The 57671-nt window shown below is 46.7% G+C and carries 52 protein-coding genes and 1 tRNA gene (1 of these 53 running past the window's edge); 11 read left to right on the forward strand and 42 right to left on the reverse strand.

Going from position 1 to position 57671, the window contains the following annotated elements; genetic code table 11:
* A partial coding sequence (locus KRX19_06215; protein MBV7434620.1) for a helix-turn-helix domain-containing protein occupies positions 1-529 on the forward strand: 529 nt, incomplete at its 5' end.
* Positions 530-820: 291 nt separating this feature from the next.
* Here KRX19_06215 and KRX19_06220 read toward each other — a convergent pair.
* The 4 genes from KRX19_06220 to KRX19_06235 are packed head-to-tail and all read right to left on the reverse strand — an operon-like array spanning position 821 to position 3930.
* Positions 821-1111 carry a tyrosine-type recombinase/integrase gene (locus KRX19_06220; protein MBV7434621.1) on the reverse strand — a complete coding sequence of 97 codons (291 nt, stop codon included), beginning with the start codon at positions 1109-1111 and terminating at the stop codon, positions 821-823.
* A 27-nt stretch (positions 1112-1138) separates the two neighbouring features.
* A complete protein-coding gene (locus KRX19_06225) occupies positions 1139-1951 on the reverse strand; it encodes a CoA ester lyase (protein ID MBV7434622.1) in 813 nt (270 codons plus the stop codon).
* Positions 1941-3119: a CoA transferase gene (locus tag KRX19_06230; protein ID MBV7434623.1), complete on the reverse strand. Its 1179-nt coding sequence runs from the start codon at positions 3117-3119 to the stop codon at positions 1941-1943. The genes KRX19_06225 and KRX19_06230 overlap by 11 nt, the downstream gene beginning before the upstream one ends.
* The gene (locus KRX19_06235) at positions 3112-3930 is read right to left on the reverse strand and encodes a MaoC family dehydratase N-terminal domain-containing protein (GenBank protein MBV7434624.1); all 819 of its coding nucleotides are present in this window, start codon (positions 3928-3930) and stop codon (positions 3112-3114) included. The genes KRX19_06230 and KRX19_06235 overlap by 8 nt, the downstream gene beginning before the upstream one ends.
* A gap of 123 nt (positions 3931-4053) precedes the next feature.
* Here KRX19_06235 and KRX19_06240 point away from each other — a divergent pair, with 123 nt between their 5' ends.
* From KRX19_06240 to KRX19_06260, 5 genes are all read left to right on the forward strand, one after another.
* Positions 4054-4938: a LysR family transcriptional regulator gene (locus tag KRX19_06240; protein MBV7434625.1), complete on the forward strand. Its 885-nt coding sequence runs from the start codon at positions 4054-4056 to the stop codon at positions 4936-4938.
* Between the two features lie 154 nt (positions 4939-5092).
* Complete coding sequence (locus tag KRX19_06245; GenBank protein MBV7434626.1) at positions 5093-6076, forward strand: TRAP transporter substrate-binding protein; 984 nt, start codon at positions 5093-5095, stop codon at positions 6074-6076.
* 83 nt (positions 6077-6159) lie between these two features.
* Positions 6160-6708, forward strand: coding sequence for a TRAP transporter small permease (locus tag KRX19_06250; GenBank protein MBV7434627.1), 549 nt, complete (start codon positions 6160-6162; stop codon positions 6706-6708).
* Positions 6705-8105: a TRAP transporter large permease subunit gene (locus KRX19_06255; protein MBV7434628.1), complete on the forward strand. Its 1401-nt coding sequence runs from the start codon at positions 6705-6707 to the stop codon at positions 8103-8105. The genes KRX19_06250 and KRX19_06255 overlap by 4 nt, the downstream gene beginning before the upstream one ends.
* Positions 8106-8166: 61 nt before the next feature.
* Positions 8167-8243 (forward strand) — tRNA-Ile (locus tag KRX19_06260).
* Between the two features lie 425 nt (positions 8244-8668).
* Here KRX19_06260 and KRX19_06265 read toward each other — a convergent pair.
* Positions 8669-8998 (reverse strand): hypothetical protein, encoded by a 330-nt coding sequence (locus KRX19_06265; GenBank protein ID MBV7434629.1) that lies wholly within the window; start codon positions 8996-8998, stop codon positions 8669-8671.
* Between the two features lie 275 nt (positions 8999-9273).
* Here KRX19_06265 and dinB point away from each other — a divergent pair, with 275 nt between their 5' ends.
* Positions 9274-10347, forward strand: a complete 1074-nt coding sequence (gene dinB / locus KRX19_06270) for a DNA polymerase IV (GenBank protein ID MBV7434630.1) — start codon at positions 9274-9276, stop codon at positions 10345-10347.
* Here dinB and genX read toward each other — a convergent pair.
* The 13 genes from genX to KRX19_06335 form a co-directional block, all read right to left on the reverse strand.
* On the reverse strand, positions 10344-11288 hold the full coding sequence (gene genX, locus KRX19_06275) for an EF-P lysine aminoacylase GenX (protein ID MBV7434631.1): 945 nt from the start codon (positions 11286-11288) through the stop codon (positions 10344-10346). The two genes, dinB and genX, sit on opposite strands and share 4 nt — an antisense overlap.
* Positions 11289-12656, reverse strand: a complete 1368-nt coding sequence (locus KRX19_06280; GenBank protein ID MBV7434632.1) for a hypothetical protein — start codon at positions 12654-12656, stop codon at positions 11289-11291.
* A 51-nt stretch (positions 12657-12707) separates the two neighbouring features.
* Positions 12708-14045, reverse strand: coding sequence for a tRNA uridine-5-carboxymethylaminomethyl(34) synthesis GTPase MnmE (gene mnmE, locus KRX19_06285; protein ID MBV7434633.1), 1338 nt, complete (start codon positions 14043-14045; stop codon positions 12708-12710).
* Complete coding sequence (yidC, locus tag KRX19_06290) at positions 14042-15709, reverse strand: membrane protein insertase YidC (protein ID MBV7434634.1); 1668 nt, start codon at positions 15707-15709, stop codon at positions 14042-14044. The genes mnmE and yidC overlap by 4 nt, the downstream gene beginning before the upstream one ends.
* Positions 15699-15935 carry a membrane protein insertion efficiency factor YidD gene (gene yidD / locus KRX19_06295; protein MBV7434635.1) on the reverse strand — a complete coding sequence of 79 codons (237 nt, stop codon included), beginning with the start codon at positions 15933-15935 and terminating at the stop codon, positions 15699-15701. The genes yidC and yidD overlap by 11 nt, the downstream gene beginning before the upstream one ends.
* Complete coding sequence (rnpA, locus tag KRX19_06300; protein MBV7434636.1) at positions 15932-16276, reverse strand: ribonuclease P protein component; 345 nt, start codon at positions 16274-16276, stop codon at positions 15932-15934. Before rnpA ends, yidD begins: the two co-directional genes overlap by 4 nt.
* 13 nt (positions 16277-16289) lie before the next feature.
* The gene (rpmH, locus tag KRX19_06305; protein MBV7434637.1) at positions 16290-16430 is read right to left on the reverse strand and encodes a 50S ribosomal protein L34; all 141 of its coding nucleotides are present in this window, start codon (positions 16428-16430) and stop codon (positions 16290-16292) included.
* A gap of 229 nt (positions 16431-16659) precedes the next feature.
* Positions 16660-17436 carry a Sua5/YciO/YrdC/YwlC family protein gene (locus tag KRX19_06310; GenBank protein MBV7434638.1) on the reverse strand — a complete coding sequence of 259 codons (777 nt, stop codon included), beginning with the start codon at positions 17434-17436 and terminating at the stop codon, positions 16660-16662.
* A 75-nt stretch (positions 17437-17511) separates the two neighbouring features.
* Positions 17512-18267, reverse strand: coding sequence for a sulfite exporter TauE/SafE family protein (locus KRX19_06315; GenBank protein MBV7434639.1), 756 nt, complete (start codon positions 18265-18267; stop codon positions 17512-17514).
* Positions 18268-18290: 23 nt separating this feature from the next.
* Complete coding sequence (locus KRX19_06320; protein MBV7434640.1) at positions 18291-18839, reverse strand: SPOR domain-containing protein; 549 nt, start codon at positions 18837-18839, stop codon at positions 18291-18293.
* Positions 18836-20611, reverse strand: coding sequence for an arginine--tRNA ligase (argS, locus tag KRX19_06325; GenBank protein MBV7434641.1), 1776 nt, complete (start codon positions 20609-20611; stop codon positions 18836-18838). The genes KRX19_06320 and argS overlap by 4 nt, the downstream gene beginning before the upstream one ends.
* Before the next feature lie 75 nt (positions 20612-20686).
* Complete coding sequence (locus tag KRX19_06330; GenBank protein ID MBV7434642.1) at positions 20687-21769, reverse strand: endonuclease/exonuclease/phosphatase family protein; 1083 nt, start codon at positions 21767-21769, stop codon at positions 20687-20689.
* Positions 21770-21938: 169 nt separating this feature from the next.
* Positions 21939-24110 (reverse strand): primosomal protein N', encoded by a 2172-nt coding sequence (locus KRX19_06335; GenBank protein MBV7434643.1) that lies wholly within the window; start codon positions 24108-24110, stop codon positions 21939-21941.
* 59 nt (positions 24111-24169) lie between these two features.
* On the opposite strand from KRX19_06335, the gene KRX19_06340 reads away from it, so the two are divergent.
* The 4 genes from KRX19_06340 to KRX19_06355 all read left to right on the forward strand — a co-directional run bounded on the left by KRX19_06340 (position 24170) and on the right by KRX19_06355 (position 28062).
* The gene (locus tag KRX19_06340) at positions 24170-24880 is read left to right on the forward strand and encodes a metal ABC transporter ATP-binding protein (GenBank protein MBV7434644.1); all 711 of its coding nucleotides are present in this window, start codon (positions 24170-24172) and stop codon (positions 24878-24880) included.
* Positions 24881-24890: 10 nt separating this feature from the next.
* Positions 24891-25697: a metal ABC transporter permease gene (locus KRX19_06345; protein MBV7434645.1), complete on the forward strand. Its 807-nt coding sequence runs from the start codon at positions 24891-24893 to the stop codon at positions 25695-25697.
* Positions 25698-25759: 62 nt separating this feature from the next.
* On the forward strand, positions 25760-26191 hold the full coding sequence (dksA, locus tag KRX19_06350; GenBank protein ID MBV7434646.1) for an RNA polymerase-binding protein DksA: 432 nt from the start codon (positions 25760-25762) through the stop codon (positions 26189-26191).
* A 326-nt stretch (positions 26192-26517) separates the two neighbouring features.
* On the forward strand, positions 26518-28062 hold the full coding sequence (locus KRX19_06355; GenBank protein ID MBV7434647.1) for an ABC transporter substrate-binding protein: 1545 nt from the start codon (positions 26518-26520) through the stop codon (positions 28060-28062).
* A gap of 61 nt (positions 28063-28123) precedes the next feature.
* On the opposite strand, the gene asd is transcribed toward KRX19_06355, so the two are convergent.
* The 24 genes from asd to KRX19_06475 all read right to left on the reverse strand — a co-directional run.
* The gene (asd, locus tag KRX19_06360; GenBank protein ID MBV7434648.1) at positions 28124-29233 is read right to left on the reverse strand and encodes an aspartate-semialdehyde dehydrogenase; all 1110 of its coding nucleotides are present in this window, start codon (positions 29231-29233) and stop codon (positions 28124-28126) included.
* Between the two features lie 24 nt (positions 29234-29257).
* Positions 29258-32077 (reverse strand): valine--tRNA ligase, encoded by a 2820-nt coding sequence (locus tag KRX19_06365; GenBank protein ID MBV7434649.1) that lies wholly within the window; start codon positions 32075-32077, stop codon positions 29258-29260.
* 126 nt (positions 32078-32203) lie between these two features.
* The gene (locus tag KRX19_06370) at positions 32204-32635 is read right to left on the reverse strand and encodes a hypothetical protein (GenBank protein MBV7434650.1); all 432 of its coding nucleotides are present in this window, start codon (positions 32633-32635) and stop codon (positions 32204-32206) included.
* Between the two features lie 132 nt (positions 32636-32767).
* Positions 32768-34588: a translational GTPase TypA gene (typA, locus tag KRX19_06375; GenBank protein MBV7434651.1), complete on the reverse strand. Its 1821-nt coding sequence runs from the start codon at positions 34586-34588 to the stop codon at positions 32768-32770.
* A 181-nt stretch (positions 34589-34769) separates the two neighbouring features.
* The gene (locus tag KRX19_06380) at positions 34770-35921 is read right to left on the reverse strand and encodes a hypothetical protein (GenBank protein MBV7434652.1); all 1152 of its coding nucleotides are present in this window, start codon (positions 35919-35921) and stop codon (positions 34770-34772) included.
* Positions 35867-36826: a sterol desaturase family protein gene (locus tag KRX19_06385; GenBank protein MBV7434653.1), complete on the reverse strand. Its 960-nt coding sequence runs from the start codon at positions 36824-36826 to the stop codon at positions 35867-35869. Before KRX19_06385 ends, KRX19_06380 begins: the two co-directional genes overlap by 55 nt.
* A gap of 135 nt (positions 36827-36961) precedes the next feature.
* On the reverse strand, positions 36962-38482 hold the full coding sequence (locus tag KRX19_06390; protein MBV7434654.1) for a hypothetical protein: 1521 nt from the start codon (positions 38480-38482) through the stop codon (positions 36962-36964).
* Positions 38442-39767 carry a hypothetical protein gene (locus KRX19_06395; protein ID MBV7434655.1) on the reverse strand — a complete coding sequence of 442 codons (1326 nt, stop codon included), beginning with the start codon at positions 39765-39767 and terminating at the stop codon, positions 38442-38444. Before KRX19_06395 ends, KRX19_06390 begins: the two co-directional genes overlap by 41 nt.
* 119 nt (positions 39768-39886) lie before the next feature.
* On the reverse strand, positions 39887-41317 hold the full coding sequence (gene gatB, locus KRX19_06400) for an Asp-tRNA(Asn)/Glu-tRNA(Gln) amidotransferase subunit GatB (GenBank protein ID MBV7434656.1): 1431 nt from the start codon (positions 41315-41317) through the stop codon (positions 39887-39889).
* Between the two features lie 64 nt (positions 41318-41381).
* Positions 41382-43712, reverse strand: coding sequence for a type IV pilus secretin PilQ (gene pilQ, locus KRX19_06405; GenBank protein ID MBV7434657.1), 2331 nt, complete (start codon positions 43710-43712; stop codon positions 41382-41384).
* Between the two features lie 9 nt (positions 43713-43721).
* Complete coding sequence (locus tag KRX19_06410; GenBank protein MBV7434658.1) at positions 43722-44309, reverse strand: pilus assembly protein PilP; 588 nt, start codon at positions 44307-44309, stop codon at positions 43722-43724.
* A complete protein-coding gene (locus tag KRX19_06415; protein MBV7434659.1) occupies positions 44306-44926 on the reverse strand; it encodes a type 4a pilus biogenesis protein PilO in 621 nt (206 codons plus the stop codon). Before KRX19_06415 ends, KRX19_06410 begins: the two co-directional genes overlap by 4 nt.
* On the reverse strand, positions 44913-45509 hold the full coding sequence (locus KRX19_06420; protein MBV7434660.1) for a PilN domain-containing protein: 597 nt from the start codon (positions 45507-45509) through the stop codon (positions 44913-44915). Before KRX19_06420 ends, KRX19_06415 begins: the two co-directional genes overlap by 14 nt.
* On the reverse strand, positions 45509-46552 hold the full coding sequence (locus tag KRX19_06425) for a pilus assembly protein PilM (protein ID MBV7434661.1): 1044 nt from the start codon (positions 46550-46552) through the stop codon (positions 45509-45511). Before KRX19_06425 ends, KRX19_06420 begins: the two co-directional genes overlap by 1 nt.
* Before the next feature lie 48 nt (positions 46553-46600).
* On the reverse strand, positions 46601-47872 hold the full coding sequence (locus tag KRX19_06430; protein MBV7434662.1) for a citrate synthase: 1272 nt from the start codon (positions 47870-47872) through the stop codon (positions 46601-46603).
* A 74-nt stretch (positions 47873-47946) separates the two neighbouring features.
* Entirely contained in the window at positions 47947-48192 is a 246-nt protein-coding gene (locus KRX19_06435; protein ID MBV7434663.1) for a type B 50S ribosomal protein L31, read from the reverse strand.
* Between the two features lie 211 nt (positions 48193-48403).
* Positions 48404-49771: an L-serine ammonia-lyase gene (locus KRX19_06440; GenBank protein ID MBV7434664.1), complete on the reverse strand. Its 1368-nt coding sequence runs from the start codon at positions 49769-49771 to the stop codon at positions 48404-48406.
* 28 nt (positions 49772-49799) lie between these two features.
* Positions 49800-50402, reverse strand: coding sequence for a hypothetical protein (locus KRX19_06445; protein ID MBV7434665.1), 603 nt, complete (start codon positions 50400-50402; stop codon positions 49800-49802).
* A complete protein-coding gene (locus tag KRX19_06450; protein MBV7434666.1) occupies positions 50395-53415 on the reverse strand; it encodes a sarcosine oxidase subunit alpha family protein in 3021 nt (1006 codons plus the stop codon). The genes KRX19_06445 and KRX19_06450 overlap by 8 nt, the downstream gene beginning before the upstream one ends.
* Positions 53412-53717: a sarcosine oxidase subunit delta gene (locus tag KRX19_06455; protein ID MBV7434667.1), complete on the reverse strand. Its 306-nt coding sequence runs from the start codon at positions 53715-53717 to the stop codon at positions 53412-53414. The genes KRX19_06450 and KRX19_06455 overlap by 4 nt, the downstream gene beginning before the upstream one ends.
* Positions 53718-53731: 14 nt before the next feature.
* Entirely contained in the window at positions 53732-55000 is a 1269-nt protein-coding gene (locus KRX19_06460; GenBank protein MBV7434668.1) for a sarcosine oxidase subunit beta family protein, read from the reverse strand.
* 18 nt (positions 55001-55018) lie between these two features.
* Positions 55019-55861 carry a hypothetical protein gene (locus KRX19_06465; GenBank protein ID MBV7434669.1) on the reverse strand — a complete coding sequence of 281 codons (843 nt, stop codon included), beginning with the start codon at positions 55859-55861 and terminating at the stop codon, positions 55019-55021.
* 195 nt (positions 55862-56056) lie between these two features.
* Positions 56057-57334, reverse strand: a complete 1278-nt coding sequence (locus tag KRX19_06470; GenBank protein MBV7434670.1) for an MFS transporter — start codon at positions 57332-57334, stop codon at positions 56057-56059.
* A 72-nt stretch (positions 57335-57406) separates the two neighbouring features.
* Positions 57407-57671, reverse strand: partial view of a M24 family metallopeptidase gene (locus KRX19_06475; GenBank protein ID MBV7434671.1) — the 3' end only. It continues 965 nt past the right edge of the window; 265 of the gene's 1230 nt are visible here — the last part of the coding sequence; its start codon lies beyond the right edge, outside the window — the gene reads right to left on this strand; its stop codon occupies positions 57407-57409.

Raw genomic sequence — 57671 nt, forward strand, 5'->3', positions numbered from 1 at the left:
TTTGTGTGTTTTTCATGAATTCTTCCTGAGTATAAAAGCAGCTCCAACAATACTACATGATATGTTGATATACAACATATTGAGGTGTTCATTTAAAAAGTTCAATAAGCGACTCTACATGTTTTACGGAGAGAGTCTTTCAATGAGTGCCAATGATCTGAACCAGAGGATTGGACAGCGCATAGCCGTGCAGCGTTTAAAAGTAGGTATGACGCAAGAGGATGTTAGCAAAGCTCTAGGGATGAATAATGAATCTATCTCACGCTTAGAGCGAGGTGCGGTTGCAGCATCAGTTCCGCGCCTGATGGAATTAGCCGAATTGTTTGGTTGTAAAACCGGGGATTTTTTTCTTGACCAAAGTACGCTTCTGCAAGATCAGGCGGCTGAGATTCAAGAGCTATTAAATCGTGTCAGCCCCAATGCAAGACGGCATCTCGTTGAACAGCTGCGCCATTCTGTTGAGTGGGTCGAAGCATATGAACGTCAAATACAAAGTAAGTTAGGAGAATCAGGTATCCGGAAGAATTGAAGTCTATGACCTAATACATAGGTTAAGCTGATGGGATGAATGGATAATCAATAAACCAAGCTGAAACCATCTACACAAAAACTAAGACATATACTACTACCAGTAATGCTTCAGCAGAGGTGAGCATACATGTGGGTTTCATTATTGAGCATAATGGCTGAATACAAATATAACCAGTTCGGTATACTGGCATCACTTAATCACATATGAACGATCTATTTTATGGATACGCAGCCTAATTCTAAGTTTAGAGCTCCCCATCATACTCACAGCTATATAAATCAAGTAGTGTCACCAGTGCACTAGCATCAACCCGTATAAAATTAGGCACGTAATTACTGTATACCGTAAACAGCCTTTTTGTTGATATTCATCATGTCCCATCTGCTTGGCAATCCATTCCGGGTTTTCCCCGGAAGCCAGCCATAATGTTGCGGCAGTATGGCGTGTTTGATAAGCACGGCGGCGTTCCAAGCCGGCTCTTTCAAGCAATGGATGCCACACACTTCTATTGACGTTGTGATACTCCAGCGGGTTACCACGAGTATTGTAGAATACGAAATCGGAACGGCCCTTGGTCACCTCCAATTGTCTTTTCAGGATATTTAACTATATAAGGTTAAGTATTGCTTTGGCTCGCTCTATAACCGGCTTATCGACCATTTTACCATTAAGCTGGAATGCGCCTTCACCGTGTTGCGCACAAGCAGCAAGGATCTCTTTTGCCCAGGCAATCTGTTCCTCATGATGCACACCGTAAACTTGCTGCACAACGTCTATCTGTGCCGGGTGGATGCACAATGCACCAGAAAACCCTTGTGATAGACGATGCTCACAGCGCTGCTTCCAGCCTTCTTGATCGCGAAAATCAGCATACACACTGTCAATCGGTGCGCTAAGGTTAGCCAATCTGCTGTGCAATGTCAGCTGAAAAGCGAGTTGGTCGAAATATGCTGTCGCGCCGCTACCTTCAGTAGCAAAGCGCAAATCGCCAGTAAAATCCAGCGCACCAAATGACAGCGCATAGACTCCTTCAGCTGTAGCAATATCAGCCAAGTTTGCCAGACCACGCGCTGACTCCAACAGTGGTAGCAGCGGTTTGGCAAAACGCTGCCATAACTTATTCAAGCTATCTGCCGTTTCAGCTTTGGCGAGCATAATGCCATCGAAATGACCGAGTTTTGTCAGCGCTTCACAATCAGCTGTGTATTCAGTACTATCAGCTGCATTGATGCGAATCCATATTTGCTTGGCTTGTTGCTCGCGCAACTTGTCGATGGTTGCCTGACGTGCCGCAGGCTTGTCCGCAGGCTGTACCGCGTCTTCCCAGTCGATAATCACCGCATCCGCCTTACCCGCCAAAGCCTTGTCCAGCAAAGCAGTTTTATGCCCTGGTACAAACAAATATGCACTAGCCGCCATTGCTGATCTCCATACCAAGCTCCTGCAAAATTGCTGCATTGTGTTCACCAAGCGCCGGCACACGACCCATTGCTGCATTAAAGCGGTTACTTTGCGCTGGTGGCAACAAGGCTGGCAAGCTGCCAATTGGTGAATCTATTTCACACCAACGGTTACGCGCCTGCAGCTGTGGATGCGCCCATACATCACGCATGGTATTGACCTGCGCATTGGCGATTGCGCCAGCTTCAAGCCGCTGCACGACCTCTTCACGGCTCAGCTCTGCGAAAGTAGCTTCAATGATGGCGCGCAGGCGCTCACGGTTGGTTACGCGTTTGCTGTTTTGCGCAAAGTCAGCATCACTAGCCAATTCTGGCTGCTCTAATACGACATTACAGAACTGCTGCCATTCACGCTCATTTTGCAAACCAAACATCACAATGCCGTCTTTACACGGGAATGGGCCATAAGGGTAAATAGTCGCATGTGCCGCCCAAGCACGTGGTGGCGCGGGCTGATCGTGATAAGTATAGTAGAGTGGGAAGCCCATCCATTCAGTCAGGCATTCGAGCATCGAAACATCAATATGGCTGCCTTCACCTGTCTTACCGCGTAATAACAGTGCATTAAGGATACTGCTATAGGCGTACATACCAGCACAAATATCAGCAATTGAAATACCGGTTTTTGCCATTTGCGCTTCTTCAGGACCGCCTGTTACCGAGAGCAGACCACTTTCACTTTGGATCAAGAGGTCATAAGCTTTTTTGTCGCGATACGGACCATCCATACCATATCCGGAAATATCACACACAATCAGGCGCGGGTGCTTCTCGCTCAGCTGCTTATAGCCCAACCCGAGGCGCTCACTGGCACCCGGTGCAAGGTTCTGCACCAATACATCAGCTTGTGCCACCAAGCGCTGTAGCACTGCATGCCCTTCTTCACTTTTAACGTTGATCGCAAGGCTTTCCTTACCACGGTTAACCCACACAAAATGCGAAGCCAAGCCATCGACTCGCTCATCGTAACCGCGCGCAAAATCCCCACCATCAGGGCGCTCTACTTTGATGACGCGCGCACCCATGTCCGCCAATTGTCGTGTACAGAACGGTGCGGCAATCGCGTGCTCAAGGCTGACAACGGTAATGCCGTCAAGCGGCAAAGTCTGTTTGTTCTGCTTAGTCATTGAAAGTTACCTCTCCTTGCTGAATCAGGCCATTCTCGTTACACGCCCACACTTCGGCACGATTATCATCCACCATTCGTCCTTCAAAGCGGATGTCATGCGGCAATTGCGAAGGACGCACACCGCGATAACGGAACGTCTTCACTGTGCGCTCTGGAAATTGGCGCTGTGCACAATGTAGCGCCAATGTTGCGATCATCGGACCATGTACAACCAAATGATCATAACCTTCAACATCGTGGGTATAAGGATAGTCGTAATGAATACGGTGACCGTTAAAGGTCAAAGCTGAATAGCGAAATAGCAAAGTACTATCAGGGCTAAGCGTTTCCGACCACTCTGCTTGAGGTGCTGCATCACTGCTGGTTTTTGCTGGGCTTGGCTCGCGGTACACCACGTCCTGATCTTCATGAATACACACTTCACCATCTTGGCTGTATTCGTGATGCAGACGCACAAACACGAGCCGACCGGTCGAACCGTGCTTTTCTTTAATTGAGGTAATCGTCGTTTTGCACTGCGCTACTTCCCCAACGCGCAATGGCTTCACAAACTCGAATGCCCCTCCGGCCCACATGCGGATCAGCCCATCCATTGGTGGCAAGAAATCTCCGCGCTTAGGATGGCCATCCCCACCCAGCTCCTCCGCCGGCAGCTCTGGCTGGAAAAACATCCATTGCCACAACATCGGCAAATGCTCGCTATCAGGTGTATGGCAACGTGCACCAATGGTTGCCTGCATACGGCGAACCAGAATACGGCTGATTTCGTCTTCACTTTCGCGTGATTTTCCTAGCCAAGCATCAAACATTCTCTTCTCCATCAGTTAGCAAGATAGGTATACTTTAGCTAGCTTTATGCATTATGGAAATCAAAATATTGCAAAGAGCATTTTTGTATTTAACAAACGCTACTAACAAATAACTTCAAGCCAATGACGCCCACCCTTAAAGATCTTGCCCTTTTTATTCATCTTGCTGACGCCCAACACCTTGGCAAAGGTGCCGAACGCGCCGCATTATCTGCTTCTGCTGCGAGTATTCGCCTTAAAGCACTGGAAGAAACTTTAGATTCTTCGCTATTTCGTCGTCATGCGAAAGGATTGACCCTAACTCCAGCAGGCGAAGTACTCTACCAACATGCACGCCAAGTTATGAGCAGTGTTGAAAGCCTTAAACGCGAATTCTCCCAGCCTGATCATGAAACAGGCAAATTGTGCATCTACGCCAACACCACCGCCGTCATCGACATCCTTCCCGACATCCTCTCTTCGTTCATGGTGGCACATCCAAAAGTCAGTATCGATTTACAGGAAAAAGACCAGCGCTACATCGTTCAAGGCGTTGAAGACGGCAAAGTAGATTTTGGCATTGTTTCAGGTGAAATCAGTGCGCCAGCGTTATCTGTTATTCCATTTAGCCGCGATCACCTATGCGTGGTCTACTCATCACACCACCACTTTCTGCACAAAGGTAACATTAACTACCGCGATACATTTCATTACCCACACCTCGGGCTTAGCGCCGACACCACCCTACAACGCTTCCTGCGCAAGCAGCAGGAATTACTCGGCGTTGAATTACACCAGCGTATAGAACTATCCGGATTCGAATCTTTATGCAGGATGATAGAGGCTGGCGTTGGCATTGGAGTCGTGCCTGAGTCAACCGTCAGGCGCTACGCTCAAATGATGGATATCCAATTTTTGCGTATCAAAGACCCATGGGCTGTTCGTGTTCGTAGCATTATCGTCAGTAACTATCATGCGCAAACACCACTATGTCGTATGCTGATTGACGCTATCAAACAGCAGGGCTAAATAATAAACTCCAAACTTCTATTGACTAAAGATAATATCCTGATAATAATAATTAGCGGATAGTAACCCGCCGAATCATCAGGCAGATGGCTTTTTAAACCAAGCACATCAAATCTCGGCACTACCATTCAACCTTTAACCTCGGGAAGATATTATGAATATGAAAAAAAGTATCCTAGCTGCAGCACTACTCGCAACTATGACGTATGCAAATGCAGAAACCACCATCAAATTCTCACACATCGTTGCTCCAGATACGCCTAAAGGCCAAATGGCACAAAAATTCAAAGAAATTATTGAAGAGCGCAGCAATGGAGACATCAAAGTTGATATCTTCCCAAATTCACAGCTCTATAACGACAACAAAGTACTCGAAGCACTCCTGCTCGGTGATGTACAAATGGCTGCACCTTCACTGTCAAAACTGCAGCGCCTGACCACTAAAATGCAAGTCTATGATCTGCCTTTCCTGTTTAAAGACATGGATGCTGTTGAGCGTTTCCAGTCAAGCGAAGTTGGTCAGGAATTGTTAAAGACTGTAGAACCTAAAGGCATTGTTGCATTAGGCTACCTGCACAACGGCTTAAAGCAGTTCTCTGCAAATGATCCTATTCGAGTTCCTGCTGATATGGACGGCAAAAAATTCCGTATCCAGCAATCAGACGTACTCGCATCACAATTTGAAGCTGTTGGTGCGGTGCCAATCAAGAAGCCATTCTCTGAGGTTTATACCCTGCTGCAAACCAAAGCTATTGACGGTGCTGAAAACCCATGGTCAAACATCTATTCACAGAAATTCCATGAAATCCAGCCTTACATCACTGAATCAAATAACGGTTTGCTTGACTACGTCGTCATTACCTCAAAATCTTTCATGGATAGTCTCCCGGAAGACCAGCAAGCTCTCGTGCGCGAAGCAGCCGACGAAGCCATTGCTTATGGTAACGGCCTTGCAGCTGAAATCAATAACCGCGACAAACAGAGCATTATCGATAGCGGCTACAGCGAAATCATTGAGTTGACTCCTGAAGAACGCAAACAATGGGTTGACGCTATGCGCCCTGTCTGGAAGCAATACGAAGACCAAATTGGTGCGGACGTTATTGCCGCGGCAGAAGCCAGCAACGAAGCACAATAAGCACTGCCAACTCTAGCATCCATACCTCGCCCCGCATGTGGCGGGGTATGGATTTTTTATTTACTCAACCACAAAGAAAAATTATGGTTAAATTTATCCACCGCTTTGAAGAGGCAATCTTGTGCCTACTACTTACAGGGCTGACGGTTTTGGTATTTTTCGAAACGCTGCTTCGCTTTCAAGGCAAAGGTACGCTTTGGATGGAAGAAACTGTGCAATGGACGGTCGCATGGTTCGTACTATTTGGCGCATCTTACGGCGTACGGGTTGGCGCACATATCGGCTTAACCGTACTAACAGACAAAATTGCCCACCCTACCATTAAACGCATTATTGCCTTAATTGCAGTTGGCGTATGCATAGCCTATACAATTATCTTTCTCTACAGCTCATGGCAGTACGTCTATACCCAGTATCGTATCGGCTTTGGCATGAATGACCTGCCAGTCAAACAATGGATACCATACACTGGGCTCCTTATTGGCTTTGCGCTACTGTTAATCCGCTTCAGCGTTATCACATGGCAACTCCTTACAGGCAAGATCAATAGCCTCAACTATGCTGATGAGGCAAAAGAAAGCGTCGAGCAGCATGCCCAGCCTATGCCTAAAACCGAGGAGAATATCCTATGACCACTATTTTTCTCTTTAGCATCCTTTTCCTCGGTATGCTACTTGGTATGCCAGTTGCGATTGCACTGGGGTTTTCTTCAGTATTAACCCTGATATTTTTCACCAATGACTCCCTGCCAAGTATTGCCCAGCAATTTTATAGTGCCACCAGCGAACACTACACCCTGCTCGCTATTCCTTTCTTCATTTTATCCTCGGCATTTTTGACGACCGGCGGTGTTGCCACCCGTATCATCAATTTCGCCAATGATTGCGTCGGCCACATTCGCGGCGGTCTGGCAATGGCATCTGTGCTCGCTTGCATGATCTTTGCTGCAGTATCTGGCTCATCACCGGCAACCGTTGCCGCTATCGGCTCAATTGTCATCGTCGGCATGGTCAAAGCCGGCTATCCTGAAAAATTGGCCGCAGGCGTCATCACTACAGCGGGTACTCTCGGCATTTTGATTCCACCGTCAATCGTCATGCTCGTTTATGCCGCAGCAACGCAAGAATCAGCTTCAAAACTATTTGAAGCAGGGCTTGTTCCCGGCTTGATGATGGGCTGTGTGCTTATGGTCGCCATCTACATCGTTGCGCGGATTAAGAAACTGCCTTCATTACCTTTCCCCGGTTTCAAGCAGTTATTCACTAGCGGCGCTAAAGCTGCTGGCGGCCTGATGCTGATTCTTATCGTGCTTGGCACGATTTATATGGGTATTGCCAGCCCTACTGAAGCCGCTGCAATTTCAGCCGTATACGCCTTCTTTATTGCTGTTTGGGGATACCGTGATATCGGTCCACTTAAAGATCAGCCTTGGCGTAAATCTGGTGAGTCTCTTGCCAATGCTGTCGTACGCAATATCGGTGTGTCGTTACTCGCCATTCCCAAATGCTTTACCAATGAAGAGGTTCGCCACAGTATTCTGGATGCAGCCAAAGTCAGTATCATGCTGCTGTTCATCATTGCCAACGCGATGTTGTTTGCGCACGTTCTTACCAGCGAACGTATCCCTCACCACCTCGCCGAAGCAATCGTCAATATGAACCTGCAGCCGTGGATGTTCCTGATCATCGTCAATATCCTGCTACTGGTTGCCGGTGCTTTTATGGAACCCTCTGCAATCATCTTGATCATGGCGCCAATCTTGTTCCCAATTGCCGTCAAGCTTGGAATTGACCCAATTCACCTTGGCATCATCATGGTTGTGAACATGGAACTTGGCATGCTTTCACCACCGATTGGGCTTAACCTATTCGTCACCTCATCCATCACTGGACGTGACCTTGGATGGGTAATAAAAGCAGTCGTACCGTGGTTCTTATTGCTGATCTTCTTCCTTGGTTTGATCACTTACGTGCCACAAATTACCCTCGCATTTCCGGAGTACCTCGATCAACTCCGTCGTGGTGGGTAAAAATTTTCATTAACCCTTAACAAAAGGCGGCAAATCGCGTATGATTGCCGCCTGATTTTTTGGGCCTGTAGCTCAGTTGGTTAGAGCAGGCGACTCATAATCGCTTGGTCGGGGGTTCAAGTCCCTCCGGGCCTACCAAATCTTCTTATATCTAGCACTATTAAGCGATATTTATTCAATATAATCAAAGCAACAACTGAATACCTATCACTTGTTATTATTTAATATTTCCCTGTATAACAATCCCAAAGCGGAGGGATATGGATACGATTCTCCCTATTCACCTAGTATCCTTCGTGCTCAATGGTAATCAAACGTTATAGCTGAATAATTCTAAAATTCATACAAAGTGTCATTACGGGGCTGGCTAATACAGCAAGACAATGCAACGTTATATAATGCTGCCATAGCCAATATTTTTCTTATCACTTACCAGATAGCTATTTCTTCTCAATTAAGCCACATTTAATGATTTAAGAATGATTCAAATGGTGGTAGCTCATCTATATTCAGGTCATCATCCATTAGTACATTTATCGATACATAAACGAACTTTCTATTTTCTAAAAAAACAACAAATATTTATAAAATTCAATGGCCCTAGCCTTGTCTTTTTCATCATACTTACCGAGTATCTCTTGATCATAGTGAGAGAGTGCATATGTTTCCCAATCCGTATTATCGGGTAACTCAATTGCGCAACCAATAATGGCATCAATAGCCTCTTGTTTAACTGGCGTTGTTAGCGCTGCTTCTACTGTTCTTTTGCACTCCTCACTCTTGTAATAGGCAACTTTAACTTCATTTAAATTGGCATCAATAAATCTCAGTAGTTCATCATTAGCCTGTGCTGCGCATACCAGTAAAGCAAATAATGCAGTCAATCGTTTCATATTCCCATCTCCTCAAAATATTTAGACAGCATACTAAAAGCTGTAGCTTTCAGTGGGGCGTTAGATGACAATGCCCGCCACACATTGACCCGATTCAAATTACTATAAAGTAGCGCTACAATACAGATATTTTTACAACGAACATAACTCAGTACAGTAGTCTGCTTTTGCCTCATGATTGGTTGATATACAGAAATTACATTGAGCAATATCTGGCTAATGTAATAATACATGCTGTCTCAGCATTATTATTTGTGTCCATGCAGCCTTATCAGATCAAACAACGCAAGATTATCCATATCGATATGGATGCATTCTTTGCGTCTGTTGAACAGCGCGATAACCCTGATCTGCGCGGTAAGCCGCTGATCGTCGGTGGTGATCCTGATGGTCGTGGTGTGGTTGCAGCAGCGAGTTATGAAGCACGGCATTACGGTATTCATTCGGCAATGTCCTGCTACGAAGCGCGTAAGCGCTGTGCACAAGCTGTGTTTGTACGCCCACGTTTTGTCGTTTATCGTGAGGTCAGCCAGCAAATTCGCGATCTCATGCTGGGTTTAACGCCTTTGGTCGAGCCATTGTCGCTCGATGAAGCATATCTCGACGTGACTGGTGTCGATACTTATCGCGGTTCTGCGACGCTGATGGCTGAAGCACTACGCGCTGAAATCAAAGCACAAACCGGACTGACTGCTTCAGCGGGCGTATCCTTTAACAAGATGCTGGCCAAAATTGCCTCCGACCTCAACAAACCCGACGGCATTGCGGTGATTACACCGGATATGGCGGCTGACTTTATCTCTGCACTGCCAATTGGCAAATTCCACGGTATTGGCAAAGCAACTGCGGCAAAAATGACTACACTGAATATCCACAATGGTGCCGATTTACGCGCAGCTGATCCTGACATGCTGGTGCGTGAATTTGGCAAGCGTGGCGCGTTTTATGCGCGTATCGCCCATGGCGATGACCCACGCGAGGTCACTCCAGAGCGCGAGCACAAATCGGTTGGCTGTGAGACCACGTTTGCGACGGATTTGCATCATCACGCGGATATCCTGCGCGAACTGCATATACAAAACAAAGAAGCTTTTCATGACCTAGGCAAGCACAAACTGCGCGCCAGCTGCATCACGATCAAAATCAAATTCAATGATTTTACCCAGCTGACACGCAGCAAAACATTGAGCCGCCCTTTTTATACCATCGACGATACCCACTATTGGCTGGACCATTTACTTACACAAGTCACGCTTGACCGCCCTGTGCGTCTGGTCGGTGTAACGTTCAGCCATTTCGAGCAGGAACGCAGATTACGCCAACTCGCTCTATGGCCCGAACTTGGTTAACTAGGGTTTGTTGACATTTGATTTTCAGGCAATAACTGCACATCGTCAATATGTGCGGCACTGTGGGCGAGCATCAGTAAACGATCAACGCCCAGTGCGACACCGGCACATTCGGGCAAACCGGCTGCCAATGCAGCGAGGAAGTCCTCATCAATCGGCATGGTCGGCAACCCCATCGCACTACGCGCGGCGTTATCGGCGATAAAACGCTGACGCTGCTCGGCTGCGTCGCACAGTTCCCAAAAGCCGTTACATAATTCCAGACCTTGATGATAGAGCTCAAAGCGCGCAGCAACTTGTCGCCCGTTGTGCTCGATAATGCGTGACAGCGCCGCCTGACTCGGCGGATAAGCACAGACAAACGTCCATTCATCCTGCCCGAGATATGGCTCGATACGCTGGGTAAATAACAAGTCAAGATAGCCGTCGCGATCAAGTTGCCATGCGCGGCAATCCGGCACGATTTGCTCTGCTTGCACGACGATCTCGGCATCGCTGCTCAGTGCAGGATCAAAACCGCAAAAGTGGATAAACAGTTCATCGTAGGTACGCGCAACAATGGGTAAATCCGCTTTGTGTGGTACCAGTTGCTTGACCAGTGTCGCGACTTCGTCCATTAATTGATGATGGTCGAAGCCAAGGCGATACCATTCGAGCATCATGAATTCGCATAAATGCCGCCGCCCCGCTTCTTCACCGCGAAAGACATGCGCAAGCTGGTATATATCGCCACTACCGGCACTGAGCAGGCGTTTCATGGCGTATTCGGGGGAAGTGTTGAGATAACCCTGCCCTGCACGCACGCTGTGCAGATGCGGATCAGTGACAGCTGCGTGGCTGAGATGCGCTGTATCGACTTCGAGTACGCCACGTTCGGCAAAAAAGCGGCGAATGGCGGCAAACATCGCCGCCCGCTGTTGTATACGCAAAAGAACCGACATCTAGCGCTTACCAGGTATGACCAGGGTGATGATCACACTCAGGTAGCAGAAGAAAGCGTAGGGCAAATAGCTCAGCACGCTGACATCGAGCTGCTGCGCGATAAAGACACCGCAGACGCTCCACGGCACCAGCGGGTTAACCACGGTACCGGCGTCTTCCAATGTTCGTGCAAGATTCTTGCGGTTGAGATCAAGGTCGTCGTAAATCGGCTTGAACGTCTCACCTGAAAGCAAAATACTCAAATACTGCTCTCCGATCAGTACGTTAACTCCAATACTGGTCGCGGCAACAGCCAATGTGGCACGGGTGGCATTGATCAACCACGCTGTAATCGCGACAAGCAGGCGCGGTATAACGCCGAGTGCAAACAACAAGCCGCCCATGCTGACTGCGAGTACAACGATAGTCATGGTGAAGAACATGCTTTGCAGCCCGCCACGAGAGAACATACGCACTAAATCCGGTGCCCATTCCTGATTGGGTTCGAAGCCTGAAAAGAAAAATGCGCCGTAGCGTCCCCAATCTCCGTAACCGGAAAACTGCGCGATAACAATCGCGACAATCGAGGTATAGATCATCGCCATAACTGCCGGTACGCGGAACAGTACCAGCACGATCAGTAATGCAAACGGCAGCAAGGACAAAGGCTGGATCAGCCCAGTTGCCTGTAGTGAGTCACGGAACGCATTTATGCGCGAGATGTCACCAATACTTTGTTCACTGGTCATGGAAATTGCACCGTAGATAATGCAGCAAATGATCAGTGCTGGAACAGTCGTGCGCATCATGTTTTTAATGTGTGCAAACAGATCAATGCCGACAATCGAGGCGGCAATCGATGTGGTATCGGATAGCGGCGACATTTTATCACCGAGAAAAGCACCCGAGACTACGGCACCGGCGGTAATCGCCATATTGGCGTCAAACGCCTCGCCAATCCCCATGAATGCCACACCAAGCGTAGCAGCAGTGGTCAGACTACTACCCAACGCAATGCCGATTACACCAGTTATCAGGAATACGGATACATAGAACCAGTCCGCACTCATCAATTGTGTGCCGTAATAAATCAGGCTGGGAATCGCACCACTGATTAATAATGCAGTGACAAGAATACCGATAAAGAAGAACAGATACAGCGCACCGACACTCGCCATCAAAGATTCTGCCATCGCCGCCTGCATCGCCGTATACGACACACCGCGTATCCGTCCGTATATCAGCAAGCAAACCATGACAAACACGATACCGATATGCGGCACCCAGCCAGTGCCAATAATCAGGAATGACAGCGTTGCAACCGCAAATGCCGCAACGATTGCAGCTTCAGCAAAACCCGGCTGGTGTAATGACTTGTTATCTGGCATAAATCCTCACCCTGAACGGAAAGTAAATAATTTATATTAAATCAGGGTCGGCTATTTACCAATACAAAATGAGGAAAAAATTACCCCGAGTAAATCATCTGCACTAACTGTACCAGTAATTTGCCCTAAAGCATCATGCGCAAGGCGCAAGTCTTCAGCAATCAGCTCACCTAAGCGTGCACCTTCGATCTGAGCGACGGCATTGCGATAATAGCCCAGACATTCATCAAGTGCTCGCACATGACGCTCACGAGCAATAAACGGCGTTTCTTCTTGCTCCGCCTTACCTACCAAAGCCGCTAATGCGCGATTGAATTCAGGCATGCCTTGACCCGTTTTAGCCGCAATCCAGACACCATCCTGATGCGCCGCCTGAATACCTTCGTCAACCAGATCAGCTTTGTTGTACACATGCAATAACGGCGTCGTATCCGGCACATCACGCAGTGCTTCGGCTTTAGCTTCACCATCCATATCCGTGGCGTCAGTCAGCCATACGACAACGTCGGCACGAGCCAACGCATCACGAGAACGGCGGATACCTTCCTGCTCAATGACATCATCACTATCGCGCAATCCGGCTGTATCAAGTACGTTAACCGGTATACCCTCGATTACTACCCGTTCGCGCACAATATCGCGTGTAGTACCTGCATGCTCAGTCACGATTGCACGTTCATCTCCGACCAACGCATTGAGCAGGCTGGATTTCCCGGCATTGGGCTTACCAACCAGCACCATGTCTATGCCGTCGTTAATCAGCTGACCTTGTGCGGTTTGGCGCAATAATGCCTGTAAACGCTCACCCCATGCATACAGTCGCCCGGCCACATCTCCTTCATCGAGAAAATCAATTTCTTCTTCAGGAAAATCCAGTGCTGCTTCGATATAAACGCGTAGCTTGAGCAAATCATCAGCCAGCGCTTCCACTTCTCGCGAAAAAGCACCCTGCAATGAACGCGACGCAGCTTTAACTGCTGCTTGCGAACGCGCTGAAATCAAATCAGCAATCGCTTCTGCCTGTGCGAGGTCAATTTTGTCGTTAAGAAACGCGCGCTTTGAAAACTCACCTGCCTCAGCCATTCGTGCACCGGCATCAAGGCATGCTTGCAATAACAGTTGCGTAACAGCATTACCGCCATGCCCCTGCAACTCAACCACATCTTCACCAGTAAATGAATGCGGTGCGTTGAAATACAGCACCAGCCCCTGATCAATCACGCTTCCATCAGCTGCTGAAAAATCAGCCAAAACGGCACGCCGCGGTGTTGGGCGCTTGCCGGTCAGTTTTTCTGCGATGGTAAGTGCTTTTGCGCCGCTAATACGCAAAACCGCCACGCCTCCCTGACCGGGAGGCGTGGCGATCGCTACGATGGTATCACTCATCATGCTTTAGATGGCTTAACCTTCGGTTCGCCGTAGCGCTTGTTCATAATGTACTGTTGAATAATCGAGAATGCGTTACTCACTGACCAGTACAACACAAGACCAGACGGGAACCACATGAACATGAAGCCGAATACCAAAGGCAGCATCATCATGATCTTAGCCTGCATTGGGTCTGGTGGCGGCGGGTTCAGGCGCTGCTGAATGAACATCAATGCAGCATTGATGACCGGCAGAATGAAGTATGGATCACGCTCGGACAAATCCTGAATCCACAAAATCCAAGGCGCTTGGCGCAATTCGACAGATTCAACCAATACCCAATAGAAGGCGATGAAGAATGGAATCTGCAGAAGCATTGGCAAACAGCCGCTCGCCGGATTAACTTTTTCCTCACGATAAAGCTTCATCATCGCTTGGCTCATCGCCTGACGATCATCGCCATAACGCTCTTTGAGACGCTTCATTTGCGGCTGCAAACGGCGCATCTTGGCCATAGACTTATAAGCCCAAGCAGACGGCACGAAGAACAGCATTTTGATCAGCAGGGTCATAAGGACAATTGCCCAGCCCCAGTTGCCAATGATACCGTGAATGAAAGTCAGCACCTTAAACATCGGCTGCGCAATCATGAACAGGAAACCGTAGTCAACTGTCTTATCAAGTGCTGGTGCGACTTCTTGCAAACGGCTCTGTACCTTAGGACCAACATATGCATGGATATTAAATGTACCCTGTGCACCCGGCTCTATCGTTTGATTAGCGCCAGTGACACCCATGATATGGTTAGCACCATTTTGGCGGGTAAAGAAATTGTTGGTTGTGTTGTCTTCTGGGATCAGCGCACCGATAAAGTAATGCTGGATCATGGCAACCCAGCCATCACTGGTGGTTACCTGAAGATTTTCATTAAAGTCATCAAGATTGATCTTGTTGTAGCGATCATCTTTGGTCGACATAACGCCACCAGTAAAGGTATAAACGTGGCCTATACCGCCTTTACTGATTGCAGAACCAAAATCAAGCAATTGATATGGGTAGATCTGCCATGTCTTATCTGACTGGTTGTCTACCTGCTGTTGTAAATTGAATTCATACTTACCGCGAGCAAACACAAATGACTTGGTGACGGTCAAGCCTTCTTCATTCTGCCATGTTAATGGCACAACCAAAGTATCATCACCATCAGCCATCACGTAGCTGTCCTGCTCACTGGTAAACACAGCATTACCTGTCAGTGGCTTAACGTCAGCACCGTTGTTCAGACCACTCTGCAAGACAAAACGGCCAGGATTGCTTTCGCGCATCAGCGCCAAAGGCTGATCGCTGTGAATGGTCACCGGATAATCGAGTAGCTCGACGCGGGTAACAGTACCGCCCATCAAATTGACGGTCAATTCCATCAGGTCAGTACGAATTTTGACATTACCGGCACCGTTGTTATCAACCGCTACCGATGTAGAACCCGCAGGCCCTGCAACTGAACTCGGCGCTGCTGCTGGCAAAGACAAATCGCCAGTGCCACTTGGTGCTGCGCCTGGAACAGCATCGCTCTGGCTGACCTGAGGATCAATGACTGGCTGATTGGCAACCTGCCATTTTTGCCACAAGATAAATGCTATACCAAAGGCAAGCACATATAAGATTACTCGCAAATTACTTTTCATGATTCACCACATTATTTTCCGGTACCGGATCGTAGCCGCCCTTATGCCATGGGCCGCACTTTAAAATTCTTACTATCGTCAGCCAACTGCCGCGTAAAGCGCCATGCTTTTCTATTGCCTCTTCACCATAACGTGAACAAGTTGGCTCAAATCGACACTGCTGCCCCAGCAGCGGGCTCAAAATCAGGCGATAAAGCCGAATCCCCTTAATAAGGATGCGCTTCATCGCTGAAGCCGCTTCCAATGCCGCACAAGTGAGGCAAATATTTCACTGTTATCGGCATGCTGTGCTGCATGCTTGGCTAACAGTACGATATCCATGTTAAATTCTCTGGCCATTTCGAGGCGAAAACTTTCACGCGCTAGCCGCTTAACCCGATTACGCTCGTGCGCTCTGGCAATATTGCGCTTGGCAATGATTAACCCCAGACGTGAGCAGGGCTCTACACGGCAACGCCCCAGAACAGTGAAGTAGCGGTCACTACTGCGCTTTTCCGGGGCGTCGAATACATATTGGTAGTCGCTGTGCGTGAGCAAGCGCCGAGATCTGTCAAATGACTGATCCACTCAATACGCCGAATTAGACAGTCAAACGATGACGACCTTTGGCACGACGGCTATTGATTACCTTGCGGCCATTTTTGGTTGCCATGCGAGCACGGAAACCATGAGTGCGCTTGCGCTTCAGGTTGCTAGGCTGGTATGTACGCTTGGTTGACATAAATTATCTCCGGATGGAATATGCAAAGCGCGCCATCATACGGATTGCGATGGGTATTGTCAATGGATTACTGAGCAATAATTTCCATACAATCAAGCGGGCAGATCCCAAAGGGATATATCTGTTTCATACCGAGGCTAAATAACACCTTGTCCACCCACTTTGCCATCAATTGGCACAAAAAAGCCGGATAGGATATCCGGCTTTATGTAGTGATTTTCTACTGAAATCAGTAGTACTCACCATGGCGATAATCCCAGCTTGGGAAGATATCGGAAAGGTGCATCATAATCTTATCAACGTCCAATCCTTTGCGAATCAAGACTGGCGCAGGTGATACAGAACGCTCACCTTTTTGCTCAGGGACAAGCTTGCCTTCTTTATCCACCATTGACACCATAACGCCCTGCTCATAGCGGGTTTCAATGGTTTTATCAGGCTGGATAGACGCAACATAATCATCAGCTTCAATGATCAGATCCACATGCGAAGCGATGCGCTCACCAATCCCTTCTACCATCCCACGGTTACCCTTACCGGAAGGATTAGCAGAACTGGCATAAACCATTTTTTCTTCTGTTTCCCACAAGTGCTTGGCAATTTGCTCACCCGGTGTACCGAAACGGATAACGAAGCAGCTGGTACCGCGCTTATCCATCATCAACTCTTCACGACCATCTTTGACGAGTTTTGCCTTGGCATCTTCACGCCACGGCAAAATACAGCCGAGCAGAATATCCTCATCCCAATGCTTCTGATAAAGTGCTTCGATCTCAGGATTAAGCTCAGCCAACGCGCGCAATTGATCCATACTGCCGCACAATACGACACCTGGCTTATTACGGTTACGCTCTTTGGCATCAAATTTACGCTCCAATCCTTTGCGATCAGTTGTAATGATGATGTAGCCAACCTTGGTTGGGCTGACAATCAATCCACCCTCTTGAGCCAATGCATCGAGTGCTTCTTGTGGCACTGATTTCTGCCAATGAATCTGTTTGGTCACTGCCATCTCCTGTGATATTTGCGAAAGTGCGGCATTTTAACACCAATTTAGCAATTAATGCGTCCCTTACTCTACTCAATCAGAAAATAGCGCAACCAGTACTGCAGCAAGCGTCATAACAAACAAGATACGCTTTAGCGCCAAGGGGCTAAGGTTAATTGCAAAACGAACGCCAATAACAGCACCGATCATATTCCCTACTGCCAGCACTGCTCCGGCAAGCCACAACACTTGCCCTTGCCAAATAAAAATCAACAAGGCCACTGCTGTAAAAAATATCGTCAAGACCACTTTCAGCGCATTGGCATGCACCAAGTCATAGCGCAAGCTCCCCGCCAATGCCGTAAGTAATACAAAGCCCACACCTGCCTGAACAAACCCTCCGTATACACCAGCAAAAAACAACCACACCCATGCTGATGGTGTGTCACGCATACTATTAGGCTCTGTACCGAGGGCTGGCATAACGACTGATGGCCTAACCATCATGATTGCAGCCATGCCCAACATAGTTAACAGCAACGTGGGCTTGAGTATCTCATTTGGTGCAAAAGCTGCAGCAAAAGCGCCAACTAAAGAACCAACCAAAGTCGGCACTAGGATCAGTGGCAGATCCCTGGTCGCTAATTTACCGGCGCGATGAAATTGGCGAATACCGACGACAGACTGCAAAAAAATGCCCACACGGTTAGTGCCGTTTGCGACGTCCGGTGGTACTCCCATAATCATGAGTGCCGGCAAAATCAGGTTTGATCCGCCACCGGCAAGCATATTAATGATACCCGCAAATACACCCAGCACAGCGAGAATACTGTAATCCAGCCAATCCATATCAAACTCCGCGCAAGTGTAAATTAATCGTTGACGTATGCCTTGAGTAAAGTATCCACGCCTTCGCGTTTCAGCTTTTTCTGCACCTGTACTGCACTGTCTTTATCTTTATAAGGCCCAATTTGAACCAAATAGAACTTACCATTGCGGATAATGGTCACAGGGTAATCACGCAAAATCATTCTCGCCCGCATGCGGTCAGCCTGCTCTTGCTCGCGGAATGCGCCGACCTGAATGCGGTAGTTACTTCCCTTAACTTCAGGCACTTTTGCAGTACTCTCAACTTTGCGCTCAATTTCCGCTTCAACTTGAGCTTTGCGCCCAGCCAACTCATGATAAAAATCATAGCGTGGTTTTTTCACAGGTTGTGAGGCTTCATTTTGCGGGGGTTGAGCAGCTGATTGCTGGGCATTACTCACCACAGTTGGGCGATCTCTCGATTCCATACCGTTTAAGAACTTCAATCCGATAAAGCCAAGAATCACCAAAATGCCAGCCATCAGCAACATGCCAATCAAGCGGGCAACAATTCTGCTTTGCGAGGATGACCTTTTGCTTCTACTGCGACTCACATGCGCTCCAAGGCGTCAACGCCAATAATAGCCAACCCATTGCGCAAGACTTGCCGCGTTGCGTAGGTCAGTAGCAAGCGAGAATGACGCAAAGCGTTGTCTTCATGCAAGACTTTATGTCCCGCATCGTAAAATTGATGCCATGCTGTCGCCAGTGCTTTGAGGTAATTGACGATACCATGAGCTGAAAGCTGTACACCAGCTTGTGCGACCACTTCAGGAAAACGCGACAACTCACGCAGCAATGCTTTTTCTTCCGGTTCGGTCAAGCTGCGGCGGTGTGAAAGTGCTTCTTGCAAATCCACCATTTGCTGCTCTTCTTCAGCACGGTTCAAAATACGACAAGTACGGGCATGCGCGTATTCAACATAGTAATAAGGATTGTCTTTGCTGTGTGAAACGGCAAGGTCCATATCGAAATCCAGATGCTGCTCAGGCTTGCGCATGGCGTAGAAGAAACGTGCAGGACCATCACCGACAGCTTCACGCAGTTCACGCAATGTCACAAACTGACCAGAACGAGTAGACATCTGGATTTTTTCACCGCCACGATACAGTACAGCGAACTGCACCAAAGCGATGGTTAACTTGCTGGGGTCAAGCCCAAGAGCAGCGAGAGAAGCACGAACACGCGCCATATAACCATGGTGATCTGCACCAAACAGGTCGATCATATGATCATAGCCACGCTCATATTTATCGAGATGGTAGGCGATGTCTGAGGCGAAATAAGTAGTGACACCATTCTCCCGGCGCACAACGCGGTCTTTTTCATCACCAAATTCAGCCGCTTTAAACCACAGGGCACCGTCTTGTTCGTACAAAAAGCCAGCTTCTTGCAAACGCTCCAGCGTCTTATCGACCATGCCGCTGTCAAACAATGAACGCTCAGAATACCAGCGGTCAAAATGCACACCAAATCCAGCCAAGTCATCACGAATATCATCGACCATGGCATTTAAAGCCACATCAAACACGGTGCGGTAATTATCACCAAGCTTTGCCTTCATATCGGCAATGGCACTATCAATCCAGCGATCGCGATCACCAGCATCGATCTCTTCAGCCGTCCAGTCTTTGGCTGGCTCTTGCAGCCATGAATCAGGCTGATAAGCAAAATCGGCGCCGTATTGCTCGCTTAAAGGACTAGCTAGATCGTTGACGTAATCACCCTGATAAAGCCCTGTCGGCAATGCTGCTTCAACACCTTGCTGCTGCAAATAACGCCAATAAACGCTTAGCGCCAAAATATCCATCTGACGACCAGCATCATTGACGTAATATTCACAATCTACATCATGACCATTGGCACGCAATACGTTAGCAAGGCTGGCTCCATAAGCTGCCCCGCGACCATGACCAACGTGCAACGGGCCTGTTGGGTTAGCTGACACAAACTCAATCAAAACTTTATCGGCATGCTCAGCCTCATGATGGCCAAATTTTCCACCATGCTGCAAAATATCAGCAAGTACAGCCGTTTCGCTATCACGCGACAAACGGATATTGATAAAGCCTGGGCCAGCCACTTCCATGCCGGCAACACTATCCATTAATGGTACAGATACCACCAATTCATCAGCCAATTCACGGGGCTTCATGCTCAACTTTTTGGCTGCTTTCAGCGCCACATTGCTTTGGTAGTCTCCATGCTCAGGATTATTGGTGCGCTCTACCGAGACTTCCACATCCAAATTGCTGATATCAACACCGCGGCTTTGTGCCACAAGTGCTAAAGCTGATTGTAGTCCGTATTCTATTTCTTGTTTCAAGGTAATTTTCTCATCGCATTAAGGCGTAACAGGCGCAGTATTTTATCGCGTAATCAGGGCAAAACCAATGCCGTATTAAGCTTTCGCCGCATCGACTGCTATACGTTGATCAACATCATCGACTTGCTGCTTGGTTTCTTCGGCACGCTCACGGTCTTCTTCGTCCATTTGCGAGATCACATATTCATTTTCAGCCTGAGGATGGTATTGCAAGCGCGCAAAAATGGGAAAATGGTCTGAGCCAATGCCCGGTAGGCGTTTAATACTGCAAATATAAAAGTCATCACTATGAAAGAGATGATCCAACGGCCAGCGTAATAATGGTATTTTGGCGTGAAAAGTACTGAATAATCCTCGGCCAATTCGCGGATCAAGCAGACCACTAACCCGCTTAAAAAGCCGGGTTGATGCAGACCATGCTACGTCATTCATATCACCAAAGACCAGTGCAGGCTCATTGCGCTCTTTCACTTCTTCACCGACCAGGACAAGCTCCGCGTCCCTTTCATCAGATTTTTCATTCTCCGTCGGACTCGGTGGTGCCGGATGAACGCAGTAGAGGCGAACGCGTTGCCCACTTGGCAATATGACATATGCGACGATAGAAGGTATATCTTCCTCAACCCGAAAGCGAATTTCTGCTTCTTCCAATGGCAAGCGAGAATACAAGTGGATGCCGTAAAGATTATCTTGTGGCTGCTTCACCTGATAGGGATAATCATCATCCAAAACCGCAAGCTTGTCTTCCCACCACTTATCACTTTCAAGAGTTAGCAACATATCCGGCTTGTACTGATCAACCAAGGCAATCAATGCATCTGAGTTCCGATTTGGCGTCAAGACATTACTGCTGATCAAAGAAATTTCATTATCTGCATTGGCTTTTTCCGGCTCACGCACTTCTTTGCGGCCAATGGGTAAATACGGCAATATCCAGACTAATTGATAGATCATCGCCGCAACCGTAAGCAATGCACCTGTCCAAATTAACCAATGGCCATTCCCCCAAATTATCGCTGCAATCAGCGTAATTGCCTGAAAAGACAATATCTGTACACGTGGAAAATCAAAACCACGTATCATCCAGTGCCCATTACGAAGCATGGGCAGCAAAGTTGCCAATAAAGACACCCCCATCATGACCACAATGGTATTCATGAATCAAATCCTGAGAATATTGAAAAAATCGCGCACACAATATCACAAGGCAAATAAATTTTCTTAATGTTTACAGCCCCTATTTAAAGCTCATGATCACAACTCTCGGTATTAAAGCCTCATTCAAAGAACTTTCTTAAGCATCAAGCAGCATAAAAATACCGAAATGCTAATCACTGCCTTGAGGATCAACATCAACCATGACCCGAACACCAAGTGCCTGCCCTTGAGCATTAAGCCAGGCAATTATTTCCGGTAAATTTCTTTGCAGATGTTTCTTGTCTGAGGCTTGTAACAATAGTTGCTGACGTTGCTTACCGTCTTTGCGCGGCATCAATGCCGGTGCAGGACCAAGCCACCTCAGTGCTTCATCCCGCCCTAATGCTTGTTCAACACCGCTACGCGTCCATTGCAATGCCTGTGCCGCACGTGCGCCATCACGGTGTGTCGACATCAGCAGCGCTTGTGCTGTAAGTGGCGGCAAACCTGATTCGCGCCGTTGTGCATACAGGCGCTTCGCCTGATCAATATATGGCGTATGAAGCACGCTAAACACAGGATGCTGCGGTTGCGTAGTTTGTAGCCAAACCTCTCCCTGAGATTCACGCCCAGCTCGCCCGGCAACCTGTACCAATAATTGTGCCAAGCGTTCCTCACTACGGTAGTCTGCACTGAATAAGGCCTGATCCACATCGACTACCGCAACCAAATGCAAATTAGCGAAATGATGCCCTTTCGATAACCATTGCGTACCCAAGACAATATCAACCTCGCCGGCATGAATTTTTGCCACCGCCTCGTCAAATTGCTTGGCTGTGGTAAACGCATCACTATCCATACGCAGCACTCGGGCCTGTGGAAAGTGCAGATTTACCGCTTGCTCTAAACGTTGAGTACCCATGCCCAACATCAATAACTCAGTTGACATACAGGACGGACACTGCAGCGGTAACGGCGCTTGTCGCCCACAATGGTGGCATTGCAAGCGCCGACTGTGTGTATGAGCTGTCATCGTCGTGTCACACGCCGGACACTCACTTTTCCATCCACATTGCGCGCAATACATCAGTGGCGCATAGCCACGCCGGTTGAGAAACAGCATGACTTGCTTGCCTTCGCGTAAAGTTGCACGCATCGCTCGAACCAAGCGCTTTTCCAGACCACCGACCAACTCCCCTTCTTGCGGATTGACCATCACGATTTTTGCCGGCGCATCAGCTCGAATACGCTCTGCCAAACGGTGGTATTGCCAACCGCCCTGCCAAACTTTGTGATAGCTTTCCAAAGATGGCGTAGCAGAGCCTAAAACGATTGGAATATTGTTGTTATGTGCTCTGACAATTGCCATATCACGAGCGTGATAGCGAAAACCATCCTGCTGCTTATACGCCTGATCATGCTCTTCATCAACGACGATACCGCGTAAATCTATAAACGGACTAAAAATAGCTGAGCGTGTACCAACAACAACTTGCGCATCACCAGCCGCAATCGCCTGCCATGTATCAAGGCGAGCCTTGTCTGTCATCCCCGAGTGATGCGTGACCACAGCGTGGCGCAACCGCGCTCGCAATGCGCTACTCATGGCATTGACCAAGCCGATTTCCGGCACCAAAACCAATGCCTGCCCACCATTTTCGAGCAGTTTATCAAGCCAATGCAGGTAGACTTCCGTCTTGCCTGATCCAGTGACGCCATCAAGCAAATGCACTGAAAAGGCTTTGGCGTTGTTAAGTGTCGTTACGATTGTATCTTGCTCTGCACTAAGCTGCGGCACATCACTTCGCTCATCTTCCACCACGCCTTGCCAGCACTCACGTGCACTCAACCAACCCCGCATCAGCAAATCATCAAGCCACGCTTTATTTGCTTTAAATGCTTCACGTAGCTCCGCAGCGCTCATATCCCTTTCCGCCAATGTAGCAAGTACCTGATGCTGCTTCTCCCCTAACGATCCACCAAGTGCCGTACGTCCGGTATCAGTCAAAGAAAATAACCGTGGTAAATCACGGACGTTCTCAGCGCCCTTGCGCAGCGCAACCGGTAATGCCGCATGAACCACCTCTCCGGCAGGATGCTGGTAGTAGCGTGCTGCATAGGCAAGCAATTTTTGTAGTTCCTGATTGATTAACGGCTTATCATCGAGCACCTGCGTAACAGACTTAACAGTAAAATCGCCTTCTGGTGGTTGCTGGTGGACACGCATCACCACCCCCACCACCTGACCACGACCAAAAGGCACCATCACCCTCGCACCAAGTTCGACCGGAACATCACAGCTATAGTCGAACCAAGCTGCCAAAGGCCGGTTAATGGCCACTGAAACCCATTGCATCGCCACGCTTTGCACCACCTTGAGAAATCGTTATACTATAACTTTACACAAACATCATCAGCATCATGTCAGACGCGCTCATCACACTCGACCACGTCAGCTACCGCATTCGCGAGCGCGATATCTTACAAGACATCAGCTTGGATATTGCACAGCAGCAGATATTAACCATTGTTGGCCCGAACGGTGCTGGCAAAAGTACCTTGCTCAAAATTATCCTCGGACTGATCAAGCCGTCGCGCGGCAGAATAACACGAGCTGCTGATCTGACCATCAGCGTCGTGCCACAACACTTTACCATCCCCGATGACTTACCAATTACCGTGGCGCGATTTTTACGCGATACAGACAGCGACAATCAGCATATATGGCTTGAGCGGCTCGGTATTGAAAAGTTACTCTCCAGTCCGTTACAACAACTCTCAGGCGGTGAACGCCAACGTTTGTTACTGGCCAGAGCCATTTTGCGTGAACCGGATCTCATTGTATTAGATGAACCCGCGGCCGGTATCGACCCGGCAAGCCTTGGCCAGTTTTACCATTTGATTCGCGAATACCAACAGCAAAGCCTATGCTCTATTGCCATGGTCTCCCATGATCTCCATTTAGTCATGGCTGCAAGTGATCAGGTCATTTGCCTTAATCAGCATATTTGCTGCCAAGGTCTGCCACAAGAATTAGCCACTCATCCTGATTTTCTACGAGCCACGGGGCAGCCACCGCATATGGCTGATATTGGCGTATACACCCACCACCACAATCATTCCCACCTGTAGTACTACCCACATGTTTATCCAGTTCGTATTAATTCCCAGCCTTTGTGCGCTTACTGCCAGCTGTGCCTGCGCCCCACTCGGCTGCCTGTTGTGCTGGCGACGTCTGATTTACTTTGGCGAAGCTTTAGCACACAGTTCACTGCTTGGCATCGCCCTGAGCCTCTATTTTGATTGGCCATTGGCTATCGGCATTTGGGCAATCACATTTATTTTGGTCATTGCACTCTACTTACTGAAATACCGTAGTAACCAGGATAGCAACAACATTCTTGGCACTCTTTCACACTTCGCTTTAGCACTAGGCGTACTGCTGATCAGCAGTATGGAAGGCATTCGCACCGACTTGATGAGTTACTTGTTTGGCGACATTCTTGCAACCACTGGTACAGATCTCATCATCATTGCCGGCGTCACTTTTGTTTCTCTACTACTTTTGCGCCTGATTTGGCAGAAATTACTGCTCTTGACCATCAATCCAATGCTCGCCTATAGCGAAAATACCAACTTACATCTCATAGAACTACTCTATTTGCTTATCCTCGGTACATTCATTGGTGTAATGGTGCAATACTTTGGTTTGTTATTGATCATTGCACTATTGATCATTCCGGCCAATACCGCCAATCGCCTCGCAAAAACACCCGAGCAAAGTGTCGTCATCGCGCTTATCATCGGGCTTTCAGCAACTGCTGCTGGTACAGCCCTCGCTTGGCAATTTGACTTCCCGGTAGCGCCGAGCATCGTCAGTATTGCAGGGATACTTTATTTCTTATCATTACCGCTAGCACATTGGGTCAAGCAAAGTAATCGCCAATAACTTTGACTTCGGAGATATAGAAAGCTAATATCTCGCCAATTTTTAACCACCGGAGTGTCGTAATGGCAAACGGACAGCACAACCACAACATCGCACCATACACTCTTGAAGACGATGAAGAATACATGAACGAAGCACAGCGAAAGCACTTCGTCCATATTCTGGAAGACTGGAAGCAATCCATCTACGAGGAAAGTGAGCGTACTCGAGAACACCTCAAAGACGAACGGACACAAACCGCCGATCTGAATGACCGTGCCAGTCTAGAAGAAGAATTTGCGCTTGAATTACGCACCCGCGACCGCGAGCGCAAATTGCTGCACAAAATCGATAAAGCACTTGATCGATTGGCAAAAGATGAATTTGGCTGGTGCGAGCACTGCGGTGAAGAAATTGGCCTGCGCCGCTTAGAAGCACGCCCTACTGCGGATATGTGCATCGACTGCAAGCAAATTGCCGAGCGCAAAGAAAAAAGCTTCCACGACGCTCGATAGCAACTAACAACCTCTTACTACCCAAACCGCACGCCAAAACGTGCGGTTTCTTTGCGTTCAAGATAACGCAAGCTCTCAATACTCCACTTATAACGCTATATTCCCCATCTAGGCTTACAGCATTTCTGTACCTCTATTGTGCTAGGCAAAATCATGGGCAATATGCCTATATTGCCGGGATATTCCGCCATTTGACATGAAACATAAGAGCGCTCCAGTAAGCGTTCAGCCATATGACTAAAGCGACTATTGTTATGCTTTTTCCATATAAATGGTGATCATCAAACTTGCTATCATCACTCGCCTTGTAACTGACAGGTGTTTAGATGAAAAAGAAACTACTTACATTGGCCCTCACGTCCACACTCATTTCAACCATTCACGCAGCGGAGTTAACCATCGCTTTTGATGCTGACCCCGTGTCCCTCGATCCTCAAGAACACCTTTCTCAAGACACCATGCAAATGGCGAATTGGCTATTCGACCCATTGGTACGCCTCGACCACGAACTCAATATCATTCCCGCACTGGCTGAAAGCTGGGAACAGATATCCCCGACTGTCACCCGCTTTCACTTACGCAAAGGAGTCACTTTCCACAGCGGCAACCCATTTACCGCCGACGATGTCATATTCACCTTCAATCGCATACGCACCTCAGGCGATTTCAAAGGCCTATTCAGTGCTTACGAAGGTATTGAAAAAGTTGATGATTACACTGTCGATTTCATCACCAAACAACCCTATCCATTGGTACTTGCCAATATGCGCACACTATTTATCATGGATAAGGACTTTTATAGCGGCGAAGATGAGCAAGGCAAAGACAAATCAAGAATTGAAAAAAGCACAGGAACATTCGCTTCGGTGAACGCATCCGGTACCGGCGCATTTACGATTGAAAGCCGACAGCAAGGTGTAAAAAGTGTTTACGTCAAGAATCCGAATTACTGGGACGAAACCGGTAACATCGACAAATTCACATTTGTACCGATCAAGGAAAATGCCACTCGTATAGCGGCATTACTGTCAGGAGATGTGGATTGGATCTACCCCGTGCCACCTACTGATCTGGAGCGTGTCGATGCGGCGCAAGATTTTACCCTCTACAGTATTCCCAGTGACCGCATCATCACCTTGCAACTCAATCAAAAAGTAGTTGAGCCATTTAAGGATAAGCGAGTTCGTCAGGCAGTTATCTATGCCATCAACAATCCAGCCATCACAGAAAGAATCCTACGTGGCTATGCAGAACCCGCTGCCCAGAACTCACCTCAAGGCTATAGCGGCCACAACGACTCACTAGAGCCACGCTACGATCTGGAAAAAGCGAAACAATTGATGAAAGAAGCTGGCTATGAAGACGGCTTTACCATCACCATGATCGCGCCAAACAATCGCTACGTTAATGACGAAAAGATTGCGCAAGCGGTTGTCGCAATGTTAGCCAAAATAAACATCAAAGTTAATCTTACAACCATGCCTAAAGCGCAATACTGGGGCGAGTTTGCCAAATGTGAAAACGGCATCCAAATGCTCGGCTGGGGTTCAAATACAGCCGACAGCGCTTATTACAGTGAATACCTGACTATGACCCGTGATGACGATCAAGGCGTTGGCAGCTATAACTGCAATGGCAGCAGTAATGCCGAGCTCGATGCGTTAATCCATAAAGCCAATACCATGCAGGCTGGTGAGGAGCGCAATGCACTACTGCACAAAGTCGGGCAAATAGAATACGATGAGGCACTCTATGTCCCACTACATTGGGAAAGCCTCAACTGGGGCTACAACAACAAAATCAGCAACTTCCCTGAAGTAGTCAATTTAAAGAATTTCCCGCTGTTCCAAAAAGTGATTGTGAAAGAATAATCTGATCACGCATAAAAAAGCCGCAGTATCACAAGATACTGCGGCTTTTTGCTGTTGCCGATTAAATTTTTCCGAGCAAAATATTAAGCATACGGCGCAGTGGTTCAGCAGCGCCCCACAGCAGCTGATCGCCAACGGTAAACGCGCTGAGGTATTCACCGCCCATCGCGAGTTTACGCAGGCGGCCTACAGGTACGTCAAGCGTGCCAGAAACGGCCGCTGGCGTCAGTTCATTGGCGCTGTCTGCCTTGTTATTGGCAATCACGCGCACCCAGTCGTTGTGTTCAGCAAGCGCTGCTTCGATATCGGCCATCGGAATATCCTGCTTGAGCTTGATAGTCAGTGCTTGTGCGTGTGAGCGCATTGCGCCAATACGAACGCACAGGCCGTCAATCAATACCGGATTGTCGCTGCGGCCCATGATTTTGTTCGCTTCAACTTGTGCTTTCCATTCCTCACGGCTTTGCCCACTCTCAAGCTCGCTGTCAATCCACGGAATCAGGCTACCCGCAAGTGGCGCGCCAAATTGGGTAGTATCCAGTCCGCCACACAAGGTTGTGGTCACTTTGCGGTCAATGGCGAGAATGTCACTGGCTGGGTCAGAGAGCAAATCACTAACACTTTGCTCAATGACGCCCATTTGCGTGAGCAATTCGCGCATGTGCTTCGCGCCGCCACCTGATGCGGCCTGATAAGTCATCGGTGTAATCCATTCGACCCAATCTTTGGCGAGAATACCGCCAATCGCCAACATCATCAGGGAGACGGTACAGTTACCACCAACAAAATCTTTTTTGCCGTCGTTCAGTGCGCGATCAATCACATCACGGTTGACCGGATCAAGCACGATCACACTGTCATCTTCCATGCGCAAGGTTGACGCAGCATCAATCCAATAACCCTGCCAGCCCTTGTCACGCAATGGCTGATGTACGGCTTTGGTGTAATCGCCGCCCTGACAGGTAATGATGATGTCCATTTCTGCCAGTACGTCGAGGTCGTTTGCGTCCTGCAAAGTGCTGTTGGTGGCATAATCCGGCGCGGCCTGCCCTGCTTGCGAGGTAGAAAACAACGTGGTGTCGATATTGGCAAAATCACCTTCTTCCTGCATGCGGCCGATCAGCACCGAGCCGACCATACCACGCCATCCGACGATACCCAGTTTTTTCATGTCTTAACTCCTGCGTTTGACCGCTTATAAATTGGAAATTTTGCTTTTCTGCGCCAGCAATGCCTGATGCTGCGCCTGATTGTCAGCAAGTTGCTGACGGGTTTGCTCGACCAATGCAGCCGGTGCTTTACTGACAAAGCGCTCGTTACCAAGCTGACCTTCGAGTTTGGCTATATTGCCTTCAAGTTTACCGATTTCTTTGTCGAGGCGCTGTAATTCTGCGTCTTTATCAATCAAGCCGGCGAGCGGGATCATCACGTCCATTTGTCCAACGCGGAATGCTGCCGATTCCGGCGCTTGTGCGGCGTCATCAAGTACGTCAATAGACTCAAGGCGACCGAGGTTAAGCAAGCGCACCTGCTGTGAAGCAAGCTTGGCTTTATCCGCTTCAGCGGCATTGACCAGCAACACCGGCAATGGTTTACCCGGTGCAATGTTCATATCAGCGCGGATTTTACGGATGCCGAGCAGTACGTCCTGCACCCAGGCAATATCTGCTGTGGCTTCGCCGTCTTCCTGCTCATCTGTTTGCGGGAATGGACGCGCCATAATGCTGTCTTCTTTAAGCGACAATGCCGGTGCAAGTGATTGCCAGATTTCTTCACTGATAAATGGCATCAATGGGTGAATCAGGCGCAAGGTTTGCTCAAGCACGTTCAGTGCGGTGTAGCGGGTCTTGGCTTTTTGCGCTTCGTCGTCGCTGTGCTTGCCGAGTACCGGCTTAATTAGCTCAAGATACCAGTCACAGTATTTGTGCCAAATAAAGTCGTAAAGCGCCTGTGCGGCAAAGTCAAAACGGTATTGCGCAAACCCATCGTGAACGGCTTTGATCGTCGCATTGAGTTCGGCGGTAATCCATCGGTCGGCACTGTCGTTTGATGGCGTGGCATCAACCGCTTTGTCTTCGGTTTGCATCAAGACAAAACGCGCTGCATTCCACAATTTGTTACAGAAGTTGCGGTAGCCCTCAACGCGCTGCACGTCAAAGACGACATCGCGCCCTGTGGTTGCCTGTGCTGCAAAGGTAAAGCGCAGTGCGTCCGTGCCGCAAGCAGGAATACCTTCGGGGAATGTTTCACGAGTTTGCTTGGCAATTTTTTCCGCTAGCTTCGGCTGCATCATGTTACTGGTACGCTTGGCGACCAGCGCGTCGAGGTCGATACCATCAATCACGTCAATCGGGTCAATCACGTTTCCCTTGGACTTGGACATTTTCTGCCCGTCGCTGTCACGCACAAGCCCGTGGATATAGACTTCACGGAACGGCACATTACCGTCCATGCAGTACATACCCATCAGCACCATACGCGCGACCCAGAAGAAGATAATGTCAAAGCCGGTGACCAATACGCTACCGGGATAGAATTCTGCCAAATCAGCGGTCTGTTCCGGCCAACCTTGTGTTGCAAATGGCCACAATGCCGATGAGAACCACGTATCAAGCACGTCATCATCCTGACGCAAGGCAACATCGTCAGCCAAGCCATGTTTGCTACGCACTTCGGCTTCATTTTCCGCAACGTAGATATTGCCCGCATCGTCGTACCACGCAGGAATACGGTGTCCCCACCACAATTGACGCGAGATACACCAATCTTGCAGGTTTTCCATCCAATTGAAATAGGTATTTTCCCAGTTTTTCGGCACGAACTTGATTCGCCCATCGCGTACTGCGTCAATCGCCGGTTTGGTCAAGCGGTTATAGCCACCCTCACGACCATCATCCTGCTTTTGTATCGTGAGGTCAACGAACCACTGATCGGTCAAATACGGCTCAATAACCACGCCAGTACGATCACCATACGGGCGCTTGAGCGTGTGCGGCTCAATTTTAACCAATAATCCTTCTGCTTCCAGATCGGCCACGATTTTGTCGCGGGCTGCAAAGCGATCGAGACCACGATATGCTTCAGGTACATTGTCGTTCATGGTTGCTTCAGGCGTCATCAGGTTGATGACTTCCATTTCATGGCGTGTGCCGACCTGATAATCGTTGAAATCGTGTGCCGGCGTGATTTTCACACAACCCGTACCAAATTCAGGATCGACATATTCATCTTCGATAATCGGAATGGTGCGGTCAGTCAGCGGTACATGCACCATCTTGCCGACCAAATGCGCGTAGCGTTCATCACCCGGTGCAATCGCCAATGCTCCATCGGCAAGGATGGTTTCAGGGCGTGTGGTTGCGATATGCATAAATTCGCCATCCAGCCCTTGTCCGGCGACGAATGGATAACGCACATGGTACATGTGTCCCTGCTCTTCGCGGTTCTCAACTTCGAGGTCGGATATAGCGGTTTTAAGTACAGGGTCCCAATTCACCAAGCGCTTGCCACGATAGATCAAGCCATCATCATAAAGCTTGACGAACAGCGTACGTACCGCCTTGGACATGGTTTCGTCCATGGTAAAGCGCTCACGCGACCAATCCAGAGACGCACCAAGGCGACGCAACTGCTGCATAATCTGACCGCCGGATTCGCCTTTCCATTGCCAGACGCGATCAGTAAAAGCTTCACGCCCCAAGTCGTGGCGAGTTTTGCCTTCTGCGTTGAGTTGACGCTCGACGACCATTTGCGTCGCGATACCGGCATGATCACTGCCCGGCTGCCACAATGTGCGTTTGCCATTCATACGCTGATAACGAATCAACGCGTCCATGATCGTATCTTGGAATGCATGCCCCATGTGCAGCGTGCCGGTCACGTTCGGTGGCGGAATCATGATAGCGTAGGCTTCACCTTCGCCTTGAGGGGAGAACTGACCGTCCTGTTCCCAACGTTGATACCACTTATTTTCGATTTCTGACGGCTGATAGCGCGTCGCCATGTCTTTACTCATTATGCTTGCCAAACCGTGTTAAAACGCGTCATTTTAACATAGCAATGATGATGAATCAGGCACTAAAACCGCTCACCACACCAGAAATTACCGAAAATTTTAACAAGCCTAAATCAAGATTAATTCCTACCAACACATTTCTGGCGCAACAACTACCTTCCCATAATTTATATTGCCATTTGCCGCTTTAAATTGGTAATAAACATTATTTACCAAACCATTTTCTAAAGCGCCAGAAAGCACCTTGTCTCGACAAGTTTTATCGATAAGAAAAGGCGTCCATGTATTAATACGATCTTGTGCTTCATTCTTGGTAATTTCTCCACCTCCAGCAAAATTATCACTGACAAGTAGGATAATAGATCCGGTAGCTACAACTGCTCCCGTAAAATTCAGCAAGCCCTGCTGGCGTGGAAGGCTACTGTTCAAATCTTTGACCAGATCGGTAATATTATCGTAATTTGCACTACCTCGATTCTCATAATGTTCCCGATAATAGTTACTAGCATAGGGATAAACTGCTGCAACCAACAGAATTATGATCAGTAGTTTTTTCATTTTACTTCTCGGCTATTTAGCTTCCTTGATTATATCACCAGAAAAATAATAGACGCCACTTAATGTAAAGAACCCACCGAGTTTTGGTGGGTTCTTACAACAATTCAATTATTAGAGGAAACTAATAACATATTATTTTTTACTGGCACGCTTGCGCTCATGTTCTTTCAGGAATTTCTTACGGATACGAATCGACTTAGGCGTGACTTCGACTAATTCATCTTCATCGATGAATTCGAGTGCCTGCTCAAGCGTATTACGGATAGGTGGCGTCAAGATCAAGTTCTCATCAGTACCAGCGGCACGAATATTAGTCAGCTGTTTTGCTTTGAGGGGGTTAACGGTCAAATCGTTGTCACGACTATGAATACCGATGACCATTCCTTCGTATACATCTTCACCATGACCAATGAACAGACGACCACGGTCTTGCAGGTTAAACAAAGCATACGCCAGTGCTTTACCCTCGCCCATAGCAATCAAAACACCATTGTGGCGCGTCTTGCCAAGGCCTTGCTTCATTGGGCCGTAATGATCAAAAGTTTGGAATTTCAAGCCACTGCCAGAAGTCAAGGTCATAAATTCAGTTTGAAAACCAATCAAGCCACGGGTTGGGATAATATACTCAAGGCGAATACGGCCTTTGCCATCCGGCACCATATTCTGCATTTCACCTTTACGCTCACCCATACGCTCCATGATGCTGCCTTGATGCTGCTCATCAATATCAAGAACGACGATTTCATAGGGTTCATGGGTTTCACCATCAACTTCCTTGAAGATAACTTCAGGGCGTGAAACACCCAATTCATAACCTTCACGGCGCATGGTCTCAATCAGGATTGACAAGTGAAGCTCACCACGACCAGATACTTTGAACTTGTCAGGATCATCCATTTCTTGAACTTGCAATGCTACGTTGTGGATCAGCTCGCGATCAAGACGCTCTTTAATCTGGCGACTGGTCACGAACTTACCTTCACGACCAGCAAATGGAGAAGTATTGACTTGGAAAGTCATACTCATCGTTGGCTCATCTACTGAAAGACTAGGCAACGCCTCAACTTCATTAGGATCGCATAAAGTATCTGAAATATAGAGTGGATCGATACCAGTGAAAGAAATAATATCACCAGCTGCCGCACTATCAGCTTCCACTTTTTCCAGGCCAAGAAACTTGAAAATTTGCAAAACACGGCCACTGCGAACTGCGCCTTCACGGCCAATAATTTTAACCGGCGTATTGGTTTTGATCGTGCCACGTTCTACACGGCCGACGCCGATAACACCAGTATAGCTAGAGTATGACAGAGAACTAACCTGCATACGGAAAGGCCCTTCACGATCTACTTGTGGTGGCTGAACATGCTCAACAATTGCTTCAAACAATGGCGTCATGTCACCTTCACGGATATCTGGGTTGTCGCCAGCATAGCCATTCAGACCAGATGCATAAATAATTGGGAAGTCCAACTGCTCATCGGTTGCGCCAAGGCGATCAAAAAGATCAAAAGTTTCATCAAGAACCCAATCTGCACGAGCACCTGGGCGATCAATTTTGTTGATAACAACAATTGGCTTCAAACCAAGATCAAAGGCTTTCTGGGTCACAAAGCGCGTCTGCGGCATTGGCCCATCCATAGCATCGACGAGCAATAATACACAGTCAACCATTGACAATACGCGCTCTACTTCGCCGCCGAAGTCAGCGTGTCCTGGGGTATCAACAATATTGATCTGGTAGTCTTTCCAGCGAATGGCTGTATTCTTCGCCATGATGGTAATACCGCGTTCACGTTCGAGATCCATAGAATCCATCATGCGGTCATAAACCTCTGCTCGTTCAGCGAGGGTGTCTGATTGGCGGAAAAGCTGATCCACCAATGTTGTTTTACCGTGGTCAACGTGCGCCACTATGGCGATGTTACGGATTTTGGATACGTCGTTATTCATGCTCACGCGATAAGCCTCTGGCTTGGTCAAAAGGCGCATATTATACACTGCTTAACTCAACATAGCTAAACAACAACGTAAAATCACGAGATTAATTTTTTATGGTTTGTACTACTACTGGAATACTATTTGATAGAGCCACCTATGAAAATGATTTATTTAACCATATATTTACAATAAATTATTGCGCTTTCTTTGCTGCTTTCTTTTCTTCCAACAAATGCTCATAGCGCTCATCAGTAAGTGTTTCCATAAATGCGACCAACGCATCAATCTTGCGGTCACTCATTTTAATGGCGTGTAACTCATCCAGATCAATAGTGCCAGGCACTTCAGGTTCACGCCATGGCTTACCTGTTTCAGGATTGATTTTTCGATCAGTATTATTGTATTTATCATAGAACTCAACTACGGTACGTAAATCAGCAAAAATACCGTTATGCATATAGGGTCCAGTAACTGCGACATTACGCAAGGTTGGCACTTTGAATTTACCATCGTATTTTTCATCATCGACTGCCGGGTTTTCCAATAATCCATGGTCGATATAATCGCTGTCTAGCTGAGCTATTTTGATTAAATCAGGGTTGGATGGCACACCAATATTACGGTATTGGTGGTTGGTAAAAGGTTCTTGTTTACTATCTTCAGCCATCAGCTTGTGGCATTCGGAACAATTGATATTGGCTTGGGAGAAAAAGAGCGTTCTCCCTAAGTCTTCCAAGACAGTTAATTCATACTCACCACGTAAAAATTTGTCATATTTACTATCGTAGGTAGAGAAAGTGTCCGTTTCCTCGAACGCTTGGATAGATTGCGTCATTGCCTTAAATACCGCCTGAGGTCCCTGATCAAATAGATCCTTGCCATAAAGCTTTGCCATAGCCTCTTTATAGACAGGATTTTCCAGAACACGCTCAATGACAGTTGCATCACTCACCATATTCATTTCTACCGGGTTCAATGGTGGTCCAGCGGCTTGATCTGCAAGTGTCGTCGCACGTCCATCCCAAAATTGACCACCAACATATTCACCTAATGCTTCATCAAAATGAAATGGCGGAGAAGTATTGGCATAAGCCGCCGTAGGAGCATTGCGGTTACCAAAAGAGTGATCATTATCACCTAAAGATACGATGCCATGCGCAGGTGTTTCCCGCCCATCGGTAAAAGCACGACCGGGGTCATGGCACGTACTACACGACTGCGTTCGGTTCAAAGAAAGATTTGGATCAAAAAAGAATAGCTTACCCAATTCAGCTTCGCTTAATTCTACAGCTAACGCGGTGGAGCTACAGTATGAGAAGAGGATGAGGGTGAGGATTTTTTGCATGATCGCCTCCTGGCATTTCGACTTAAAAGTCGACCGCTTTCTTTGAACGGATAGATTAGTATTTTTGATATAGTATCATATTTTTGGTGTTGTCCTCGCCCTAAGCCCAAAGCCATTGTGCTTTCAACTTCGTGATTACACCTGAGGCTACCAAACATCCAATCCCAAATGGCCAAATAACCACCAAAATTATGATGCATATGCCGAGTACTATGGTGTATTTGATGCTGTGCTGGTGAAATAAAAATATGTTCCAAGCAACGGCCATATGACAAACGAACTGGTGAATGCCTTAAATTTGCACCTAAAGCTGAAAACAGTACCGCGAATCCATTTACGCCCAAAATAGTAAATAAATTAAATCGAGCACCAAATAAAACAACAAATATACCCGTGACAAAACCAGCACTGATAGCATAGCGTAAGCCGAATAAGATATTTTCTACTGGGTGCACGCGATAAAAACTCAGTGGATTCAGGATTTCAGGTGAGTGATGCACTTTGTGAAATGCCCACAAAAAGCGATTTGTATGTAGCCAGCGATGTAACCAATAACGCGTAAAGTCGCTGAAAACAAAAAGCGATACCGTATAGAGAAAAACGATCCATTCATAGGCAAGTGGATATGATATTGGCTTAATCCAACCTGTTCCCAGATGGTAAACAAACATAGTAACTGCTTGTACCGAAAGGATTAATGGTGCAATCACAAAAACCTTAATCAGCCAGCTAACAAAAAAATATTTCACATCCAGTGTCGTATCTTTATGCCGAATCCACTGTTTTAGCGCGCCATAACTTGGCAGGCGTTTTTGCTGTATCAGTGTCAACACCAAGGCCAAGATTATCGAGGTAAGTAAATAACCCCAAAATAACCGTTCACCAGGATCGAGCAAATAAGACAATGGCCCTCTATTCACAACTTTTACCACTGAAATTACAGTTCCACACAAAGATTATATATTCCATCTTTGCATTTATCATGACCAATTTGGGTAAATGCAGCTCAATGACGTGAAAGACAATACCAACGCATCTCATCATAATGCCTCCAAAAAGGTCAGCAAGGCTTCTCGTTGCACACGATCGAGAGCCATAAAGCGTTGTTTGACCTGATCAGCTTCACCCCCATGCCACAAAATGGCTTCCAAAGGATCTGCAGCGCGCGCATCATGAAGAAATCTTTGTTTTTGTCTAACCCGAGCACCTACGCCCCACAGTGGTGCTGTTCTCCATTCAGTTGTTTGTGCCAAGTATTCTGGTCGTCCATCTGCCAGTTCTTCACCCATATCATGCAATAAAAAATCACTATACGGAGCAAATTTAATACCATCTTTTGTGGTCAACTGTGCACGATGGCAACTACTGCAGCCTATAGATGTAAATAAACTGTATCCTTGTTTTGCCTGCTCACTAAATGTCACAGGATGTGGTGCTTTAAAAGAAGTGACATAAAAAGCAATAGCGTCTAAGCGCTGTTGTGGTAAATCCAATATTCCAAAAGCTGTAGGCCGTCCTCGTGGAGCATCAAGACAATCAGTCTGTGCGGGGGTACAAAGTTCTTCAGGAAATAAAGGGTTTGTAAGCCCCATATCATGAGCAGCAGCATCTGCTGTTTGCTGAACAACTGTAGGCTGCGATGCTTTCCAACCATATTTTCCTAAACGCATCTCTTGTGCTGCGATATCATAAACCCAATTAGGACGACCAGAGATACCATCCCCATCAACATCATCAGGATCTGCATAGGCTAAAATAACCTCTGGATCGGTCTTGCTGATTAAATTCATACCAGCAAGTGCCGGAGCCTGACGCAGTGCAAATTGAGTTTCCGTATCCAATGGCCCATAATTCATATTCTCGAGATAAGGTTCAAAAAAAGTGAGTTCCTTTATCTCTCCATCAGGAAACGTAACAATCTTCTTATGGTGCTTCAGCCTGGTTAGTGCTTCTGGCGCTACTTTACCATTGCCATTAATCGCAACCTGTCGGCCATACACAGGATCACCATAATTAATGAGAGACTCTTTTTCACGCTGACCTTGCTTGGCTGGTTGAGCCAATTTAAATGTCAACGCTCTCAATGGTTGGCCATTATCAGCTAAGGCAATACCCGCACCATTATCTACGTGGCAGCTTGTACATGTATTTGCATTAAAAAGAGGCCCCAAACCATCTCTGGCTGTTGTTGCGCTTGGCGCCACAACCCAGGGAACAGAGAAGAAAGATCGCCCCAGGATGAATTGATCAAGATCGGCATCGTCCAGCCCATCCAATTTTTGCTTAAATGGTTGTTGATGGGAAGCGTCTATAAAATAATCATCTCGAAATATCACTACATCAGATTCTTGCTCTAACTCAGATTCTGACGATTGCACTACGCTGGATGCATAGGTAATATTTAATAAAAGAACACACAAGCACGCCAGTGAAAAACACAATATTTTTCCGATACTAAATAGCAGATCGCCCCGACTGCGTACAGTCGAGGCGATTTGTAGCGATCTATGTCGCGCCACTTTAGATCTTGGTTTCTTCAGGATCTGTGACATCGTCTTCATTCAAAGACACATCAAACGCTTGTGCAACCAATACCATCTTGTCGCCTAGCTTACGCAACTGGTTCTTAAGTGCAACAATGTTATTAACGCTTTCTTCATTTTGCGGTGCGATCTGATGGTCAAAGTGCATAGTGCTCTCAGCCAATTCATTGACTTTAGCAATACGCGCTTCAATATCATCCATCAAAGCCGTGACTTCTTTTTGATCCGCTTCAGAAAGTGCATCAAATGGTGATGGACCAACTTCTTTATTGAGATACTTGCCCATCAAGACATTCTTGAATCCAGCATAGTTTTGAGCAATATCACGGTGAGTATTGTCAGAGAAGCAGCTGTGCTCATCTTCTTCACTTGGTGTAAGAACAGCTACAGCAATACGCTCATTAGCTAATTCTGACTTGATGAATGTACCCATACCAGCAAAGATATTGCGCAGAGCTTCTTCTGGAGCAATATTCTTATCTGCATTGTCACCTTGTAACTCACCCAACAAAGCTGCGCGGTAAAGACCAGTATTGCCTTCTATTTTATCAGCCCATGCACTGCTGACAGTTTCAAGATCTTGAACCAGCTTGTCAGCAGCTGCATTGAGATAATCGAGACGACGTTGTGCAAACTCATCTTCAGTAAAGTCAGTCAGTGGACGCTGACCTGCAACCAATGCACCATGAGTCACATTATCTTCAATGAAGTTCGCATAATCCTGATCCTGACCCCACAACAAGAATTCAATGGCGTGGTAACCAGAAGTTACGTTAGCTTCCCCACCATTTTCATTCAGCGCTGTAATTGTATCAACATCAATCACGTCAATATTGACCGCTTCAGGCTCTTCTCCACCAGGCGTGAACTCACCAGTAGAATCAATGATGTTATCGCCAGTTTTATTGCCATCAGCATCAATAGTGTAATCAATCAGATTTTCATCAAGTGGCCATGCATTGATCTGACCTTCCAGTGCACCGTATGCCTCAGCAACCCAGCCTTCTTCAGCATCAATAGGGCCTTCTGAAAGACGGAAAATTTCAGTTTCACCATAGCTCTCACGAGAATTCAGCCAAGACTGCTTAGCTTCATTTAACGTTTGCTCTGTAGGAGACTGAGTAAAAGCGTGGATAGCTTTTTGTAATGCTTTAGCGTCTTTAAGCGCATCAGTATAGTTTTCTTGGGCGATTTCAGCATAAGTATTAAGTACAGCTGAAGGCTCTACCTTTGCGAATACAGAACCAGTAGCAAAACCAATAGCTGCGACTAGCGCAATGCGTTGGAATGTTTTCTTCATCATTCTTACCTTTCCTTTAGTTAACATTGGCGACATTATGCACTATAGAAACAGTAAACTCAATTTTAATGGGAATGTTTATTGTTTATGGGGCACAAATAACACTTATTTCATTGACTACTTTATGGCTTCAACGATTGCAAGAGTAACTCGCTGACTGACTTTGGATTTGCTTGGCCTTTAGATCGTTTCAGAACTTGTCCTACAAAAAAACCAAGCATTTTCTCTTGTCCATTACGATAGGCCTCAACTTGTGCTGGATTACTCTTTAGAACTTCTTCTACCCATAACTGAAGCTGACCATCGTCATTAACTTGCTTTAACCCATGCTGCTCTATCAGTTCATCAACGCTACAAGTCTGCGCCCACATCAAAGGAAGTAGTTTTTTTCCACTACTCGCTGAAATAGTACCATCCTGGACACGCTGCAATAATGTTGCAAGCACATCGCTATCTATAGGAGAGGCATCAATGGTGGTCTGTTGTTCTTTAAGCAAGCGTGCTAACTCACCTTGAATCCAATTTGCAGCCAATCTACCATCATTGATCTTATTAGTCAGCGCATCAAAGTAATCAGCTGTTTTAACGTCTTGAACAAGATATTGCGCACTTTCAGCATCGAGTCCATGCTCCTTCATCAAGCGCTCTTTACGTGCATTAGGCAATTCGGGCATTTTGCGGAAAATATCCTCAAGAAATTCCTCAGTTAGGTCAAGAGGTAGCAGATCAGGGTCAGGGAAGTAGCGATAATCGTTTGCTTCTTCTTTTGTCCGCATTGTGCGTGTTTCCTGTTTTTCTGCATCATACAGCCGAGTTTCCTGTTCAACACGTCCACCAGCATCCATTACATCACTTTGACGTTCTATTTCGATATTTATCGCTTGTTCTACAAAACGGAATGAGTTGATATTTTTTAGTTCGACACGTGAATTGAGTTCACTACTTCCCTTTTCGCGTAACGATACGTTTGCATCACATCGAAATGAACCCTCCTGCATATTTCCATCACTAATACCTAAATAACGTACAAGCTGGTGAATGTGGCGCATAAAAGCAACTGCTTCTTTAGCACTGCGCATGTCGGGTTCTGATACCAACTCAATCAAGGGCACACCAGCGCGATTCAGGTCTATTCCGGTACGATCTGAAAAAATATCATGGACAGACTTCCCTGCATCCTCCTCAAGCTGTCCTCGATTAATCCGGACAACTCTTTCTACGCCATCTACTTCGAGCCTCACTTCACCACCTTGAATAATGGCATCATCAAGCTGACTGATTTGATAGCCTTTTGGCAAGTCAGGATAGAAATAGTTTTTCCGCATAAAAAAAGCATGAGGATTTATATGTGCACCAATAGCACGACCAAACTGTGCTGCATAGCAAACAGCCTGTTCATTTAAAACTGGCAAAACACCTGGGTAACCTAGATCAAGTTCATTTGAATTTTCATTAGCTTCCTGCCCAAAGTGATTAGGCGAAGAAGAAAATAATTTACTGTTAGTGTCTAGCTGAATATGCAATTCCAGCCCAATTACGGGTTCATAGCGCATGGTTATCCTCACAAAATAAAGCCCCACAAAGTGGGGCTGAAAATAAGATTATATGAATCAAAATTTAGTTACGCAAGTTACTGAACTTATCATAATCCGATAAATTGTTATCGATAATTCTTGGTGTTACAAAGATCAAAAGCTCACTTTTGTTGTATCGCTTATTCGTAGTTTTGAAAGCATTACCAATTATAGGTAAATCTCCTAAAAGTGGTACTTTGTTAGTACTCAAACTCTGCTCTTGTTGATATACACCACCTAAAACAATTGTTTCACCATTATCAACTAACACATTGGTTTCCAGATGATTTGTTGTTATACCAACATTACCAGCTGTAGATCTAATTGAAGGATCAGGCTTATCATTTGTCACATTCAACAATAGATCTACCCTATTATCCGGTGCAATTCTTGGTGTAACATCTAACGAAAGCTCAGCATTTTGAAACTGAACCTGAGTCCCATCCCCCGACACTGTTTCATAAGGAATTTGTTGCCCTGAAGCAATACGAGCTTGCTTCCCATCTTGAGTAACAACCCTTGGACTAGAAATAATTTCTGCTTTCCCTTCTGTTTGCAAGGCTGAAAGTTCCAAATCAACAAGAAAATCTGCGCCAAGGATAGCAAGTCCATAACTACTACCAGCCACAGGCATATTAACTCCAAGCCTATTTGACAAGCCAGGGATTTCAATAGTGGCATCCTTACCTTTGGCACTATCAACTATAGCATTATGAACACTCTCACCCAAGCCATATGCGCCTTCAGAGCTACCACTACCGCTTATCAAACGACCATTTTTGGAATTAAAAAAAGTCAAACCAAATCTTGCTCCCAGATCTCGTGTAAAGTTATCTGTTGTTAGAACCAGCCTTGCATCAACTAAAACTTGACGCACTGGCTCATCTAATTTCGCTATAAGGTCTCTTGCCGCTTGCAACTTACTAGGAATATCACTAATCAATAAAGTATTAGTTCTTTTATCAACACTTACTGTTCCCTTGGCCGACAAAATGGAATCCTGTACAAAAGAAGCTCTATCACCACTACCTCTGGCCCGAGCACCTTCTAATATAGTTGCAATTTCTGCAGCGTTAGCATATTTAATCTGAATTAATTCAGTTCTAGCAGGTACAAGCTGATCACGCTCCTGAATGACTTTGAGAGCATTTAATTCACGCTGATCTAATTCAGATGCTGGTGCAATATAAATGACTGAGCCATTTTCACGCATACCAAGACCTTTGGTCTTAAGAATAATATCTAGCGCTTGATCCCAAGGTACACTATCAAGTCGAAGAGTAATATTCCCCGTGACTGCATCACTGACAACAATGTTGTTATTTGTAAACTCTGCAATAATCTGCAAGACAGCTCTAACTTCAATATCTTGGAAATTCAAAGACAGAGGAGCACCACGATAGCGCTTTGTTGGACTAAAACCTTGCAGTTCGTCTACTTGTTTTTGCAAGCTATTATCTGAAACCTCAGGTTTTACTTCAATTGTGTAGACATCACCATTTTGGTAAGAAGCGTATTCAAATGCAATATTACGCTTAATATTCAATACCAACTCTGTACCTCGTGCTGATCGATAAATATCTATATTATCGACTGGTGTAGCATAAGATCCCACTTCCATTCGCTTTTGATCAGCCTTTGTTACATAAAAACCATCTAAATAAGCAATGACTTTGTTCCCATCTTGTCGAACATTTACATTACTGATAGATTTAGGTAACGCAAAAGATAACAAGCCTACTCCACCTTTTTTTTGTGTATATACAGGATCAAGTACAGCTTGCTGTAGAGGGGATGTAGGAACTCCCCTAGCAACTTGATCATTGGTAGCTATTTCGGGCTGTCTAATTAAAGTTGGAGTCACGTCGGTAGTTTGATTAATAAGTGTTTTACTAACTTGACTTGATTTTGTACCTTGCCCCCCCTCCCTAGAAAAGCTATTAAATAATGCGCCACTATTGTGGGAGATCGATCCTGATTTATTTTCTGGTACAGATGCTACTGTATCAACTCGACCAATATCATCAAAAGTCAATACAATATCGCGGCCGCGACTTTGAATATTGTAGTTTCTTGCTGCAACTAAGTTTACAACTACCCTTGTTCTTCCTTCTCCTTCAATCACATCGACATCATATATTCCATTAGCTGCAATATTAATTTCTCGCTCTTTGAGGGAAGAATCAGTTTCTGCAAAATCTAAAACAATCGCATACGGATTAGCAGTAGTAAACGCTCTAGGCATTTTACCGACATTTTCAAACACCAGTTCATACTTACCATTTTGTGTAAAACCCGAAGAGACACCATTAATTGATGCCGCATACACATTACACTGCAATGCAATTAAAAATCCTAAACTTAATTTTTTCATTTGAGTAACCTAGTTCCTTATGAGCGGTAATGACGCATTACGATTCTGCCATCCCTGTGCAGTACGATACTTTTCTTGAATAATCATTACTTCGCGGTTTATCGCGATAATCAAGCCATTTTGCCGACCGATATATTCTCCAACAGCTGCATTAACGATACCAGAATCAGGTGTCATAATCAGAGCTATTTTACCCTTAGTTGGGCTTGATAATGTACCTGTCATTGCCAGCTGATCTAAACTATAATTTTCTAGAAAAAAAGGAGCATGTGGTGCAGGTGGACCATCGCCACACTCATCCCCTTCGCAAGAATCAGAATTTTCTGCAGATTGTATTCTCCCGACTTCTTCTACGAATGCCTTAACACTAAAAGGGTCACTATCATCGCTTACAAAGTGATAAGGCTTATATTCAGACAACTCTTTACTTTCAAAGCCAGTTATTTCTACGCTAGGTAAGGTTGTCTTCTGTATGTCACTTATTACATTTTGAGTTTTTTCGTATACATTTTCTTTAACAAAGAAATCAGTGAAACCCGTGCTAAGAGTAAAAATACACATAACTACCATGAAAGATTGCGGTTGACACTTATTCATCGCTTGCCACCTTCGGTCTCTCCAACCAATTTACTAATATCTTGGTTATAAATATAGGTTTCAAGATCACTAGAAATCTTAAGCTGATCGACATTTTGACTAGCAATTCCTATATCGAAGCGCCGGACATTCAAAATCCTAGGCAATTCACCAATAGATTCCACGAAATGTGCAAAATTAACAAAGTTTGTATTTGTACTGAGTGATATAGGCTCAATATCATAATATTGTTTTACTATACTGGTTTCAGGCTTAAACTCAGAAAAATTTATTTCACTTTCATACGCTGCTTTATAAGTTTCATCGATTAGATTAGGCATCTCGGTTTCAGCAGGTAAAAACTCTAATAGAGAATAAAGTTTATCTGTTAATTCATTTTTTTTATCTTTGTATAAAGGTAGATCCAAGCTAAATTGATACAATGTGCGGTAATCACCTTGCAACCGAATTATCTCACTACTATTATCACTTTGGGTTTGTATAAGTTCTTCTCTAAAGAAACGATTATAAAGAAACCACACAAGACCAGCCACCACCACCCAAACCAATATTTGGTAATAGATAGGCCATGTACCTGGATTACTCCGATCAAGCTGAGAAGGTTTAACGAGCTTCATCAACATCTCCCCCATAAGCTTTAAGACTTGCAGCGACATTAAAGGATTTTGTCTCTGAATTAGGATTAACCTCATAACGCGCTGTAGACTTCGCAGTTTGAATACCACCACCACGAAGAGTTACTGTATTCAATAGCTCATTTGATTGCAATATCCGCATAAAATCAGCTACACCAGCATCATTTTCGGCAACCCCTTCAATTTCAAGCTCTGCACCATCAAAAGAAATATGATTAAGAAAAACTTCTGACGGAGTATTTTTTGCCAGATAATCCATTATTTTCAATGCAGTGCCACGCTGAGATTGTAATAGTTCGATTGCTTGGATTTGTTTGTTTATTTCATCAATTAAAAGCTTAATACTATCAACTTGTTTTTTTGCTGACTGAAGCTGTGCAATCTGATTTTTCAAATAATCTTTAGTTTGCTCTTGCTCATCTATATAATTTTGTTCAACATAATAGTTAAGACCAATAAAAGCTGCAGTCAACAAAAAGACACCCACCGTAACAGCTATAAAATTCTTTTTTTGCTTTTGACGTGCAACTTCACGCCAAGGCTGGAGGTTAAATCTAATAATCATTATTGATCTCCATCTGTCAACAAACTAATTGCTAACGCATAGTTCGCCGAAAGGGTTTTCCAATCTTGATTTTCAGGATTACCCCCAGACCATACTATTGACAAATCTATCATTTCAACTACCAGACTAATTAGAGACTGTAACTCATCAATAAAACTATTAAGACAAGCACCACCACCAATCAAAACTACCTTAGTTATATCTTTATCCGCCTTACCAGAAGCCTCAAAGAAATCAATAACCAAATTAAGTTGCTCGGCAAAAGCTGCAGCAAAAGGTTTGACAACGAGCTCTATAAATTCACTATCATGCTCATCGCGATGTTTCAGAAGCTGAGCATCTTCAAAATTTAAATCATATATCTCGGCAATACTTTCAGTCGCGTATTTGCCACCTATTTGTTGCTCTCTATTAAAAATCAGCCCCTTACTACTATAGAAGTAATATCGACTACGCTCATGAGCAATATCAATCAAAAGGACTGTTCCATCCTGAACTTCTTCACTATAAATTGAATTAATCAGTCGACCCAATGCATAAGCATCCACATCAACGTTGATTTGATTTCTCTTTCTATCAAATTTTTCAAAAGAAAAAATTGAGTCTGTAAGTGGGTCAACAATATCACGTCGAGAAGTTGCTACTAAATAACGAATTCCAGAAGTTTCCTCCCCATCCGATTCTATCTCTTTAAAATCAAAATAAACCTGATCAAGAGAAAAAGGCAACAATTCGCTCAATTCAACCTCAATTGCGCTCTCCCTTTCAAAGGCCGAAATTTCTCTTCCAATTTCTATTTCTCTCGTAATTACATCAGACAAAGCAACAGCTGTAAAAATATCTGACTTTTTCGAAGAAAGAGGAACAAGAGAATGATGTACATCATTCTCTTGTTCCTCGTTTTGAATTTGAGATTTTTGCCTCAATACATAATTTCCATTTTTCCCAGTAAACTTAATATTACTCTTAAATTTACCTTGCACGCTCTTAACACTGAACTGACCAATATCAACAGCGAGCATTGTATTTGATGACCCGAGCATTACATCTCCTTGAAGCATCCTGCATAAATCAAAACCTGAGTCGAGCAATCAAGAAATCGTGCGCTCTGCATGTCCAGTATAAAGCTGTCTTGGGCGACCGATTCTATACCCAGTCTCAATCATTTCATTCCAGTGAGCTATCCAACCTGCTGTTCTTGCAACTGCGAACAGAACTGTGAACATATTTTTAGGAATACCAAGAGCACTGTAGATAATTCCAGAATAAAAATCAACATTCGGATAAAGCTTACGTTCTATGAAGTAGTCGTCTTTCAGCGCAGCTTCTTCCAATTTGCGTGCGAGTTCCATACGTGGATCATTACCATAGCGATCCAGGATATCATAGCAAACTTTTTGAATAATTTTGGCGCGAGGGTCGTAGTTACGGTAAACGCGGTGACCAAAGCCCATCAACTTAAATGGATCGTCTTTATCTTTTGCCTTATCAATATACTTAGAGATATTTTTAACATCGCCAATCTCTTCAAGCATATCCAGCACAGCTTCATTAGCGCCACCATGTGCTGGCCCCCACAATGCAGCTATACCTGATGCTATTGCTGCATAAGGATTAGTGCCTGTACTGCCGGCAAGTCTTACAGTGGAAGTTGAAGCATTCTGCTCATGATCAGCGTGCAAAATAAACAATTGATCAATTGCTTTAACAGCCAGTTCATCTACTTGATAGTCCTGCCCCGGCTTCTCGAAAGTCATCCGCAGGAAGCTTTCTGTATAGCCTTCATCGTGTCTTGGATAGAGTAAAGGCAAACCGTGTCTTTTACGGTAAGTCCCAGCTGCAATCATAGGCATTTTCGCCAAAAGACGCAGTGCTGTGACATAACGGGCATCCGCATGCTGAATATCTGAAGCACAAGGATAAAAAGCTGACAGTGACCCAACCAAGCTCATCAACATAGACATCGGATGTGCATCGTAGTGGAAACCATCAAAAAAACGGTGAACCCGCTCATTGAGCATACGATAGTGCTTAATCTGTTCTAGATATTCAGCGCTTTGTTCTTCAGTTGGCACTTCGCCATGATAGAGCAGATAAGCGGTGTCAACGAATGAAAGCTTGTCAGCAACATTCTCAATAGGATAGCCGCGGTAAAGAAGCTTGCCTTCCATGCCATCGATAAAAGTAATTTTACTTTCACAGCTAGAAGTAACAGCAAAGCCCGGATCATGTGTAAAAAAGCCAGCTTTAGGCAACCCTGCGATATCGATAACAGGACGACCCAAAGTTGGCTCTAGAATCGGCAATTCAATTTCTTGATTTTCTTCTTTACTAGTGACTAGTTTGATCGAACGATCGCTCATTGGTGCTCCTTTGATAACGCATTAAAACGCTGATCAAAGTAGCCTAACCAGTTAGTAAGGTCAAGTGAATATGTTTATTTTTTGCCGTATTTGCGACGGAAGCGATCAACACGACCAGCGCTGTCGACAATATTCTGCTTACCAGTATAGAAAGGGTGTGACTTACTGCTAATATCAACGCGAACAACAGGATATTCTTCGCCGTCTTCCCACTTGATAGTGTCATTTGTTTCAACAGTTGACTTTGTTAAAAAGGAAAAATCAGCTGCAGCGTCTTGAAATACAACTGGGCGATAATTAGGGTGGATATCTTTCTTCATGATATATGTTCTCCAAATAGTAGTCTAAGCGACAAAACCGCGGGATTTTACAGAATAAACTGCTGCGTAGCAACAAGTTATTCATACATTTAGCGAAAGTAAAGTGAAATACTATTGGAATCCATACAAAAACCAACCAAAATATGATCACCAGAATATTTCTTGGGTTTACTTAACTGCACTATCGCAGCTGTGCATCATGCAGTAAATGCTAACACAGCACATGTAACGCAAGCCCCCCGGTAGAAGTCTCGCGGTATTTGAGGCTCATGTCCTTGCCGGTTTCGTACATGGTTTTAATGACTTCATCGAGCGTCACCACCGGTTTGCTTTTGCGCATTAGTGCCATGCGTGCGGCGTTGACCGCCTTCACTGACGACACTGCATTGCGCTCGATGCACGGTACTTGCACCTGCCCGCCAACTGGATCGCAGGTCAGGCCAAGGTGATGTTCCATGGCAATTTCCGCCGCTTCACACACCTGTGAGGCTGTACCGCCCTGCAAGTCGGTCAAACCACCTGCAGCCATCGAACACGCCACGCCAATCTCACCCTGGCAACCAACTTCTGCACCCGAAATAGACGCATTCATTTTGTACAGGCTGCCGATTGAGCTACACACCAGCAGATAGCGCACTACCTGATCATCGGTGAGCGGATGGATAAAGCGGTCGTAATATGCCAGTACTGCTGGCACGATACCGCACGCGCCATTGGTTGGCGCAGTGACGACTCGCCCACCGGCAGCGTTTTCTTCATTGACTGCCATCGCAATCATGTTCAACCAATCGATAATCCGCATCGGATCTTGCTCAAAGTGCTGACCGCTATCTTCAAGCTGCTGCCGCAATTGCGGCGCACGGCGCGGAATACGTAATTTACCCGGTAATACGCCTTCGTTATCCAAGCCGCGGCGGATACACGCCTGCATCACCTGCCACACTTTCACGCAATAATCGCGCACTTCCTGCTCTGAACGCAGCGCTGCTTCATTGCGCAGGGTAATGGTCGAAAGGCGCAGATTGTGTTCGGCACAGTGCGCCATTAAATCCTTGGCACTTTGATACGGGTAAGGCACGGGATGCGATACTTCACGCGCACTTTCACTAAAGTGCGCTTCATCAACAATAAAACCACCGCCAATCGAGTAATACGCCTTTTCAAACAGCTTGTTTTCGTCATGGTCAAACGCCTGCAAAATCATGCCGTTTTCATGCAACGGCAAATTGTCCTTGTGAAAGACAAAATCCGCATCATAATCGAACGCCACTGAATCGCGATCCGGCTGTGGAATTTCGCCATATTGCAGGATATGCGCAATCATCTGCGGCATGGCATCGGTATCGACCGTTTCCGGTGCTTCACCGGCCAGCCCTGCGATAATTGCATGGTCTGTGCCGTGTCCGCGTCCGGTGTAGGACAGCGAACCATAGACATTAGCCTTGAAACGTACGGTTTGCTCATAGACACCGGCATCCTTGAGCGCTTGCACAAACAAGCGCCCCGCTTTCATCGGTCCGACAGTATGCGAACTCGACGGACCGATACCAATTTTGAACATTTCAAAGATGCTGATCATGGCGACTCATGGCAAAAAAAGCGCGGTATTATACAACGCGCATCCCGTACGGACGCGCGGCTTTGACCAGGAGTTTCCACACGTAATCGGCGAAGCTGCGACGGATGATGATGTCGTACTGTGCATCATCACAGCGGTGCAACAAGACATGTGCCTGACTGACCACGGTACCGACACAATCACCGACTTTCATACTTTCGACATCGTATGGGGTGAGATGACGCAAAACCGTATTTACGTCTGCGCCCGACAACACCAGTGCGGTCACGCCACCACTGTTATCAACCACTTGTGCCGATACGTTTCCCACCGCCTGCTGCAAAGCGGCGAGATATTGCGCTTTGTCGTCATAGGCACAAATCACCGCCCACTCATCAGGCGACAGCCACAATACGCGCACTTTGTCGTTTTTGGCACTGCTGCGCGCAGCGGTTGGCCATGTCACGCCGAGGGCTTTCCCAGCAGCACTGGTAAACGCGCTGTCGTTGCCGTGTCCGCGCACGATGATGTAACCCGTCTGCGGCCATTCGCAGACATTCAAGCCCGCATTACCGCTTGTGCCTTGTGCTTCTGTCCACGCGCTGATTTGATGCGTCAGCGGTGTAACCCAATGTTGTTTCATATTATCCATGCTGACGCTCTCCTTTCGGGTCTACAAAGATGGTGCTTTTGCTGACTTTAGCCGGAATGATGTTGCCGTCTGCGTAGGCATACACGGTGCTGCCATCGCGGTTCACACCATCGCGCACCAATGCCAAGGCAATACTGCGCCCCAAAAATGCGCTGTAATAGCTTGAAGTAACGTGCCCCAGTGGCAAAATTGGTGTTTCACCTGCGCCTGTTTTCGGCAACGGCTGTTCGCGCTCCATGATTTGTGCGCCTTCGACCAGCACGGTTTGCGGGTCTTCGGTGAGCAGTCCGACAAACTGTTTTCGCCCCTCTTTGGCTGTATCACTGCGCGACAGCGAACGGCGGCCGAGGAAGGAAAACGGCTTTTTCATGCCCACTGCCCAACCCATGCCGAGATCAATCGGTGATACCGAGCCGTCAGTGTCTTGCCCTGCGATGATGAAGCCTTTTTCCGCACGCAGAACGTGCATGGTTTCCGTGCCATACGGGGTGATATTGTACGGCGCGCCGGCTTCCATCACCTTGCCCCACAGGTATTCACCGTAACCGGCTTCAACGTTGATTTCAAATGCCATCTCGCCCGAGAAACTGATACGGAATACCCGCGCCGGCAAAGCGGCAACCGTGCCCGCACGCCAGTCCATGAATTTGAACGTTTCGGGGTCAAAGTCGATGTCGTCACACAATGCTTGCAACACCTTGCGCGAGTTTGGCCCGACCACAGCCACGGTTGCCCAGTGGTCAGTGACCGAGGTCAACCACACATCGAGCTCCGGCCATTCGGTTTGGTGCCACTGTTCGAGCCAATCCAGCACACGTGCCGCGCCGCCCGTGGTCGTGGTCATGTGGAACTGATTGTCGCTGATACACGCGGTGACACCATCGTCCATCACCATGCCGTTTTCATCGAGCATCAAACCGTAGCGGCATTTGCCCGGTGCAAGCTTGAGCCACGCATTACTGTAAATACGGTTCAGGAATTCACGCGCGTCTTTGCCGTCAACCTGAATTTTGCCCAGCGTGGTTGCATCCATCACCGCGACGCTGTCACGCGCGGCTGCGCATTCACGCTTGACCGCCGCGTGCATGTCCTCGCCATTTTTCGGGAAGTACCACGGCCGCCACCACTGCCCGACCACTTCCATCGGCGCACCGGCGGCAACGTGTGCCGGATGAATCGAGGTAGTACGTTCAGGGGCAAAGGTATTGCCCTGCATACTGCCAGCGAGCACGCCAAAGCTGACCGGCGTATAAGCCGGACGATAAGTCGTGGTGCTAATGTCGCTAACCGGCACATTCAGCGCCTTGGCGGTGAGCATGAAGCTGTTGACGCTGGTCAGCTTGCCTTGGTCAGTACCAAAGCCAAACGCAGTGTAGCGCTTGACGTGTTCGATATTGTGGTAATTCTCGCGTACCGCCAGTTCGATGTCGGCGGCGGTCACGTCATTCTGGTAATCAACAAACGCTTTTGCACCGTGGCCTTCCGGCTGACCGTCATCAAGACGCACTGCCATCGCAGGTGCATTGCCGTTAAACGCTGCAGTCTGCGGTACGCTCACCGTAGCGTTTTTATCCAACGCGGCAAGGGCTGCTTGGGTGCTTTGCTGTACTTGCGCGAGGGTGTCCGCCCAATGAAAATGCCCCGTCACTGCACCAATGCCGCAAATGCCTTGTTTGCTGTCGGCAAACTTATCGGGAATGACAAAACTCATCGCCGCATCCGACCACTGCGGACGGCTGGTATCGTGGCAATACAGATGCACAGTCGGGGTCAGGCCACCACTCGAACAGACCACATCAACCGCGACTTGCTCGCTTTGTCCGTTACTGACGTGACGCAATAGCGCGCCTTTAACTGCTTTGCTGCCCTCGACTTGCGCAATGCCGTAACCACTGAACACACGCACTGCCGCAGGCAAATCAGCTGGTGCTTGCGCATCTGGTCGCACATCGGCAACCGTTACTTGTGCGCCTGCGGCCGCCAAATCCCGCACGGCCTCGTAAATGCCGTCATGACTGCCACACACCAATACCGACCCGCCGAGCAACACGCCGTAGCGGTTGAGATAAGTTTGCACTGCCGACAGGGTAAATACCCCCGGCAAGTCGTTATTGCCAAACACCAACGGGCGCTCAATTGCACCGCTGGCGAGCAGAATTTGTTTGGCACGAATCTTGTGCAAGCGCTGGCGCGGCTGATTGGCTGCACGCGCCGCCAATGGCAGATGGTCTTGTACCAGTTCCACCGCCTGCACGAGATTGTGGTCGTGCTTGGCAAAGGCCGTGGTGCGCGATAACAACGTCAGGTTGTCGAGCTGCGCCAGTTCGGCAAGCAGCTTGTCGAGGTATTCCACCGCGCTTTGTCCGTCAAATTTCGCTTGTGCATCGCTGAGCAGCCAACCGCCCAATTCTTGTTGCTCGTCCACGAGCAAGGTTTTGCACCCCGCTTCTGCCGCCGCTTTTGCCGCAAGCAGACCACTCAAGCCGCCGCCAATCACCAGCACGTCAACGTGATGATGCAGATGGTCGTACCATTCTTCATCGCGCTTGGTCGGCGCATAGCCGAATCCGGCAAAGCCACGAATCACGTTTTCATAATACGGCCACAATTTGCGCGGCCATTTGAATGTCTTGCTGTAAAAGCCGGCCGGCATCAGGTTTTTGCCCAATTTGCCGAGCAAGCGCTTGGTATCAAAACCGCCTGATGTGCCGGTTGTACGCCGCGCATACAGGCCATCGTATAATTCCGCCTGTGTCGCCTTGACGTTCGGCGTGCTGTACGCGCCGGTTTCGAGTTGCAACAAGGCATTGGGTTCTTCCGAACCGGCGGCCATGATGCCGCGTGGACGGCCGTATTTGTAGCTGCTCGCCAGTTCCTGCACACCGTTGACCAACAGTGCCGAAGCCAGCGTATCACCGACCAGTCCCTGATAGGTTTCGCCGTCAAAGGTAAAGGTCAGACGCTTGCCGTAATCAACCCGCGTTGACGGTTTGTGGATGCGTTTTGCACTCATGACTGCGCCTCCTGCTGTTCTTGTTGCCAAGCGACTTTGCCGTCTTGCATGGTGTAAGTTGCGGCGATTTCATTGCTGACGTTGTGGCGCTTGACCGCGATAAATTTGTGGCAGCCTGCGCCGTGCGACCACTGTTCCCACGTCCAACCCTTGGGGTTATCACGGAAAAAGACGTAGTCGCCCCACGCTTCATCTGTCGCTTCATCAGGATTGGCGGGACGCACAATATACGCCTCGCCTGCATAGTGAAATTCTTGTTCGTCGCGGTGTTCGCCGCAGTGTGGACAATAAATATAAAGCATTGTGTCTTCCTTACTCAGTGCGCTACGCCGGCCGCGCCGTGTTCGTCAATCAAATGGCCGGTGTGGAAACGGTCCATACTGAACGGCTTGGCAAGTGGATGCGGCTCGTCATTGGCGAGGGTCGCGGCAAAGACGTTGCCGGAACCCGGTGTCGCCTTGAAGCCGCCCGTGCCCCAACCACAATTGAAATACAATCCCTGCACCGGTGTTTTGGAAATAATCGGGCAAGCGTCAGGGCAAGTATCGACAATACCGCCCCATTGCCGATTCATGCGCACGCGCGACAAGGTTGGGAACATCTCGATAATTGCCGCCGCGGTATGCTCAATCAAAAATTCGCTGCCGCGCTGGCCGTAGCCAAGATAGCCGTCAATACCCGCACCGATGACGTATTCACCTTTGTCCGACTGACTGATGTAGCCGTGTACCGCGTTGGACATAATCACCGTGTCAATCGAGCGCTGCATGGACTCAGACACGAATGCCTGCAACGGATGGCTTTGCAATGGCAGACGCAAGCCCGCCATCTTCGCCAATACGGAAGAATGACCCGCCGCAACACAACCAACCCGCCCTGCTTTGACGTAGCCTTGCGAGGTTTGCAAGCCCTTGATGTGGCCATTTTCAATATCCATACCGGTCACTTCGCAGTTTTCAATCAAATCGACACCGAGCTTGCTCGCGGCACGGGCAAAGCCGCGCGCGACCGCATCGTGGTGCGCGACCCCGCCACGCGGCTGATAGCTCGCACCCAATACCGGAAAACGCGTACTCGACGAGCAATCAAGCAATGGAATGCGCTCTTTGAGCGTCTTGGCATCGACCACTTCGGCATCAATGCCCTGCAAGTGGTTGGCATTGACGCGGCGCTCGATGTCGCGCATATCCTGCAAATTATGACCGAGGTTATACACGCCCCGTTGTGAAAACAGCACGTTGAAATTCAAATCATCGCTCAAGCCTTCCCACAGGCGCAGCGAGTGTTCGTATAAATACGCCGCTTCGTCCCACAGGTAATTCGAGCGCACGATGGTGGTATTACGCGCAGTATTGCCGCCGCCGAGATAGCCCTTTTCCAGTACCGCAATCTTGCCAACATTATGCTCTTTGGCGAGGTAATAAGCAGTCGCCAAGCCGTGTCCGCCACCGCCGACAATCACCACGTCATACGACGGCTGCAATTCACCGCGCCGCCATGCCTCCGGCCAGTCTTGATGCTTACTCAAGCTATGCTTGAATAGACTTAGCCACGAATAATGCCCGTCTTTGTTTTCATTTTTCATGGTAAATCCTTTATATGGTCAAAAAATAAAATAAACAGCTATAGATGAAATAAAAGAAACTACAAATGCTATTATCACCCCCCATTTTATTTTACTTTTAAAGCTTTCTTTTTTATCATATTTATTAACAACATCACCCCAATAAAAAACATAATTATCAAATAATCCAAAAAACTTTTTTGAACTTAGAAATATAATAATCGAACAAAAACACATTAGAAGAATAATTGTAATAGTAAAAATAAAAATAAAATCGTTATAATCATTACTATATTTTTCAGAAATTAAAAAATTAATCTTCTCATCAATACCCTTAGACATTAATTCAGAAAAATTAATTTTTTCAATTACTAATTTACGCGAATAATTAAGGTATATTATAAGTGGAACAAATGAAAGCGGCATAAATGAAAGTATATATTTTGATATAGTTTTTATAAAAGTTGGAAACCAGCTTTTCTTCTCTTGTATCCGTAACACTTGAGAGTCAATTTCATCCATTAATAGTAAGCACCATTCTCTATTTTCATACTCAACATTAATTTTTATTTTTATTTCATCATTTTTTGAAAAAACAACAGAACACAATGTCCTTTTGTATTCAATATTACTATCATCTAATATTTTTATTTCTATCTTGGATATTTCCCTACCACCCGCATTTTCATCTTCTAAAATCCTTTCTAATCTATCTGTTTCAAAAGAAAAATCATCTTCTCTTTCCATTTCAAACACAACATAACTATTATCAATTTTACTCGATTTCTCTTTTAATATTGAGTAGATTTTGGTTAAATGCGTTTCTGTTAAAATGAAATTAACATTCTTATATTTTTTAAATTTTCTTGCCCTATCCTGCATAATCTATCCTTTAAGGTTTAAATTAAAGTGAAATATAATTAGAAATAAGTTGCCACTTTCAAGCTGAGCTTACATAAGCTACGATACGAATAATTTTCACTATTGAATTTCGATGTGCTTTCTTCTTATTTCATAATTCAAAATACTGGCTATCGGAGTGACCGGCATTTTTCTGCTTTCCTTATTTCACGATCCTCAGCGTAACTCATCACGGCTACGCTCCGTGGCTTGTGCCATCGCAATAACGGCGACTACAGCAATGGCAATCAGATACCACGCCGGCGCTAGCTTTGAACCAGTTACATCAATCAGCCAGGTAGCGATTAATGGTGCCGTACCACCAAGTAAGGCATTAGCAAGGTTAAAGGTAAATGCAAAGCCGGTGTAGCGCACATTAGTCGGGAAAATCTCACTGAGAAAAGCGGGCAATGTGCCATCATTCATTGATAGCATCGCACCAAAGACAATCTCGATCAGGATGATAAACAGTACGCTTTCGGTATTGAGAATACTGAACAGCGGTACAGTAAAGACGATAAATACCACACATGCAGCCATCAGCATTTTCTTGCGCCCAAAGCGATCCGACAACGTTCCCATCAAGAAAATCAGACCGATATAAGTGAACAGCGATACCGATGTCGCAATAAACGACGTCGTTTCATCAATCCCAATTTCCTGAGACAAATAAGTCGGCATATAGCTAAGCACGAGATAGAACGCCACTGCATTGAGACTTGCCACCATAAAGGCAATCACCAACTGCCGGCGGTGGTGAATAAACAGGTGCTTGATCGGCGTGTGGTGATTGGCATTTTTTTCTTCCATCGCCTGAAAATGCGGGGTTTTTTGCAGTTTTAAGCGAATATAGCGGCCAATCAATCCCATCGGACCAGCCATCAAAAATGGAATACGCCAGCCCCAATCAAGCATAAATTCTTCACTGAGCATATTGGTCATCACCGCAGCCATCAGCGAACCAAGCAACAACCCGGCAGCCGTACTTGCCGGCACGATGCTGGTGTAAATTCCACGCTTACCTTTTGGCGCGTATTCAGCAAGAAATGCCGAAGCACCTGCATATTCACCGGATGCCGAAAAACCTTGAACCATACGCAAAATCAGCAGCAGAATCGGCGCGAATACGCCAATCAATGCATAACTGGGAATCAGTGCAATTAAAAAGGTCGAGACCGACATGATCAGAATTGACCATGACAACGCATTCCGGCGGCCAAACTTATCGCCAATCGTGCCCCAGAAAATGCCGCCAAATGGACGGACAATAAATGAGATGGCAAATACCGCAAAAGTAGAGAGTAGCGCTGCTGTACTGTCTTGCTCAGGAAAGAATACTTTGGAAATAATGACGGCAAAATAACCATAAGCCGCGTAGTCAAACCATTCAACGAAATTTCCGATAAAGCATGCCGTTGAAGCCTTGCGCAAATCCTGCTCCTTAATCAGCGGCAGGTCTCCGGTGGTGGTCGAAGACATATATCTCTCCTTGCTTTAAGTAAAGCTTATTTAATAATTAGCAGCCAATTATGCCGCAATAATGTTGTGCGCTGGCCCGTAAGGAAAGCCAGTGATATTCTCAGCACCGTTTTCAGTGATGACGAGAATATCGTGCTCACGGTAGCCTCCAGCGCCCGGCTGGCCGTCAGGCAACATGATCATCGGTTCGATCGAGACCACCATACCCGGCTCCAGCACCGTCTCGACGTCCTCACGGAACTCAAGCCCCGCCTCACGACCAAAATAGTGCGACAGCACGCCGAATGAGTGACCATAACCGAAAGTACGGTAT

Source organism: Cardiobacteriaceae bacterium TAE3-ERU3, assembly GCA_019218315.1.
Taxonomy (GTDB): domain Bacteria; phylum Pseudomonadota; class Gammaproteobacteria; order Cardiobacteriales; family Cardiobacteriaceae; genus JAHUUI01.

Excerpts from the sequence above, each read along its gene's own strand:
- KRX19_06225 (MBV7434622.1), bottom strand. The coding sequence starts at position 1,951 with ATGGCGGCTAGTGCATATTTGTTTGTACCAGGGCATAAAACTGCTTTG.
- KRX19_06230 (MBV7434623.1), bottom strand. The coding sequence starts at position 3,119 with ATGACTAAGCAGAACAAACAGACTTTGCCGCTTGACGGCATTACCGTT.
- KRX19_06235 (MBV7434624.1), bottom strand. The coding sequence starts at position 3,930 with ATGTTTGATGCTTGGCTAGGAAAATCACGCGAAAGTGAAGACGAAATC.
- KRX19_06240 (MBV7434625.1), top strand. The coding sequence starts at position 4,054 with ATGACGCCCACCCTTAAAGATCTTGCCCTTTTTATTCATCTTGCTGAC.
- KRX19_06245 (MBV7434626.1), top strand. The coding sequence starts at position 5,093 with ATGAATATGAAAAAAAGTATCCTAGCTGCAGCACTACTCGCAACTATG.
- KRX19_06250 (MBV7434627.1), top strand. The coding sequence starts at position 6,160 with ATGGTTAAATTTATCCACCGCTTTGAAGAGGCAATCTTGTGCCTACTA.
- KRX19_06255 (MBV7434628.1), top strand. The coding sequence starts at position 6,705 with ATGACCACTATTTTTCTCTTTAGCATCCTTTTCCTCGGTATGCTACTT.
- KRX19_06265 (MBV7434629.1), bottom strand. The coding sequence starts at position 8,998 with ATGAAACGATTGACTGCATTATTTGCTTTACTGGTATGCGCAGCACAG.
- genX (MBV7434631.1), bottom strand. The coding sequence starts at position 11,288 with ATGTCGGTTCTTTTGCGTATACAACAGCGGGCGGCGATGTTTGCCGCC.
- KRX19_06280 (MBV7434632.1), bottom strand. The coding sequence starts at position 12,656 with ATGCCAGATAACAAGTCATTACACCAGCCGGGTTTTGCTGAAGCTGCA.
- mnmE (MBV7434633.1), bottom strand. The coding sequence starts at position 14,045 with ATGATGAGTGATACCATCGTAGCGATCGCCACGCCTCCCGGTCAGGGA.
- yidC (MBV7434634.1), bottom strand. The coding sequence starts at position 15,709 with ATGAAAAGTAATTTGCGAGTAATCTTATATGTGCTTGCCTTTGGTATA.
- yidD (MBV7434635.1), bottom strand. The coding sequence starts at position 15,935 with ATGAAGCGCATCCTTATTAAGGGGATTCGGCTTTATCGCCTGATTTTG.
- rpmH (MBV7434637.1), bottom strand. The coding sequence starts at position 16,430 with ATGTCAACCAAGCGTACATACCAGCCTAGCAACCTGAAGCGCAAGCGC.
- KRX19_06315 (MBV7434639.1), bottom strand. The coding sequence starts at position 18,267 with ATGGATTGGCTGGATTACAGTATTCTCGCTGTGCTGGGTGTATTTGCG.
- KRX19_06330 (MBV7434642.1), bottom strand. The coding sequence starts at position 21,769 with ATGAATACCATTGTGGTCATGATGGGGGTGTCTTTATTGGCAACTTTG.
- KRX19_06340 (MBV7434644.1), top strand. The coding sequence starts at position 24,170 with ATGTCAGACGCGCTCATCACACTCGACCACGTCAGCTACCGCATTCGC.
- KRX19_06345 (MBV7434645.1), top strand. The coding sequence starts at position 24,891 with ATGTTTATCCAGTTCGTATTAATTCCCAGCCTTTGTGCGCTTACTGCC.
- dksA (MBV7434646.1), top strand. The coding sequence starts at position 25,760 with ATGGCAAACGGACAGCACAACCACAACATCGCACCATACACTCTTGAA.
- KRX19_06355 (MBV7434647.1), top strand. The coding sequence starts at position 26,518 with ATGAAAAAGAAACTACTTACATTGGCCCTCACGTCCACACTCATTTCA.
- asd (MBV7434648.1), bottom strand. The coding sequence starts at position 29,233 with ATGAAAAAACTGGGTATCGTCGGATGGCGTGGTATGGTCGGCTCGGTG.
- KRX19_06365 (MBV7434649.1), bottom strand. The coding sequence starts at position 32,077 with ATGAGTAAAGACATGGCGACGCGCTATCAGCCGTCAGAAATCGAAAAT.
- KRX19_06370 (MBV7434650.1), bottom strand. The coding sequence starts at position 32,635 with ATGAAAAAACTACTGATCATAATTCTGTTGGTTGCAGCAGTTTATCCC.
- typA (MBV7434651.1), bottom strand. The coding sequence starts at position 34,588 with ATGAATAACGACGTATCCAAAATCCGTAACATCGCCATAGTGGCGCAC.
- KRX19_06380 (MBV7434652.1), bottom strand. The coding sequence starts at position 35,921 with ATGCAAAAAATCCTCACCCTCATCCTCTTCTCATACTGTAGCTCCACC.
- KRX19_06390 (MBV7434654.1), bottom strand. The coding sequence starts at position 38,482 with ATGAAGACGATGTCACAGATCCTGAAGAAACCAAGATCTAAAGTGGCG.
- KRX19_06395 (MBV7434655.1), bottom strand. The coding sequence starts at position 39,767 with ATGATGAAGAAAACATTCCAACGCATTGCGCTAGTCGCAGCTATTGGT.
- gatB (MBV7434656.1), bottom strand. The coding sequence starts at position 41,317 with ATGCGCTATGAACCCGTAATTGGGCTGGAATTGCATATTCAGCTAGAC.
- pilQ (MBV7434657.1), bottom strand. The coding sequence starts at position 43,712 with ATGAAAAAATTAAGTTTAGGATTTTTAATTGCATTGCAGTGTAATGTG.
- KRX19_06410 (MBV7434658.1), bottom strand. The coding sequence starts at position 44,309 with ATGAATAAGTGTCAACCGCAATCTTTCATGGTAGTTATGTGTATTTTT.
- KRX19_06415 (MBV7434659.1), bottom strand. The coding sequence starts at position 44,926 with ATGAAGCTCGTTAAACCTTCTCAGCTTGATCGGAGTAATCCAGGTACA.
- KRX19_06420 (MBV7434660.1), bottom strand. The coding sequence starts at position 45,509 with ATGATTATTAGATTTAACCTCCAGCCTTGGCGTGAAGTTGCACGTCAA.
- KRX19_06425 (MBV7434661.1), bottom strand. The coding sequence starts at position 46,552 with ATGCTCGGGTCATCAAATACAATGCTCGCTGTTGATATTGGTCAGTTC.
- KRX19_06430 (MBV7434662.1), bottom strand. The coding sequence starts at position 47,872 with ATGAGCGATCGTTCGATCAAACTAGTCACTAGTAAAGAAGAAAATCAA.
- KRX19_06435 (MBV7434663.1), bottom strand. The coding sequence starts at position 48,192 with ATGAAGAAAGATATCCACCCTAATTATCGCCCAGTTGTATTTCAAGAC.
- KRX19_06440 (MBV7434664.1), bottom strand. The coding sequence starts at position 49,771 with ATGATCAGCATCTTTGAAATGTTCAAAATTGGTATCGGTCCGTCGAGT.
- KRX19_06445 (MBV7434665.1), bottom strand. The coding sequence starts at position 50,402 with ATGGATAATATGAAACAACATTGGGTTACACCGCTGACGCATCAAATC.
- KRX19_06450 (MBV7434666.1), bottom strand. The coding sequence starts at position 53,415 with ATGAGTGCAAAACGCATCCACAAACCGTCAACGCGGGTTGATTACGGC.
- KRX19_06455 (MBV7434667.1), bottom strand. The coding sequence starts at position 53,717 with ATGCTTTATATTTATTGTCCACACTGCGGCGAACACCGCGACGAACAA.
- KRX19_06460 (MBV7434668.1), bottom strand. The coding sequence starts at position 55,000 with ATGAAAAATGAAAACAAAGACGGGCATTATTCGTGGCTAAGTCTATTC.
- KRX19_06465 (MBV7434669.1), bottom strand. The coding sequence starts at position 55,861 with ATGCAGGATAGGGCAAGAAAATTTAAAAAATATAAGAATGTTAATTTC.